Origin of the sequence: Belnapia arida, from assembly GCF_016773205.1 — a bacterium.
Classification (GTDB): Bacteria; Pseudomonadota; Alphaproteobacteria; order Acetobacterales; family Acetobacteraceae; genus Belnapia; species Belnapia arida.
In genome coordinates, this window is record NZ_JAETWB010000009.1 from 1 (window position 1) to 54,071 (window position 54,071).

53 protein-coding genes and 1 tRNA gene (1 of these 54 running past the window's edge) are annotated in these 54,071 nt (G+C 71.5%); 28 read left to right on the forward strand and 26 right to left on the reverse strand.

Translation table 11 applies throughout. The features are described 5' to 3' along the window. Positions 1-417 precede the first annotated feature (417 nt). The 3 genes from JMJ56_RS17735 to JMJ56_RS17745 form a co-directional block, all read right to left on the reverse strand. Positions 418-493, reverse strand: a tRNA-Glu gene (locus JMJ56_RS17735). Positions 494-535: 42 nt separating this feature from the next. Then, a complete protein-coding gene (locus JMJ56_RS17740) occupies positions 536-697 on the reverse strand; it encodes a DUF2256 domain-containing protein (protein WP_082012540.1) in 162 nt (53 codons plus the stop codon). Then, positions 694-969, reverse strand: coding sequence for a DUF6476 family protein (locus tag JMJ56_RS17745; RefSeq protein ID WP_328702412.1), 276 nt, complete (start codon positions 967-969; stop codon positions 694-696). Before JMJ56_RS17745 ends, JMJ56_RS17740 begins: the two co-directional genes overlap by 4 nt. A 28-nt stretch (positions 970-997) precedes the next feature. Between JMJ56_RS17745 and JMJ56_RS17750 the strand changes: the two genes are divergently transcribed. The 3 genes from JMJ56_RS17750 (at position 998) to JMJ56_RS17760 (ending at position 3,671) form a co-directional block, all read left to right on the forward strand. Then, positions 998-1,951 (forward strand): RluA family pseudouridine synthase, encoded by a 954-nt coding sequence (locus JMJ56_RS17750; protein WP_202833224.1) that lies wholly within the window; start codon positions 998-1,000, stop codon positions 1,949-1,951. A gap of 240 nt (positions 1,952-2,191) precedes the next feature. Further along, a complete protein-coding gene (gene rpoH, locus JMJ56_RS17755) occupies positions 2,192-3,073 on the forward strand; it encodes an RNA polymerase sigma factor RpoH (RefSeq protein WP_202833107.1) in 882 nt (293 codons plus the stop codon). 91 nt (positions 3,074-3,164) lie between these two features. Continuing rightward, positions 3,165-3,671 carry a VOC family protein gene (locus JMJ56_RS17760; RefSeq protein ID WP_202833108.1) on the forward strand — a complete coding sequence of 169 codons (507 nt, stop codon included), beginning with the start codon at positions 3,165-3,167 and terminating at the stop codon, positions 3,669-3,671. On the opposite strand, the gene JMJ56_RS17765 is transcribed toward JMJ56_RS17760, so the two are convergent. Together JMJ56_RS17765 and JMJ56_RS17770 are read right to left on the reverse strand one after the other, a co-directional pair. Next, positions 3,660-4,391, reverse strand: coding sequence for a metallophosphoesterase (locus tag JMJ56_RS17765; RefSeq protein ID WP_328702413.1), 732 nt, complete (start codon positions 4,389-4,391; stop codon positions 3,660-3,662). The two genes, JMJ56_RS17760 and JMJ56_RS17765, sit on opposite strands and share 12 nt — an antisense overlap. Then, entirely contained in the window at positions 4,388-5,881 is a 1,494-nt protein-coding gene (locus JMJ56_RS17770) for a cryptochrome/photolyase family protein (RefSeq protein ID WP_236037902.1), read from the reverse strand. Before JMJ56_RS17770 ends, JMJ56_RS17765 begins: the two co-directional genes overlap by 4 nt. A 150-nt stretch (positions 5,882-6,031) precedes the next feature. Between JMJ56_RS17770 and JMJ56_RS17775 the strand changes: the two genes are divergently transcribed. Then, entirely contained in the window at positions 6,032-6,586 is a 555-nt protein-coding gene (locus JMJ56_RS17775) for a fasciclin domain-containing protein (RefSeq protein WP_202833110.1), read from the forward strand. Here JMJ56_RS17775 and pdeM read toward each other — a convergent pair. The 3 genes from pdeM to JMJ56_RS17790 are packed head-to-tail and all read right to left on the reverse strand — an operon-like array spanning position 6,564 to position 10,867. Then, positions 6,564-7,286 (reverse strand): ligase-associated DNA damage response endonuclease PdeM, encoded by a 723-nt coding sequence (gene pdeM, locus JMJ56_RS17780; RefSeq protein WP_202833111.1) that lies wholly within the window; start codon positions 7,284-7,286, stop codon positions 6,564-6,566. The two genes, JMJ56_RS17775 and pdeM, sit on opposite strands and share 23 nt — an antisense overlap. Then, positions 7,283-9,829, reverse strand: a complete 2,547-nt coding sequence (locus JMJ56_RS17785; protein ID WP_202833112.1) for a ligase-associated DNA damage response DEXH box helicase — start codon at positions 9,827-9,829, stop codon at positions 7,283-7,285. The genes pdeM and JMJ56_RS17785 overlap by 4 nt, the downstream gene beginning before the upstream one ends. A gap of 42 nt (positions 9,830-9,871) precedes the next feature. After that, positions 9,872-10,867, reverse strand: a complete 996-nt coding sequence (locus tag JMJ56_RS17790) for a sensor histidine kinase (RefSeq protein WP_202833113.1) — start codon at positions 10,865-10,867, stop codon at positions 9,872-9,874. Positions 10,868-11,211: 344 nt separating this feature from the next. On the opposite strand from JMJ56_RS17790, the gene JMJ56_RS17795 reads away from it, so the two are divergent. Together JMJ56_RS17795 and JMJ56_RS17800 are read left to right on the forward strand one after the other, a co-directional pair. Next, entirely contained in the window at positions 11,212-12,258 is a 1,047-nt protein-coding gene (locus JMJ56_RS17795) for a ligase-associated DNA damage response exonuclease (protein WP_202833114.1), read from the forward strand. Continuing rightward, positions 12,255-13,865: a cisplatin damage response ATP-dependent DNA ligase gene (locus JMJ56_RS17800; RefSeq protein ID WP_202833115.1), complete on the forward strand. Its 1,611-nt coding sequence runs from the start codon at positions 12,255-12,257 to the stop codon at positions 13,863-13,865. Before JMJ56_RS17795 ends, JMJ56_RS17800 begins: the two co-directional genes overlap by 4 nt. A gap of 344 nt (positions 13,866-14,209) precedes the next feature. On the opposite strand, the gene JMJ56_RS17805 is transcribed toward JMJ56_RS17800, so the two are convergent. The 5 genes from JMJ56_RS17805 to JMJ56_RS17825 all read right to left on the reverse strand — a co-directional run bounded on the left by JMJ56_RS17805 (position 14,210) and on the right by JMJ56_RS17825 (position 18,242). After that, entirely contained in the window at positions 14,210-15,073 is an 864-nt protein-coding gene (locus tag JMJ56_RS17805) for a GNAT family N-acetyltransferase (protein ID WP_202833116.1), read from the reverse strand. Between the two features lie 22 nt (positions 15,074-15,095). Next, the gene (locus JMJ56_RS35310; protein WP_202833117.1) at positions 15,096-15,398 is read right to left on the reverse strand and encodes a hypothetical protein; all 303 of its coding nucleotides are present in this window, start codon (positions 15,396-15,398) and stop codon (positions 15,096-15,098) included. Positions 15,399-15,545: 147 nt separating this feature from the next. Beyond that, positions 15,546-16,883: an NAD(P)/FAD-dependent oxidoreductase gene (locus JMJ56_RS17815; RefSeq protein ID WP_202833118.1), complete on the reverse strand. Its 1,338-nt coding sequence runs from the start codon at positions 16,881-16,883 to the stop codon at positions 15,546-15,548. 29 nt (positions 16,884-16,912) lie between these two features. Beyond that, on the reverse strand, positions 16,913-17,584 hold the full coding sequence (locus JMJ56_RS17820; protein WP_202833119.1) for a haloacid dehalogenase type II: 672 nt from the start codon (positions 17,582-17,584) through the stop codon (positions 16,913-16,915). 67 nt (positions 17,585-17,651) lie between these two features. After that, complete coding sequence (locus JMJ56_RS17825) at positions 17,652-18,242, reverse strand: TetR/AcrR family transcriptional regulator (protein WP_202833120.1); 591 nt, start codon at positions 18,240-18,242, stop codon at positions 17,652-17,654. 75 nt (positions 18,243-18,317) lie between these two features. Here JMJ56_RS17825 and bdcA point away from each other — a divergent pair, with 75 nt between their 5' ends. Next, the gene (bdcA, locus tag JMJ56_RS17830) at positions 18,318-19,031 is read left to right on the forward strand and encodes an SDR family oxidoreductase (RefSeq protein WP_202833121.1); all 714 of its coding nucleotides are present in this window, start codon (positions 18,318-18,320) and stop codon (positions 19,029-19,031) included. A 53-nt stretch (positions 19,032-19,084) separates the two neighbouring features. Here bdcA and JMJ56_RS17835 read toward each other — a convergent pair whose 3' ends face one another. Next, positions 19,085-20,470 carry an HWE histidine kinase domain-containing protein gene (locus tag JMJ56_RS17835; RefSeq protein WP_328702414.1) on the reverse strand — a complete coding sequence of 462 codons (1,386 nt, stop codon included), beginning with the start codon at positions 20,468-20,470 and terminating at the stop codon, positions 19,085-19,087. Between the two features lie 178 nt (positions 20,471-20,648). Between JMJ56_RS17835 and JMJ56_RS17840 the strand changes: the two genes are divergently transcribed. Then, entirely contained in the window at positions 20,649-21,671 is a 1,023-nt protein-coding gene (locus JMJ56_RS17840; RefSeq protein ID WP_202833122.1) for a chemotaxis protein CheB, read from the forward strand. 83 nt (positions 21,672-21,754) lie between these two features. On the opposite strand, the gene JMJ56_RS17845 is transcribed toward JMJ56_RS17840, so the two are convergent. After that, complete coding sequence (locus JMJ56_RS17845; RefSeq protein WP_236037904.1) at positions 21,755-24,004, reverse strand: CheR family methyltransferase; 2,250 nt, start codon at positions 24,002-24,004, stop codon at positions 21,755-21,757. 226 nt (positions 24,005-24,230) lie between these two features. Beyond that, the gene (locus JMJ56_RS17850; protein ID WP_202833124.1) at positions 24,231-24,926 is read right to left on the reverse strand and encodes a winged helix-turn-helix transcriptional regulator; all 696 of its coding nucleotides are present in this window, start codon (positions 24,924-24,926) and stop codon (positions 24,231-24,233) included. A 56-nt stretch (positions 24,927-24,982) separates the two neighbouring features. Between JMJ56_RS17850 and JMJ56_RS17855 the strand changes: the two genes are divergently transcribed. The 5 genes from JMJ56_RS17855 (at position 24,983) to JMJ56_RS17875 (ending at position 28,676) form a co-directional block, all read left to right on the forward strand. After that, a complete protein-coding gene (locus JMJ56_RS17855) occupies positions 24,983-25,417 on the forward strand; it encodes a VOC family protein (protein ID WP_202833125.1) in 435 nt (144 codons plus the stop codon). A gap of 67 nt (positions 25,418-25,484) precedes the next feature. Then, entirely contained in the window at positions 25,485-25,877 is a 393-nt protein-coding gene (locus JMJ56_RS17860; protein WP_202833126.1) for a hypothetical protein, read from the forward strand. Positions 25,878-25,928: 51 nt separating this feature from the next. Continuing rightward, positions 25,929-27,095: an ATP phosphoribosyltransferase regulatory subunit gene (locus JMJ56_RS17865; protein WP_202833127.1), complete on the forward strand. Its 1,167-nt coding sequence runs from the start codon at positions 25,929-25,931 to the stop codon at positions 27,093-27,095. Continuing rightward, positions 27,095-28,384: an adenylosuccinate synthase gene (locus JMJ56_RS17870; RefSeq protein WP_202833128.1), complete on the forward strand. Its 1,290-nt coding sequence runs from the start codon at positions 27,095-27,097 to the stop codon at positions 28,382-28,384. The genes JMJ56_RS17865 and JMJ56_RS17870 overlap by 1 nt, the downstream gene beginning before the upstream one ends. A gap of 1 nt (position 28,385) precedes the next feature. After that, positions 28,386-28,676, forward strand: a complete 291-nt coding sequence (locus JMJ56_RS17875; RefSeq protein WP_202833129.1) for a contact-dependent growth inhibition system immunity protein — start codon at positions 28,386-28,388, stop codon at positions 28,674-28,676. On the opposite strand, the gene JMJ56_RS17880 is transcribed toward JMJ56_RS17875, so the two are convergent. Both JMJ56_RS17880 and JMJ56_RS17885 read right to left on the reverse strand, forming a co-directional pair. Then, entirely contained in the window at positions 28,673-29,695 is a 1,023-nt protein-coding gene (locus tag JMJ56_RS17880) for a lipase family protein (protein ID WP_202833130.1), read from the reverse strand. The genes JMJ56_RS17875 and JMJ56_RS17880 overlap by 4 nt on opposite strands. A 207-nt stretch (positions 29,696-29,902) precedes the next feature. Further along, a complete protein-coding gene (locus tag JMJ56_RS17885) occupies positions 29,903-31,528 on the reverse strand; it encodes a peptide chain release factor 3 (protein ID WP_202833227.1) in 1,626 nt (541 codons plus the stop codon). A gap of 127 nt (positions 31,529-31,655) precedes the next feature. Between JMJ56_RS17885 and JMJ56_RS17890 the strand changes: the two genes are divergently transcribed. The 5 genes from JMJ56_RS17890 to cofC are packed head-to-tail and all read left to right on the forward strand — an operon-like array spanning position 31,656 to position 35,827. Beyond that, positions 31,656-32,510 (forward strand): TIGR03620 family F420-dependent LLM class oxidoreductase, encoded by an 855-nt coding sequence (locus JMJ56_RS17890; RefSeq protein WP_202833131.1) that lies wholly within the window; start codon positions 31,656-31,658, stop codon positions 32,508-32,510. 13 nt (positions 32,511-32,523) lie between these two features. Continuing rightward, positions 32,524-33,528, forward strand: coding sequence for a glucose-6-phosphate dehydrogenase (coenzyme-F420) (fgd, locus tag JMJ56_RS17895; RefSeq protein ID WP_202833132.1), 1,005 nt, complete (start codon positions 32,524-32,526; stop codon positions 33,526-33,528). A 3-nt stretch (positions 33,529-33,531) separates the two neighbouring features. Further along, complete coding sequence (gene cofE / locus JMJ56_RS17900; RefSeq protein WP_328702415.1) at positions 33,532-34,269, forward strand: coenzyme F420-0:L-glutamate ligase; 738 nt, start codon at positions 33,532-33,534, stop codon at positions 34,267-34,269. After that, positions 34,266-35,174 (forward strand): 2-phospho-L-lactate transferase, encoded by a 909-nt coding sequence (gene cofD, locus JMJ56_RS17905; protein ID WP_202833133.1) that lies wholly within the window; start codon positions 34,266-34,268, stop codon positions 35,172-35,174. The genes cofE and cofD overlap by 4 nt, the downstream gene beginning before the upstream one ends. Continuing rightward, positions 35,171-35,827 (forward strand): 2-phospho-L-lactate guanylyltransferase, encoded by a 657-nt coding sequence (gene cofC / locus JMJ56_RS17910; protein WP_202833134.1) that lies wholly within the window; start codon positions 35,171-35,173, stop codon positions 35,825-35,827. Before cofD ends, cofC begins: the two co-directional genes overlap by 4 nt. A 6-nt stretch (positions 35,828-35,833) precedes the next feature. Here the strand turns inward: cofC and JMJ56_RS17915 are convergent, their stop codons facing one another. Continuing rightward, positions 35,834-36,820, reverse strand: a complete 987-nt coding sequence (locus JMJ56_RS17915) for a Bug family tripartite tricarboxylate transporter substrate binding protein (protein ID WP_202833135.1) — start codon at positions 36,818-36,820, stop codon at positions 35,834-35,836. Positions 36,821-36,875: 55 nt separating this feature from the next. After that, positions 36,876-39,221 (reverse strand): 5-amino-6-(D-ribitylamino)uracil--L-tyrosine 4-hydroxyphenyl transferase CofH, encoded by a 2,346-nt coding sequence (gene cofH / locus JMJ56_RS17920; protein WP_202833136.1) that lies wholly within the window; start codon positions 39,219-39,221, stop codon positions 36,876-36,878. A gap of 86 nt (positions 39,222-39,307) precedes the next feature. On the opposite strand from cofH, the gene JMJ56_RS17925 reads away from it, so the two are divergent. Beyond that, positions 39,308-40,258 carry a TIGR03619 family F420-dependent LLM class oxidoreductase gene (locus JMJ56_RS17925; protein ID WP_202833137.1) on the forward strand — a complete coding sequence of 317 codons (951 nt, stop codon included), beginning with the start codon at positions 39,308-39,310 and terminating at the stop codon, positions 40,256-40,258. A gap of 5 nt (positions 40,259-40,263) precedes the next feature. Then, entirely contained in the window at positions 40,264-41,301 is a 1,038-nt protein-coding gene (locus tag JMJ56_RS17930) for an LLM class F420-dependent oxidoreductase (RefSeq protein ID WP_202833138.1), read from the forward strand. On the opposite strand, the gene JMJ56_RS17935 is transcribed toward JMJ56_RS17930, so the two are convergent. The 4 genes from JMJ56_RS17935 to JMJ56_RS17950 are packed head-to-tail and all read right to left on the reverse strand — an operon-like array spanning position 41,298 to position 44,871. Further along, the gene (locus JMJ56_RS17935; protein ID WP_202833139.1) at positions 41,298-41,864 is read right to left on the reverse strand and encodes a demethoxyubiquinone hydroxylase family protein; all 567 of its coding nucleotides are present in this window, start codon (positions 41,862-41,864) and stop codon (positions 41,298-41,300) included. The genes JMJ56_RS17930 and JMJ56_RS17935 overlap by 4 nt on opposite strands. A gap of 40 nt (positions 41,865-41,904) precedes the next feature. After that, positions 41,905-42,756, reverse strand: a complete 852-nt coding sequence (locus JMJ56_RS17940) for an LLM class F420-dependent oxidoreductase (protein WP_202833140.1) — start codon at positions 42,754-42,756, stop codon at positions 41,905-41,907. A 26-nt stretch (positions 42,757-42,782) separates the two neighbouring features. Next, entirely contained in the window at positions 42,783-43,970 is a 1,188-nt protein-coding gene (locus tag JMJ56_RS17945; protein ID WP_202833141.1) for an FAD-dependent monooxygenase, read from the reverse strand. A gap of 28 nt (positions 43,971-43,998) precedes the next feature. After that, entirely contained in the window at positions 43,999-44,871 is an 873-nt protein-coding gene (locus JMJ56_RS17950) for an MBL fold metallo-hydrolase (RefSeq protein WP_202833142.1), read from the reverse strand. A 113-nt stretch (positions 44,872-44,984) separates the two neighbouring features. Between JMJ56_RS17950 and JMJ56_RS17955 the strand changes: the two genes are divergently transcribed. The 4 genes from JMJ56_RS17955 (at position 44,985) to JMJ56_RS17970 (ending at position 48,224) form a co-directional block, all read left to right on the forward strand. Next, on the forward strand, positions 44,985-45,869 hold the full coding sequence (locus tag JMJ56_RS17955; protein ID WP_202833143.1) for a hypothetical protein: 885 nt from the start codon (positions 44,985-44,987) through the stop codon (positions 45,867-45,869). 10 nt (positions 45,870-45,879) lie between these two features. Then, complete coding sequence (locus JMJ56_RS17960) at positions 45,880-46,668, forward strand: aldolase (RefSeq protein WP_202833144.1); 789 nt, start codon at positions 45,880-45,882, stop codon at positions 46,666-46,668. 119 nt (positions 46,669-46,787) lie between these two features. Further along, positions 46,788-47,753, forward strand: coding sequence for an alpha/beta fold hydrolase (locus tag JMJ56_RS17965; RefSeq protein WP_202833145.1), 966 nt, complete (start codon positions 46,788-46,790; stop codon positions 47,751-47,753). A gap of 87 nt (positions 47,754-47,840) precedes the next feature. Then, complete coding sequence (locus JMJ56_RS17970; protein ID WP_202833146.1) at positions 47,841-48,224, forward strand: hypothetical protein; 384 nt, start codon at positions 47,841-47,843, stop codon at positions 48,222-48,224. Between the two features lie 144 nt (positions 48,225-48,368). On the opposite strand, the gene JMJ56_RS17975 is transcribed toward JMJ56_RS17970, so the two are convergent. Continuing rightward, positions 48,369-49,223: an NUDIX hydrolase gene (locus tag JMJ56_RS17975; protein ID WP_202833147.1), complete on the reverse strand. Its 855-nt coding sequence runs from the start codon at positions 49,221-49,223 to the stop codon at positions 48,369-48,371. 82 nt (positions 49,224-49,305) lie between these two features. Here JMJ56_RS17975 and JMJ56_RS17980 point away from each other — a divergent pair, with 82 nt between their 5' ends. The 3 genes from JMJ56_RS17980 to JMJ56_RS17990 all read left to right on the forward strand — a co-directional run bounded on the left by JMJ56_RS17980 (position 49,306) and on the right by JMJ56_RS17990 (position 51,969). After that, on the forward strand, positions 49,306-51,174 hold the full coding sequence (locus JMJ56_RS17980) for an ABCB family ABC transporter ATP-binding protein/permease (protein ID WP_202833148.1): 1,869 nt from the start codon (positions 49,306-49,308) through the stop codon (positions 51,172-51,174). Positions 51,175-51,232: 58 nt separating this feature from the next. Continuing rightward, the gene (locus JMJ56_RS17985) at positions 51,233-51,499 is read left to right on the forward strand and encodes a hypothetical protein (RefSeq protein ID WP_202833149.1); all 267 of its coding nucleotides are present in this window, start codon (positions 51,233-51,235) and stop codon (positions 51,497-51,499) included. A 128-nt stretch (positions 51,500-51,627) separates the two neighbouring features. After that, positions 51,628-51,969, forward strand: a complete 342-nt coding sequence (locus JMJ56_RS17990) for a hypothetical protein (RefSeq protein ID WP_202833150.1) — start codon at positions 51,628-51,630, stop codon at positions 51,967-51,969. A 23-nt stretch (positions 51,970-51,992) separates the two neighbouring features. Here the strand turns inward: JMJ56_RS17990 and JMJ56_RS17995 are convergent, their stop codons facing one another. Beyond that, positions 51,993-53,660 (reverse strand): NAD(P)/FAD-dependent oxidoreductase, encoded by a 1,668-nt coding sequence (locus JMJ56_RS17995; RefSeq protein WP_202833151.1) that lies wholly within the window; start codon positions 53,658-53,660, stop codon positions 51,993-51,995. Positions 53,661-53,717: 57 nt separating this feature from the next. On the opposite strand from JMJ56_RS17995, the gene JMJ56_RS18000 reads away from it, so the two are divergent. Then, on the forward strand, positions 53,718-54,071 hold the beginning of the coding sequence (locus tag JMJ56_RS18000; protein WP_202833152.1) for an aldo/keto reductase. 609 nt of this gene lie beyond the right edge of the window; 354 of the gene's 963 nt are visible here — the first part of the coding sequence; it begins with the start codon at positions 53,718-53,720; its stop codon lies off the right edge, out of view.

Consider the following 54,071-nt stretch of genomic DNA (forward strand, 5'->3'; position numbering starts at 1 on the left):
AGGCCGTCATCGTCAGCACCATGAGGCCGGTTTGATCATCGGGTGGCAGGTCGGTCAATACGGCGACGATCAAAACCACAGGGTCAGCATCCGCTACACTCACGTCACCCGGTCCACCGCCCCCAGAACGGTCGCCGGGCCTCAGTCATCGTCCGGCCTTCGACATCGTCTGCATGTGGGAAAGCCGCCATCCGAGGCAGCTGGTGAGGTCCAGGATCACCTAGCGCACCGGATTTCTGGGGCCGATGGTGGTGGGGATGCTGAAGGTGAAGACGGGTGAATGGGTGGCACGGTACACATAAGCCAGCCAAGGCACCTTGATGCACCTTAACGCAGGCGGAGTGTGGGGACCTGTGTGGGGGAGCAAAAGCTGTGCTCTAGAAAATCTAGAGCAATTAACAACTTAGCCCACTTGAATGGCGTCCCATAGGGGATTCGAACCCCTGTTGCCGCCGTGAGAGGGCGGTGTCCTAGGCCTCTAGACGAATGGGACAAGGCCGCGAGGCGCGCTTTCTAACCGCGACCGGGGCCGGGATCAAGCGCCCTTCCGGTGTTTTTCTTTTGCCTTCGCGTAGCGGCCGCTGCGGCACGCTTCGGAGCAGAAGCGGACCTGCTCCCAGTCCCGCGCCCATTTGCGCCGCCAGGCGAAGGGCCGGCCGCAAGCGGCACATATTTTCTGCGGCAGGGGCGGCTTCATCGGCCGAGGCGGATCTCGCCGCTGACCCGGCCGCGCTTCGGGTCCACCACCAGCACCCGGTCACCATCCGGCCGCTGGACCCAGATGCCGATGCCGTTCTCGCTTGCGGCGACACCGGCGATGCGCGCCCCATCCGGCTGGTCGAGCGCCGCCTGCCAGGCCGCGCCAGCCCCGCCACCGCCGGCCCGCTGGACGAGCAGCGCAACCAGGGCCACGGTGCCGCCGACGATCAGCACCCCCATCACGACGACCAAGACCTTGAGCGCTCTCACCGCGACCCCCTCCGAGACATTCACCGCCATGGCGGGGCCCGAGGCCGCCGGCACCCGCGCCGACCGCTTCCTGGCGGACGCGATAGGTTCGCTCTCGCGCTCCCGCGTCAAGGCACTGATCGTGGCTGGTGCCGCGACGCGGGACGGCAAGCCGCTGCGCGATGCCGCCGAGGCGGTGCGGGCGGGCAGCACCTATGCCCTCGCCATCCCGCCCGCAACCGATGCCCTGCCGCTGCCGCAGGACATCCCGCTGACGATCCTGTTCGAGGACCGCGACCTGATCGTGCTCGACAAGCCGGCGGGGCTCGTCGTCCACCCGGCGCCAGGCAACCAGGACGGCACGCTGGTGAACGCGCTGCTGGCCCATGCGGGGGAGGAGCTGGAGGGAATCGGCGGCGAGAAGCGGCCGGGCATCGTCCACCGGCTGGACAAGGACACCTCCGGCGTCATGGTCGTCGCCAAGACGGAGCGGGCGCTGCGGACCCTTTCCGAGACCTTCGCCAACCGCGACCTCGACCGGGAGTATCTGGCCCTCGCCTGGGGGGTGCCGCAGCCGCCCGCGGGCGAGATCGAGGGCGATATAGGCCGCCACCCGACCGACCGGAAGCGCATGGCGGTCGTCAACCGCAACGGCAAGCATGCGCTCACCCGCTATGCGACGGAGCGGGCCTGGGGCGCCGCCTGCGCCCTGCTGCGCTGCCGGCTGGCGACGGGGCGGACGCATCAGATCCGGGTGCACCTGGCGGAGCGGGGGCATCCGTTGGTGGGCGACCCGGTCTATCTCCGCCGCACCCCGGCCGCGGCGCGGCTGCTGGCGGAACCGGCGCGGGGGGCGCTGCTGGCCTTTCCGCGGCAGGCGCTGCATGCGGCGAGCCTCGGCTTCCGCCATCCGGTGACGGGGGAGGCGCTGCAATTCAGCGTGCCGCCGCCCGCGGATTTCGCCGCGCTGCTGGGCACCTTGACCAATGATGGCAGTGCGTAACGCCGAGTAACCAACCGCGAAAGTCGGATTTTTGTTGCAGCGCGGCACCACTTGCGCTAAAAAATGCCCCGGCAGCGGCCTCCGGGTGCCAAGACCCATATCGCAGCCTTGCTCGCCTCGTCGTGACCGAGGCAGGCGCGGTCGGGTGGGCCCGGAGCACGTTCAACTGCCAGATTCGTCGTTGGTCCAGGGTGCCGCCGTCACGGGGTGCCCCGCCAGCGCAGGAGGCAGATATCCGTTATGGCTTCCAGCTCTGTTATTCCCATTGCCCCCGAAGGCAACCTCTCGCGCTACCTCCAGGAGATTCGGAAATTTCCGATGCTCGCCCCGGAGGAAGAGCTGGAGCTCGCCAAGCGGTGGAAAGAGCATGGCGATGAGCGGGCCGCGCATAAGCTCGTCACCAGCCACCTTCGTCTCGTCGCCAAGATCGCCATGGGCTATCGCGGCTACGGGCTGCCGGTCGGCGAGCTGATCTCCGAAGGCAATGTCGGCATGATGCAGGCGGTGAAGCGGTTCGACCCGGACCGCGGCTTCCGCCTGGCCACCTATGCCATGTGGTGGATTCGCGCCGCCATCCAGGAATACATCCTGCACAGCTGGTCGCTCGTGAAGATGGGCACGACGGCTGCGCAGAAGAAGCTGTTCTTCAACCTCCGCCGGCTGAAGGCCCAGATGTCGGCGCTTGAGGATGGCGACCTGCAATCCGAGCAGGTGGAGAAGATCGCCCGCGTGCTCCAGGTGCCGGAGCAGGACGTGGTGTCGATGAACCGCCGTCTCGCCTCGCCCGACCACAGCCTCAACGCGCCCGTTCGCGCCGACAGCGAGGGCGAGTGGCAGGACTGGCTGGTGGACGACCAGGAGACGCAGGAGAGCGAGCTTTCCGACCGCGAGGACCTGTCCAACCGCCGCATGCTGCTGGGCGAGGCTCTGAAGACGCTGAACGAGCGCGAGCGCCACATCCTGATCGAGCGGCGGCTGAAGGACGAGCCCACGACGCTCGAGGAGCTTTCGCAGCAGTACAACATCAGCCGCGAGCGCGTGCGCCAGATCGAGGTGCGCGCCTTCGAGAAGCTGCAGAAGAGCATGAAGAACCAGATCGTCGAGCGCAGGCTCGCGGTCTGACCATACAGGCGGCCGATGGCCGCCATTGGAACCGATGATTGGCGCCGCCCCCCGGGGCGGCGCCATTGTTTTGGGTGAAGGAGACCATCCGATGCCCGAAGCCCAGCCTGCCACCCCCGTTCATCCCGCCATGCGGATCGGCCATGTCCATCTGAAGGTCGGCGATCTTGACCGCGCGCTCGGCTTCTGGCGCGACGTGATCGGGCTCGAGGTGCAGCAGCGCATGGGCGACCGCGCAGTCTTCCTCTCCGCCGGGGGCTATCACCACCACATTGCCCTCAATACCTGGGAGAGCGCGGGTGGGCCTTGGCCGCCGCCGGGGACGACCGGCCTCTATCACGTGGCGCTGCTCTACCCGGACCGCGCGGCGCTCGCCGTGGCGCTGCGGCGCGTGGTGGAGGCGGGCGTGCCGATCGAGGGCGCGGCGGACCATGGCGTCTCCGAGGCGATCTATCTCCGCGACCCGGACGGCAACGGCGTGGAGCTCTACCGTGACCGCGTGCCCGGGGAATGGCCGCGCGATGCGGCGGGCGACCTCGCCATGGTCAACCGGCGGTTCGACCTCCAGGCGCTGTTGGCCGAGGCCTCACCAAGCTAGGTCGATCCAGGAAAGGTGGCCGCCCTTGCCGGCGCCGGTATCGAGGAAGATGGCCCGCCCTCCGGACGCACCCGGCTGGATATAGGGGCGGCCGTCGGTCGAGCGGCGCTCATGCCCGCAGTAGAGCGTGTAGCCGGCCGGGATGCGGTCCACCCAGTCATGCAGGCGTTCGGGGTAGCCATCGGGCATCATCCGCCCGGTGACCTGGCCGAAGAGGGCGCGGGAGAGCATCGGGTCCGGCTTGCGGGTGCCGGCATCGGGCGGCGAGGGCTCGCGCAGCATCCGTGCGTGCCAGCCGGCATGGACGAAGAGCGACTGGCCGAGGCGGAGCCAGGCCGGGGCCGCGGCGATGGCGGCGATAGCGCGGGAGGTCAGCGCCGCGCTATCCGGCGCCTCGGCGAGTTGCGTGAGCGTCTGCCCGAGCCCTTCCGGCGCCATCCGCACCCGCTGGCCGATCAGCGCGCGGCGCAGCTTGTGGTCGTGGTTGCCGAGCAGGAAGCGGCCGCGCCCGGCATCGAGCAGGCCAAGCATCCGCCGCAGCACAGCCGGACTGTCCGGCCCGTGGTCGGTCAGGTCGCCGAGCTGAAGGATGAACAGCCGCTCCGCCTCCGCCCCCGCCACCGCATGCTCGAAGGCGGCGGCCTCGCCATGCACGTCGCCGACGATGCGCAAGCCACGGAAGCCGCGGGCGGCGAGGTCGGCCTGGGCAGCGTCCGTCACGCCGCCGGCTCCCACTCGACACGCAGGCGGGCGAAGGCATCGAGGGCGCGGCGGCGGCCCTCCTCCGGCAGCACGACGGGTGCGGGATAGTCGCGGCCGAGGACGATGCCGGCCTCGCGCAGCACCGCCTCCGGCGCCTCCCAGGGGCGGTGCAGCCAGCGCTTCGGCAGCCGCGCCAGCTCCGGCACGAAGCGGCGGACATAGGCCCCCTTGAGGTCGAATTTCTCGCCCTGCAGCACCGGGTTGAAGACGCGGAAATAGGGCGAGGCGTCCGTCCCGCTGCCGGCGATCCATTGCCAGGAGGCGCTGTTGGAGGCGAGGTCGGCATCCACCAGCGTGTCCCAGAACCAGGAGGCGCCGGCCTGCCAGGGCTGGAGCAGCTGCTTTACCAGCAGCGAGGCGGCGATCATCCGAACCCGGTTGTGCATCCAGCCATGCCGCCAGAGCTGGCGCATGCCGGCATCGACGACAGGGATGCCGGTGCGGCCGCGCTGCCAGGCACGCAGCAGGGCGGCATCCGGCGCGAAGGGGAAGGGGGCGAAGCGCTCGCGCAGCGCCGCCTCCGGCATCTCCGGCCGGTGCCAGAGCAGGTGGTAGGAGAATTCGCGCCAGAGGATCTCGGCAAGGAAGGGCTGGGCCGCCTCGACATCGCCGGGGATGGCCTCGCGCACGGCATGCCAGACCTGGCGCGGCGAGACCTCGCCCCAGCGGAGATGCGGCGAGAGGCCGGAGGAGCCCTCGATGCCGGGGAGGTTGCGGTTCACCGCATAGTCGCGCACCGAGCCGGCGAGGAAGCGGGTGAGCCGCGCCTGCGCCCCGGCCTCGCCCGGCGTCCAGATCGTGCCGAATTCTGCGGCCCAGTCGGGGATGGGAGGCTGCGGCAGCAGGTGCCAGTCGGCGAGGCGGTCGCCGGTGGGGGCGCCCGGCACCGGGTGCAGGCGGTCGGTCGCGGGCTGGGGCGGCTCCGGCTCGCCGCGCACAGCCATCGACTTGGCGAAGGGACCGTAGACCGTATAGGGCTTGCCGCTGCCGCTCATCACCGTGGGCGGCTCGCGCAGCAGGGTGGAGGTGACGAGGCGGAGGCTGCGGCCGGCGGCCTTCAGGGCCTCCGCCACGCGGGCGTCGCGCTCGCGGGCCCAGGGCTCGTAGAGGCGGCCGGCCAGGACCTCATCGGCGCCGATGGCATCGGCCAGCGCCGGGATGACGATCTCCGCCCGGCCGCGCACCAGCAGCAGCGGCGCCCCGCGTGCGGCCAGCGCCCCGGCCAGCGCGGCGAGGGAGTGGTGCAGCCACCAGCGGGCGGCGCCGCCCGGGGCCCAGCGCCCGGCCGCGGCATCGTCCAGGACGTAGACCGGCAGCAGGGGCCGCTCGGCGGCGGCGGCGAGGGCGGGGTTGTCGGCGAGGCGCAGATCCTGGCGAAACCAGAGCAGGGCAGGGGAGGGGCAGGCCATCAGCCGTATGTAGGCGCCCGAGGCAAAAGCGCGACACATGCAGGCCTCATGACGGCAGCGCGATCACGCAAACCGATGCAACGATGTCGCGTTCCGGAACCGCACGGGTGCGATCCCGTTAACCGACATCCCGCTACCCCTTTCAAACCGTAAGGTGAGATACGCATGATTTCATTAAATCGCCGTCATATGCTCGCAACCGCTTTTGCTGGCGGCACGATCCTGGCGGGCCTCCGCCCCGGCCAGGCGCAGACCCGCAACGTGATGGAGACGCTGGCCGCCGATGGCCGGTTCAACCGCTTCATCGACCTCATCACCCAGGCCGGCATCACCGACCAGCTGCGCTCCACGGCGAGCGTGACGGTCTTCGCCCCCGTCGATCCGGCCTTCGACGTGGTCAATGCCCGCATCACCGAGCTGAGCGCGCAAGGCTCGGGCAACATCAACCAGAACAGCGCCGACCCGCTGCGGCTGCGCGAGTTCCTGGCCTACCACATCGTCTCCGGCTCCATGCCCTCCTCCGGCCTGCTGGACGGGCGGCGCTTCAAGACGGTGAACGGCGCCGAGATCCTGGTCGCCAATGACGGCAGCAAGATCGCCATCAGCAACCCGGCGCCCGAGCGGCAGACCGGCAGCTTCGGCGCGGGCGGGCTGAACGTCCAGGCGCCGGCGCTGGTGGTCGGGCCGGACATGGTCGCCAACAACGGCATCATCCACGCCGTCAGCCAGGTGCTGTTCCCGTAAGGGCAGGCTGACCGGTGGGAGCGGCGGTCATGCTGAACAGCCGCTCCCGCCCCAGCAGGAAGAGGCGCGCGCCGCGCGGGAAGAGGCCGGCGATGGCCGGATCCCGCGCGTCGAGCCCGCCGGTATAGGCGCCGAAGGCGGGCAGGACGAGGCGGCGGCCATCGGCGACGAAGCAGGGGCGGGTGATGCCGCCCACCCGCGTCGGCATGGTCGCCTTCGGGTGGAAATGGCCGGAGACCTCGCCGCCCGCGAGGGCCGAGAAGCGCGAGGCGGGTGGGCGCGCCTGGTGGCGGAAGACGAGCGGCCCGTCGCGCACCTCCTCGGCGGCCTGGCCGGGGAGGCCCTCGGGCGGCTCCGGGTCGTGGTTGCCGAGCACCCAGAGCATCTCGATGCCGGAGAGCATGCGGTGCAGTGCCTCCAGCTCCGTGGGCGGCAGGCGGCTGGCGCCATGCCGGTCGTGGAAGCTGTCGCCGAGGGCGATGATCCGCGCCGGTTTCCAGCGCCGCAAAAGCAAGGCGAGGCGCGAGAGCGTCTCCCGCGTGTCGTAGGGTGGCAGGAAGCGGCCGGCGGCGGCGAAGGCGCTGCCCTTCTCCAGATGCAGGTCGGCGACGACCAGCGTATGCCGCGCCGGCCAGTGCAGCACGCCGGCCGGGTCGAGCATCAGCCGCTCGCCGCCCAGATGGATCGGTGCCGCGCTCATGCCTGGCCGAGGCTCTTCGGCGCGCTGCGGATGAAGCGGTTGCGGCGCGGCCGCTCGCGGTGCCGCGGCTTGTCGACGTCGCGCGGGCGGATGCGGACGCCCTCCGTCACATCGGCCAGCAGGCCGGAGAACAGCTCTGCGCCGCCCGTCACCTCGTCGACCAGCGCCTCGGCCTCGGCGAGCAGCGCATCCTCGGCGCCGCCGGCGACCCATTCGCGCCCCTCCTCGATCAGCGCCGGCACGGCGAGCGGCGAGACGCGGCTGAGCGGGCGGTGGATGATGCGGCCGCGGGCGCGGGCCAGCAGCAGGCCGATGCGGGCGACATCCGTCAGGCCGCCCGCCGCCTCCTGCCGCGTGGCGCGGAGCAGGATGTGGTCGGGCTCGTGCTTGCGCAGCACGTCGTAGATCAGGTCGGCATTCATGGTCATCTGGCGCGGGCGTTTCTCTTGTCCCGGGTGGTTCTTCTCGAGCAGCCCGGCGATGGTGGCGATGTTGCGGAAGGTGCGGCGAAGCATCGAGCTTTCCGCCATCCAGTCCTCCAGCTCCTCGCCGAGGATATCCTCCTCGAAGAGCCGGTCGACCTCGGTCGGCTCGAAGGCGGACCAGGTGGCGAGGACGTAGTCGGTGGCGAGGTAACCGAGCGGGCCGAAGCCGGCGCGCTCCATCCGCTTGGTGACGAGCATGCCGAGCGTCTGGTGCGCCAGCCGCCCCTCGAAGCAATAGGCGACGAGGAACCAGCGGCCGCCGCGGGGGAAGGTCTCGATCAACAGCCCGTCCTTCGGCGGCAGCATGCTCTGCTTGCGTTGCAGCTTCAGCCAGTCCTGCACCGCGGCGGGCAGCAGGCGCCATTTGCGCGGCTCGTTGATGATCTCCCGCACCCGCGCCGCGAGCCAGGTGGATAGCGGCATGCGGGAGCCGGCATAGGCGGGGACGCGCGGCTCGCCCTCGCCGCCGCGGGAGACGACGGCGCTGACGCCGTCCAGCGCCTCGAAGCGCAGCGTCTGCCCGGCGAAGATGAAGCAGTCGCCGGCGACGAGCGTCGAGATGAACCACTCCTCCACCTCGCCCAGCACCGGGCCGCCGCGCAGCCGCACCTTCACCAGCGGGGTCTCGACGATGGTGCCGAGATTCATCCGCAGCTGGCGGGCGACGTGCTGGTCGCGCACATGCACGAGCCCCTCGGCGTCGCGGAACAGCTTGCGGAAGCGCTCATAGACGCGGAGCGCGTAGCCGCCATTCTCGACGAAGCCGAGCACGTCGTCGAAGTCGCGGCGGCTGAGGGCGGCGTAGGGCGCGGCGCGGCGGACTTCCTCGTAAAGGTCATCCGGGTGGAAGGGGGCGTGGCAGGCCATGGCGAGGACGTGCTGCGCCAGCACGTCGAGCCCGCCCGGCCGCGGCGGGTCGCCGTCCAGCTCCTCGTGGCGCACGGCCTCGAGCGCCGCGGTGCATTCGATCACCTCGAAGCGGTTGGCGGGGACGAGGACGGCGCGCGAGGGCTCGTCCATCCGGTGGTTGGCGCGGCCGACGCGTTGCAGCAGCCGCGCCACGCCCTTCGGCGCGCCGACCTGGATCACCTGGTCCACATCGCCCCAGTCGATGCCGAGGTCGAGCGAGGCGGTGGCGACGACGGCGCGCAGCTTGCCCGCGGCCATCGCCGCCTCCACCTTGCGGCGCTGCTCGACGGTCAGGCTGCCATGGTGGAGGGCGATCGCCAGGGCGTCGTCGTTCAGCCGCCAGAGCGCCTGGAAGCAGAGCTCCGCCTGCGCCCGCGTATTGACGAAGACGATGGTGACGCGCGCCTCGCGGATGCGGCGATAGACCTCCGGCATGGAGGCGAGGCCCATATGCCCGCCCCAGGGCAGCCGGCCTTCGGGCAGGGTGATCGACAGCTCCGGCGGGGCGCCGCCGCGCACCTGGACGAGGCGCACGCCCTCGGGGTCGCCGGTGGGGGAGAGGAAGGCGCGCAGCGGCTCCGGCCAGGCGACCGTCGCCGAGAGGCCGACCCGCCGCGCCGCCGGCGCCAGCCGCCCCAGCCGGGCGAGGGCGAGGGCCAGCTGGTCGCCGCGCTTGCTGCCGGCCAGCGCATGGATCTCATCGACGATGACGGCGCCGAGCCCTGCGAAGACCTCCGTTGCCTCGGGCTGGGAGAGCATCAGGGCGAGGCTCTCCGGCGTCGTCAGCAGCAGGTTGGGCGGGTCGGCGCGCTGGCGGGCGCGGCGGTTCTGCGGGGTGTCGCCGGTGCGGGTCTCGATGCGGATGGGCAGCCCCATCTCCTCGACCGGCGCCATGAGGTTGCGGGCGATGTCGACGGCGAGCGCCTTCAGCGGCGAGATGTAGAGGGTGTGGAGACCAGGACGCGGATTGCGGGCGAGGTCGACGAGGCTCGGGAGGAAACCCGCCAGTGTCTTGCCGCCGCCGGTCGGCGCGACCAGCAGCGCGGATTCGCCCGCCTGCCCCGCTCGCAGCAGGGCAAGCTGGTGCGGACGCGGCGTCCAGCCCCGCCCGGCGAACCAGGCGGCAAACGGTTCCGGCAATGTTCCCATCTGCCCCCCTATATGGCGGGGCCGGGCGGACTCGGGAAGGCGTTACCCGCAGGCGAAGCGAAGCGTCGCCTTGGTTCCGCCGTCGACATCGAGCCGCAGGCTGGCATGCGCCTGCCGCGCCAGCCGCGGCACGAGGTGCAGGCCGAGGCAGCCCTGCGGCGTGTTGCGCCGCTGCGCCTCCGGCAGGCCGACGCCGTCATCGGCCACCATCAGCTCGCCGAGGCCGGGCGCGGGCCGGCGCAGCGCCAGGCGGATGGTGCCGGCGGGGCGGTCGGCGAAGGCGTGGCGGGCGGCGTTCACCACCAGCTCGTTGACGATGAGGGCCAGCGGGGTCGCCTGGGAGACGGGCAGCAGCAGGCCCGGCTCCATCTCGGCCTCGATCACGATGCCGGGGCGGCCGACCACGTCCACCGCGGCCTGCGCGGTGGCCAGCAACTCGGCGCCGAGGTCGATCGTGGCGTTTTCGGCGATGCGGAACATGCGGTCTTGCACCAGCGTCGCCAGCATCACCCGGGTGGCGGCGCCGCGCAGGGCGGCGGCGACCTCCGGGCTGGTGGCGCGGCTCGCCTGCAGGCCGAGGAAGGAGGTGGTGGCCTGGGCGTTGTTCTTGACCCGGTGATGCAGCTCGGCCAGCAGCAGCTCGCGCTCGGCCAGGGCGCGGCGGCGCTCCTCCATCGCCTGGCGCATGTCGGTGATGTCGACGCAGGAGCCGAGAAAGCCGGTGAACTGGCCATCCTGGCAGAGCGGCCGCGCGGTCTCGAGCAGCCAGCGCCACTCCCCGTCATTCCGGCGCAGGCGGAAGTCGAGGGTGAAGGGGGCGCGGCTGGCAAAGCCCTGCTGACAGACCTGCTCGCAGCGTGCGCGGTCCTCCGGGTGCATGCCCTCCATCCAGCCGAAGCCCAATTCGGCCTCCAGCGGCCGGCCGGTGAAGTCGAGCCAGGGCTGGTTGAAGAAGCTCCGCGCCCGGTCAGGCCCGGCCTGCCAGAGCATCACCGGAGCATAGTCCACCAGCAGGGATGGCTCCGCCTGAGCTGCCATCCTGGCCTCCGTGGCATCCCCTTGCCCTGGCGACATCCAATTCCTCTGCCCTTCTTCGATGCCGCGACGCCGCATGGCCGTTGCAGTTTCGGTCCTGTGTGACGCGCGAGACGACCAGAGGTTTCCTGGCCGTCTCCCGACCCACGTTGCTGGGAACGGCGGGCCGGGTGCGAGGTTGCCGCCACGGCCGGAACGAGCCCGCCCGGCTGCGCCACCTTGCCGGCCGGCCCCTGCCAGGGCGGAATGTCCTCAACCGGGAGGCTATTTGTCCACACCCGCAACGGATCGCTGGCGGGAAGGTGATGGGTTGAAGCCCGGCCGGACATGGCCAAGCTTCTGCCGTCATGCCTCATCCCGAAACCTGGCTCCGGGTCCTGCCCGACGGGCTGTTCTGCGAGCCCGGCGGCTTCTTCATCGACCCGGTGCGGCCGGTCGAGCGGGCCGTCATCACCCATGGCCATGCCGACCATGCTCGCCCCGGCCACCGATCCGTGCTGGCGACGCCGGAGACGCTCGCCATCATGCGGGCGCGGATGGGGGAGGGGGCCGGCGCCGCCCAGCAGGCGATGCGCCATGGCGAGGTGCTGCGCCAGGGCGAGGTGACGATCCGCCTCGTCCCCGCCGGGCATGTGCTCGGCTCGGCGCAGGTGGTGATGGAGTGGCAGGGCAGCCGAGCGGTCGTCTCCGGCGACTACAAGCGGCAGGCGGATGCGACCTGCCTGCCCTTCGAGCCCGTCCCCTGCGATGTCTTCGTCACCGAGGCGACCTTCGCCCTGCCGGTCTTCCGCCACCCGGACCCGGCGCATGAGGTGGCGAAGCTGCTGAAGAGCCTCGCCCTCTTCCCGGAGCGGACGCATGTGGTCGGCTGCTACGCGCTGGGGAAGTGCCAGCGGCTCATCACCCTGCTGCGCGCGGCGGGCTGGGACCGGCCGATCCACCTGCACGGAGCGCAGCAGCCGCTATGCCGGCTCTACGAGGAGCTCGGCGTCCCCCTCGGCGAGCTGCGGCCGGCGACCGTCGCCAACAAGGCGGAGCTGCGCGGGGCGATCGTGCTCGCGCCGCCCTCGGCCATCGCCGACCGCTGGGCGCGGCGGCTGGCGGAGCCGGTCACGGCGCTCGCCAGCGGCTGGATGCGGGTGCGGCAGCGGGCCAGGACGCGGGGGGTGGAGCTGCCCATGGTCATCAGCGACCATGCCGATTGGCCGGACCTCAACCGCACTATCGACGAGGTCGGCGCGCCGGAGGTCTGGGTGACGCATGGGCGGGACGATGCGCTGGTGCATGCGCTGGCGGGGCGCGGCATCCGCGGGCGGGCGCTGCACCTCGTCGGGCTCGGCGAGGATGAGGACGAGGCGGTGGCCGAGGCGCCCGAGGGGGCCCCTGCGGCATGAGCGTCCCGGCCTTCGCGGAGCTGCTGGAGCGGCTGATCTTCACCCCTGGCCGCAATGCCAAGCTCGCCCTGCTGCGCGACTGGTTCGCCACCCAGCCGGACCCGGACCGGGGCATCGGATTGGCCGCGCTGACCGAGGAGCTGGTCTTCACCGCCGCCAAGCCGGCGATGATCCGCGACCTCGCCGCGGCCCGCACCGACCCGGTGCTGCTCGCCCTCAGCCATGACTATGTCGGCGACCTGGCCGAGACGGTGGCGCTGATCTGGCCGGAGCGCGCCGGCGTCAACGCGCCGCCGCCGGCGCTGTCCGAGGTGGTGGAGACGCTGGAGGTGACGCCGAAGGCGGAGCTGCCGGGGCTGATCTCGGGCTGGCTCGACACGCTCGATTCCGGCGGGCGGCTGGCGCTCATCAAGCTCATCACCGGGGGATTGCGCGTCGGCGTCTCCGGGCGGCTGGCGCGGGTCGCGCTGGCGGAGTGGTCGGGCAAGCCGGTGGAGGAGATCGAGGAGATCTGGCACGGCGTCGCCCCGCCCTACCTGCCGATCTTCCGCTGGCTCGAGGGCCATGCGGAACGGCCCGACCCGCGTGACGCCCCGGTCTTCCGCCCGCTGATGCTCGCCCATCCGCTGGAGGACCGCGACCTGGCTGCGCTCGACCCGGCGGCCTGGCGCGCCGAGTGGAAATGGGACGGCATCCGCGTCCAACTCACCGCGGGGCCCGGCGGGCGGCGCATCTGGAGCCGGGGCGGCGAGGACATCTCGGGCGGCTTCCCCGAGATCGTCGAGGCGATGGAGTTCCACGGCGTGCTCGATGGCGAGCTGCTGGTGATCCGCGACGGCCTCGTGGCGCCCTTCGCGGACCTGCAGCAGCGGCTGAACCGCAAGCTGGTCGGGCCGAAGATGCTGCGGGACTATCCGGTCGGCGTGCGGCTCTACGACTTGCTCTTCGAGGGGGGCGAGGATCTACGCCCGCTGCCCTTCGACGCGCGCCGCCAGCGGCTGGAGGCCTGGGTGGAGCGGCACGCGCCGCCGCGCATGGACCTCTCGGCGCTGATCGCCTTCGCCTCCGTGGCGCAGCTTTCCGAGGTGCGGGACGGGGCGCGCGCCGCCTCCATCGAGGGGCTGATGCTGAAGCGCGCCGACAGCCCCTATCTCGCCGGCCGGCAGAAGGGGATGTGGTGGAAGTGGAAGCGCGACCCGCTCAGCATCGACGCGGTGCTGATGTATGCCCAGCGCGGCCATGGCAAGCGCAGCAGCTTCTATTCCGACTACACCTTCGGCCTCTGGCGCCCGGTGGAGGGCGGCGGGGAGGAGCTGGTGCCGGTCGGCAAGGCCTATTCCGGCTACACGGATGAGGAGCTGGGTTGGCTCGACCGTTGGATCAGGAACCACACGGTCAGCCGCTTCGGCCCGGTGCGGGAGGTGGAGAAGGCGCTGGTGCTGGAGGTGATCTTCGACGCCGCGCAGCTCTCTGGCCGGCACAAGTCGGGCGTTGCGCTGCGCTTCCCGCGCATCGCCCGCATCCGCACCGACAAGCCGGCGAGCGAGGCGGACCGGCTGGAGAACCTGATGGCCTATGTCGAGGCGGGGCCGGCGGCGGAGGAGTGACGGCCGCAGGCCCGGTCCCGGCCTGGACCCAGCAACCCCGCCTCCGGTCGATCGGTCCGGGCACGGCGAGGGTGACGAATTCCACCATCCGCACGACCTGCACCCCGGGCGGCAGGGCAGCGAGGTCGAACTGGTCCACTCCGGCGCCGACCGAGAACAGCACCTCGAACGCCGGAGAGCGCTGCGCGTGATCCTCCAGCGGTTGCCAGGTAGCGCACGGCCGCCGCATCGCCGGTCTCGGGGCAGATGTGGAAGGGCAGGTCGGGCAGGGCCTCGGCGAGGAGGCGCCGCCAGGCCTCGCCGCGGGCCGCTTCGGATTTGCAAACGAGGCTCATGCGCCCTCCTCAACCCAGGGACTGGCTGACCAGTGCGAAGGCGCCCAGCCTGCCGTCGCCGCGCGGCGGCGTGCCGCGCACCATCATCTGGCCGGTATCCACCTCGGCCAGGCCGAGGGAGGGCAGCCAGGGCGAGAGCCCGCTGCCGTCCGGCACGTCGATCCGGACGAACTGCCCGGCCCGCGCGCCAAGCCCATGCGCGATCAGCGCCTGCGCGGAGGCCCGGTCGGGTGCCACCACCGGCCCGATCACCTGCCCGCGCCCGAAGCGGCGGACGAGGGCGAAGCCGATAGCCTCCCCATCCTGCTCCAGCACCATACCCTCCGCGACGGGCAGCAGCGCGCCGATCAGCGCGTCGCGGTGCAGGCCGAGCGCCCGGCGGTCCAGCGCCGCGAGCAGCGGCGCGTCCTCCCGGCCGACGGGGCGGAGCCGCTGCCCCGGCGGCAGCGGGACGGGCGCCGTGGCGATCACCTCGCCCTGGTGCTGACGAATGAGGCCCAGGCTGGCGAAGCCCAGCTTGCGGTAGAGCGGCGAGCCGGAGACGGTGGCGCAGAGCATCACGCTCCGTTCGCCGAGTATGTCCAGCACGCCCTCGGTCAGTGCGCGCCCGAGGCCGCGGCCCTGGGCCGCTTCGGCGACCACCACCATGCCAAGGTTCGCCGCCGGCCCGTAGCGCCAGCCGAGCGCCGTGCCGGCCAGCCTTCCGTCCAGCTCCGCCGCCAGGCCCTCGCCAAGTGCGAAGGCGAAGGTCCAGTCCTCCAGACGGAACGGCCAGCGCAGCGCCGCCGTCAGCGCCTGCGCCGCCGGGAGGTCGGCGGCGGCCAGCGCACGAAGCTGCGCCGTGCCATGCGCCATGGGGCATTCCGCCGTCATGCCTGCCTTCCGTCCTCGGCTCTCAACCGGCCCGGTACCTGTCCGTCATGTTCCAGGTGTTCTGCCGCACATTCACGTTGGGCATGAGGCCGACCAGCGTGTCCTTGACGCCCTCGACGACCGCATACCGGTAGATCGGCAGCTCCCGCGCGATGCGCTCGACCGTGTCCACCGCATCGTCGAAGGGACGGCAGAGGCGCCTGGCATGGTCGAGGCCGAGCATCCCGGCCAGCGAGGCGAAGTTGTGCGCGGTGCCGTTGTCGACATGCCCGCCGTTGCGGCCGGAGGCCTGGCCGACGACCCGGCCCGCCTCCAGCACGGCCACGCCCGCGCCGCGCCAGGGCGAGTGCGGGGGAGAGGCCGGTGAAGCCGCCGCCGATCACCGCCACGTCCACCCGTCCCTCCACCGGGCCTGTCTCCGCATCGGCGAGGGGCGTCGCGGTGTCGAGCCAGTAGGGCACCATCCGCATCGTCACATCATCCCGGGCTTCTGGATGCGGGAGCCGTCGATCAGGCGCTCGTAGCGGAAGGGGGAGGGATCCACCGCGGGGGTGCGGCCCAGGATGAGGTCGGCGGCGAGCTGCCCGGCCCCGGGCCCGATCCCGAAGCCATGGCCGCTGTAGCCGGTGGAAAGATAGAGGCCGGGGAGCATGCCCACCGGGGCGATCACCGGCACCGCATCCGGCGTGGAGTCGATCCAGCCGCCCCAGACGCGTCCCATCTTCACCCCCGCAAGCTCCGGGTAGGAGGTGGCGAGCTGCTTCAGGGCGGGCTCCGCCACGCCGGCCTTCGGTGCCGGGTCGAGGATGCGCATGTCGTCCGCCTCGAAGATCGTCGGGCGGTCCATGCGCCAGCGGCCGACGACGGCCTCGGGACCGCGGAAGAAGGAGGCGCCGATGCCGAACTTCACCATGTGCCGCCGCGCGACCAGCGTCGGCCAGAATTTGCGGGCGTAGCGCATGCCCTGGGGCGTGATCTCGATCTGCCCCCGGTTGTTGGCCGCGACGATGTAGCTGCCATCCTCGCGCCGGCCGATGGTGATGTCGGGCGTGTAGAGGCCGCCCGGCGTGATCTCCGGCGCCGGCTCGGTGAGGAAGACGGTGGAGCGGATGCTTGACTGCGGCAGGCCGAGCCCGTGGCGCCGCAGCATCATCGAGGACCAGGCGCCGCCCGCGAGCAGGACCTGCGGCGCGCGGAGGCGTCCGTGCTCGGTGATGACGCCGGCGATGCGGCCGCCCTCGATGTCGAGGCCGCGCACGGCGCAGCGCTGGTGGATGCTGGCACCGAGCTTCCGCGCCGCCGTGGCGATGGCGGGTGCCGCCTTGCGCGGCTCCGCGCGGCCGTCGCGCGGCGAATGGATGCCCCCAATCCAGCCGCCTGCGGGGCCGGGGACCATCGGAGCCACCTCCTCGGCGGAGAGGAGGCGGCTGTGGAACTGGTAGCCGCGGGCCATCTCCACCCAGCGGCGCCAGGTCTCCAGCTCGCTCTCGCTGCGCGTCGCGTAGACGAGGCCGGTGCGGAGGAAGCCGACATCGATCCCGGCCTCCTTTGGCAGGCTGTCCCACAGCTCCATGCTGCGGAGCATGACCGGAATCTCGCGCTCGTCGCGGTTCTGCACCCGGCACCAGCCCCAGTTGCGGCTGGACTGCTCGCCGGCGATGACGCCCTTCTCCAGCAGGGCGACGCGCTGCCCCGCCTTCGCCAGGAAATAGGCGGCCGTCACCCCGGCGATGCCGCCGCCGATGATGGCGACATCCATCTCGGCGGGCAGGCTCGGATCGCTGGTGACGGGATCGACGGGTGGCGACATGGTGCGGGCTCCGGGGCGGGCTTGGGCGGTCAGAGGCCGAGCAGGCCCGGCAGGCCGCCGATATCGGCGATCTCGTGGAAACCGTAGAAGGCGTTGCCGCGGGGCTCGTGGCCGCGATTGACCCAGGCCTTGTCGCGGATGCCGAGGTCGTGCGCCGTCATCATGTCGTAGCGGAAGGAGGAGGAGACGTGCAGCAGCTCCTCCGGCCGCGCGTCCAGCTGGCCCAGCATGTATTCGAAGGCTTGCATGCGCGGCTTGTAGGCCTGCGCCTGCTCCGCGGTGAAGACGGCGTGGAAGGGCGCCTCCAGCTTCGCCACGTTGTGGTGGATCTGGTGGTTGGCGGCGTTGGAGAGGATGACGAGGGGGAACTCCTTCGCCACGCGCTTCAGCGGCTCCGGCACGTCCGGATGCGGGCCCCAGCTCGGCACCGCCTCCGAGAAGCGGGCGCCCTCGCCCTCGCGGCAGGCGATCCCGTGCTTCGCGCAGGTGCGGCGCACGGCATTGTCCAGCACCTCGGCATAGGGCTTCCAGGCGCCGAGGACCTCGTCCAGGCGGTAGGCGCTGAAGTCGCGCAGGAAGGCATCCATGCGCTCCGCCGGCACGCAGTCCGCGAAGTGCCCGCGTGCCAGCGGGCCCATCTGGAAGTTGGTCAGGGTGCCGTAGCAGTCGAAGGTGATGTAGCGCGGGCGCGGATGGGTCATGGTGTCTCCTTCGGTCCGGCCGGGTTGCGGGACGCCGTGTCGGTCACGCGGCCATCCCGGGAGGCGGTCAGTCCTGGCGTGCCTGTGCGAGGCCGAGGCTGGCGAGGCGGGCTGTGGCGAGCAGGCGGTCGAGCCCCTGGCCCTCGCGGGCCATGGTGGAGAGGCCGGCCATCACGGTGACGACGTAGTCGGTCAGGCGTTCGGCCGCCTCTGGCTGTGTGGCCGCGATGAAGCGGCGGATGCTGTCCTCGCCGGCGGCGGTCAGGGCGCGGGCCGCCGCACGCGCCTCCGGGTCGTTGCAGCGGGCACCCTCGATGGCGAGGCAGCCGGCAGCGGCGGGGTCGGCGGCATAGCGGCGGGCGGCCTCCTCCAGCATGGCGGCGAGGGCTTCGGGCACCGGGCGGCCGGGGCGGAGGATCTCGGCCAGGGGGAGGGCCCCCGTGCCGGTGTAGCGGCCCAGGATGCGGGCGTAGAGGCCGGCCTTGCTGCCGAAGGCGGCGTAGAAGCTGGGCGGGTTGATGCCGAGCGCCTCGGTGAGGTCGGCGACGCTGACGGCGTCGTAGCCGCGGGCATGGAACAGGCGCTGGGCGGTGGCGACGGCCTGCTCCGGGTCGAAGCGGCGGGGGCGGCCGCGGGCGCGCGGGGGATTTGTAGTCATTGATACAAAATGCCTTGACGAGGCCTCCGGGTGATTTATGTAGCTGTCACTACGCTAAATCTCAAGGAGGGCCTGATGGCCGGTGTTCAGGGTAAGTCCGTTCTCGTGCTCGGCGGTAGCCGGGGGATCGGGGCGGCGATCGTGCGGCGCTTCGCCGCCGATGGCGCGGCGGTGACCTTCACCTATGCCGGCTCGAAGGAGGCCGCCGAGCGGCTGGCGGCGGAGACGGGCGCCACGGCCGTGATGACCGACAGCGCCGACCGCGACGCCGTCATCGCGCGGGTGCGCGACAGCGGGCCGCTCGACGTGCTGGTGGTGAATGCCGGGGTCGTCGTCTACGGCGACCCGCTGGAGATGGACCCCGACGCGGTGGACCAGCTGATCCGCATTAACATCGCCGCGCCCTACCACGCTTCGGTGGAGGCGGCGCGGCGCATGCCGGAGGGCGGGCGGATCATCGTCATCGGTTCGGTCAACGGCGACCGGGTCTCCTTCCCGGGCATCTCGGCCTATGCGATGAGCAAGTCGGCGATGCAAAGCATGGCGCGCGGCCTGGCGCGGGATTTCGGCCCGCGCGGGATCACGGTGAACGTCGTGCAGCCGGGGCCGATCGACACCGACATGAACCCGGCGGACGGGCCGTTCAAGGACTTGGTCTACCCCGCCATGGCCTTCAAGCGGCATGGGCGGCCGGAGGACGTGGCGGGGATGGTCGCCTGGCTGGCGGGGCCGGAGGCGGGCTTCGTCACCGGGGCGATGCACACCATCGACGGCGGCTTCGGCGCCTGATCCTGCGGCGGGCGGGGTGGCCGGCGCGCCGCCCCGCCTTGCCGCCGGACGGCTCAGAGCGAGACGAGTCGGGGGGCGAAGGGCAGGCGGATCATGCACTCGACCCCGGCGGGTGCGAAGTCGAGCTGGACCGCGGCATCGAACTCGCGGGACAGCCCGCGCTCGATGAGCCTGGTGCCGAACCCGCGACTGACCGGCACCTGGACCGGCGGCCCGCCCCGTTCATTCCAGTGGACCTCGAGCTGCGGCTTCGCATTTGTGGTCCGGTCGATATGCCAGCCGACCTCGACGCGGCCGCCCGGTGCCGAGAGCGCGCCGTACTTGGCTGCATTCGTCGCCAACTCGTGGAAGGCGAGGTTGAGGGTGACCACCGCCGTCGGCGTCAGCCGCACCGGGGGGCCCTGCAGCGACACCCGGTCCTGCCCGACCTTCGTGGCATAGGGTGCCAGGGTCTGCCGGACGATGTCGCGCAGCGAGGCACCCTCCCAGGAGTTACGGGTCAGCAGGTCGTGCGAGCGGGCGAGCGCGGCCAGCCGCGCCAGCAGCGCGTCCTGGAAATCGGCCGGCGTCGGCGCGTAGCGCCGGCTCTGGATCGTCACCGACTGCACCACGGCCAGCGTGTTCTTGACCCTGTGGTCGAGCTCCCGCAGCAGCACCAGGCGCCGTTCCTCCTCCCGCCGCGGCTCCGTGCGGTCGCGCATGATCTTGAGGAAGCCCCGGCTCTTGCCGTCCGGCCCGGCGGCGAGCGGCACCATGATCCCGCTGGCCCAGAAGCGGGTGCCGTCCTTGCGCCGGTGCCAGCGCTCGTCATCGGCGCGCCCGGCATCCAGCGCCCGGCACATCTCCTGCTCGGGCTCCCGCCTTTCGAGATCCTCGGGGAGCCACATGGCCTCCAGACGGTGGCCTAGGACCTCCGCCTCGGTGAAGCCGAGCAGCCGCTCGGCACCGGGATTCCAGGCGGAGATGCGCCCTTCGTCGTCGAGGGTCAGGATCGCCGTATCCGTCGCACCCTCGAAGATCAGGCGCAGCCGCTGCTCCTGCACGCGCAGTGTCGCCAGCGCCTGCTCCAGTTCCGCCGTCCGCCTGGTGACATGGTCCTCCAGGCTCTCGTTCAGGTGGGTCAGCGCGGCATTGCTCTCTTCCAGCTCATCGGCCGTCGCGCGCAACTCCTCCAACGCGACCTGCAATTCCTCCTCGGTGACGGTTTCCCTGGGGCCGGGAGCCGGGTGCCGGGTCATGGCGGCCTCCAGGCCACGCCGCATATCCCTCATAACGGCCTCATGCCGCGAGGCCCGACGCCGTTCCTCGGCGAGGGCCGCCTCGGCCTGATGGAGCTTCAGGGCAAGCTGATCGCGGTCCCGGGCGATTGCAGCGACCTCATCCTGCGCGTCTTCGAGCGCCAGCCGGACATCTTCCGTGTCATCATCGGAACGAGGCACGTTGCGTTGCAACCTTGCTGCGGCTGCAAGCCCTTTGACTGGTCGACAACTAGACATGCAACCCTCCGCCTTGACCCTCAACGATCAAAACGCGACGAACGTTCACGGGAGACGGCAAATATCAACGGACGGCCTGCCCGAGGCGTTGGCATGATCGTGTGCGGAAGGGGACAACGCGTTGGGACATGACATCATCGTCGTCGGCGCCTCGGCGGGCGGGGTGGAGGCACTGCAACGGCTCTCCGCCGGCCTGTCGCCGGAACTGCCCGCGGCGGTACTCATCGTGCAGCATGTCTCGCCCCGAGCCCGGAGCGTCCTGCCGGAGTTGCTGGCCCGCGCGGGCCCGATGCCGGTGGCGCATGCGCTGGATGGGGAGCCGATCCTCCCAGGCCGGGCCTATGTCGCGCCGCCCGACCACCACCTGCTGGTCGCGCCGGGCGGGCAGCACCTCCTGCTGCGGCGGGGGCCGCTCGAGAACCGGACCCGCCCGGCGGTGGACGCGCTGTTCCGCTCCGCGGCCGTAACCTGCGGCCCGCGCGTGATCGGCGTGGTGCTGACCGGGACGCTGGATGACGGCACCGCCGGGCTGGTGGCGGTGAAGCGATGCGGCGGGATCAGCGTGGTGCAGGACCCCGCCGATGCGGTCTGGCCGGACATGCCGCGCAACGCCTTGAATGGCGACAGCCCGGACCATAGCGCGCCGATGGCGCTGATGGTTCCGTTGCTCGACCGGCTGGCGCGAAGCCCGGCAGGCCCGGCTATCCCGATCCCGTTGGATTTGCAGATCGAAGCCCGGATTGCCCGGCAGGAGCTCGCCGCCATGGGACAGGATTTGGTCGGATTACCATCGCAGATCAGCTGCCCGGATTGCGGCGGGGTGCTGAACGAGGTGCGGGAGGAAAAGCTCATCCGCTTCCGATGCCAGATCGGCCATGCCTATGGCGCGGAGAGCCTGGCGGCGGCGCAGGCCGACGGGCTGGAGAACGCCATGGCCGTCGCGGCCCGCACCCATCGCGACCGCCTCGTGCTGTTCCGCCGTATGGAGACGAGCGCCGCGGAGCGCGGCATGACCTATTCCGCCGCCCGCTGGCATCAGGCCGCCCTGGAGGCCGAACGATCGGCCGATCTGATCGCCGACGCCATCAAAACCATGCGCATCGGCAACCTGCCAGCCGGACCGCCGGGCGATTCCATCGTCTGAGGCGGAACCGCCGATGGCCCGGAGCGTGCGACGAAGCAGCGCGCCAAAGTCTGGTCCGCGGTCCGGTGACCGCGGACCAGGGGTTAGCTGGCCTCGAGCAGCCGCTGCCGCTCAGTCGTGTCGTGCACGATCGCGAGCAGCATCGGCGGCTCCTCCTCGGCGAAGTATTGCAGGCAGATCTCCGCCGGATAGGTCCGGCCCCCGGTGGCGCTCAACACGGTCTCGAACACCACCTCCTGCTTCTCCTCGGCCAGCAACGGCGCGACCAGGGTGCGGAAGGCCTCGGCTGGCACGCCGGGCATGAGGTCGGTGATCGGCAGTTGCTGGAGCTGCGTGAGGGAATAGCCGAGCTTCTTCTCGGCGCCGCGGTTGACCAGGGTGAAACGGAAACTGTCCGGGTCCAGGAAATAGACCTCGTTCAGCGACTGGCCGACGATCCGCCCGAGCTGGCGTACGTAGTCCTCGTGGCGCGCCGCTTCCGTCACATCCTCCATGAACAGCACCAGGCCACCGGGCGTCTGGCCCTCGCGGAGCAGCGGCAAGATGCGGACGCGGATGCGGATCTGCCGGCCGCGGCGGTCGAGCGCGCTCAGCTCCGTGCCGTGCTGCGGCAGTTCGGCCGCCAGCACGCGGTGCAGGTCCCGGCGCAGTTGCAGCACGGGCAGGCCGATGTCGAGGATGAGGAATTCCTGGCCGGCGACCTCGTCGGCGCGCAGCCCCCAGGCATTCTCGCTCCAGCGGTTCCAGGACAGCACCCGGAGCTCGCGGTCGAGGACCACCACGCCCGCGGCCATGCTGCGCAGCACCGCATCGGCATAGCGGCGGAACTCGCCAGCTTCCTCGGACTGGCGCCGCAGCTCCTCGTTCGCGACCTCCAGCTCCTCGTTGATGGAGCGGAGTTCCTCGTTCATGGTCTCCAGCTCCTCGTTGGCGCTTTGCAATTCCTCGTTGGTGGTCTCCAACTCCTCGCGGGTGGACTGCAGCTCCTCGTTGGTGGTCTCCAGCTCCTCGTTCGAGGATTGCAGCTCCTCGATATGGGTCTCGAGCCCTTCCTGCACCGCTTGCAGCTCCCGCCCGAGCAGGTAGGCGCGCGTGCTGTCGGTGAAGGCGAGCAGGGTCGAGAATGGTCGCCCGTCCTGGCCGAAGATCGGCGTCACATCGATGCTGAGCCGCATCGGCTCGCCCGCAGCGCGGTGGAACTCCTGGTGCTCGAGGCGCACGGTCCGGCCGAGGGAATGCGCCTCCTCGATGCGGCCGCGCAGCTCGGCCGGGCGGTAGGAGACGCTCAGGTCCTGGAAGGGCCGGCCGACATCGGCCTCGCCTACCTCCAGCATCCGCTTCGCCGCGGGGTTGGCGAAGGAAAGCCGACCATCCAGGTCGACCGCAAGATAGGCGATGTCCACGCCATCGATGATCGCCTCCTGCAACCGCGCCCGGCGGGAGGGCGTGGCGCCGGTGGAAGCGGTGGGCACGAAGCCGAGGCTGCCGCCGGGAGTGCGCGTCCAGTCCTGCATGACCTTGCGGAAGACGCGGTGCTTGAGATCCACCGCCTCGAACAGGCGGGAGCGGGCGAGTTGCGTCTCGGCCTTCCCCAGGCAGAGAAAGGCGCCGTCCCGCAATGCGTAGTGGAGGCGCGGCAGCACCAGGTCCTGCGTCTCCGTCTCCAGGTAGATCAGCAGGTTGCGGCAGAGGATCAGGTCCGCATGGCCGATCGGCGCATCATGGATGATGTTGTGCCGGCCGAAGATCACGCAGCGGCGCAGATCGCGGCGGACGACGTAGCGGTCCCCGCTGACGTCGAAATACCGCTCCAGCAGGCCGGGCGGCACGGTCTCGACCTCGGCTGCGGTGTAGCTGGCATGACGGGCGCTCTGCAGCGCCTCCTCGTCGAGGTCCGTGGCGTAGATCTTCGCCGTCTGGAACAGCGCTTCCGCGCCGCCCATCGCCTCGGCGAAGAGCATGGCGAGGCTGTAGGGCTCCTGTCCGGTGGCGCAGCCGGCGCTCCAGATTCGGATCGTTTGCCCGCCGGCCCGGTGCCGCTCGACGATGCGCGGCACGATCTCCCGGCGCAGCGCCTCCCAGGCCTCCGCATCGCGGAAGAAGGAGGTGACGTTGATCAGCACCGTATCGAGCAGCACCGCGAATTCCTGCGGATGCGCCTCCAGCAGGGCGTTGTAGGCGGCGAAGCTTTCGGCACGCACCTCCTCCATCCGCCGGATGATGCGCCGGCGGAGGCTGGCCTTCTTGTAGCCGCGGAAATCCACCCCGCGATGGGCCTGGATGAAGGCGATCAGCTTGTCGAATTCGGGCTCCGCGCCCTCGGTTCCGGTCATCATCGATCCAGCTTGTGCCACCTGCTGCATAGCAGGAAGGCGACGCGCAGGGCAGGCGCGATCGCCGGATTGCCGCGCCCGCCGCGAGGCCTGCTCCACCTGCCGGACCTGCGCCCGGTCGGGTTCCGGCGCGGCGGAGCGGTGCCCGCATGGCATTCGAGACGGGGCCGCGCCATCGGCTGGGCCCGGAGAGCGGCGTCGCCGGAGGAGGCCGGCCGCGCGCAGGCTATCCCTGCTGCGCCCCGGCCTTCTCCGGCAGCGGGAAGAAGGTGAGGAAGCGCGCCGCCAGCGCCCGGTCGCCCTCGACCCGCAGCGCCCCGGCCGCCTCCAGCGCCGCGAGGGGCTCGCCGCCATAGATCGCGGCGGCGATGACCGCCGGCGCCCCGTCGAAGACCAGCTCGGCCCCTTCGACCGGCCCGGCGGCGATGGCGATCCGGCCGCCGTCCAGCCGCGCCAGATAGCGCTCATGGCCCAGCCGGAAGCCGACCCGCGCGCTGAGCCCCCCGGCCCGCCCCGCATCCAGCATGGTGCGGAGCGAGAGCAGCAGCGAGGCGGCGCTGAAGGGCAGGCTCGGGTCGTGGTGCGGCGAGCGCGCAGCCCAGCGGCCGAGCGCCTGGAAGATCGGCTCGCTCTCCAGCCCCCATTCGGTCAGCGCATAGACCTGGGCCGAGGCCGGGGGCGGCAGGCGGCGCCGCGCCACCACCCCGGCGGCTTCCAGCCCGGCCAAGCGCTGGGTCAGCACATTGGCGCTGATGCCGGGCAGGCTGGCGCGCAGCTCGCCGAAGCGCCGGGGACCGAACATCAGCTCCCGCATCACCAGCAGTGCCCAGCGCTCGCCGACGAGGTCGAGGGCATGGGCGGCGGCGCAGGCATCTTCGTACCAGCGGCGCGGCTCAGGGTTAGTTATTTTTTCTGACTTCATGGTTGCAAAATATAACTGTCCGGGCGAGGCTGGCCAAGCCCCAGGAGGAAAACGCCATGCCGAAGCTGATCTTCGTGAACCTGCCCGTGACCGACCTGACGCGTTCCATTGCCTTCTACGAGGCCGTAGGCGCGACGCTGGACCGCCGCTTCACCGATGAGACCGCCGCCTGCATGGTCTTCTCCGAGACCATCCACGCCATGCTGCTGACCCATGACAAGTACCGGCAGTTCACCGCCAAGCCGATCGCCGATGCCCATGCCTCGAGCGCCGCGCTGATCTGCCTTTCCGCCGAGAGCCGCGCCGAGGTGGATGCCATGGCCGAGCGGGCGGGTGATGCCGGCGGCGCCAGGGACCCGTGCAAGGTGCAGGATTACGGCTTCATGTATGGCCGCAGCTTCGAGGATCCGGACGGCCATCACTGGGAGATCATGTGGATGGACCTTGAGGCGGCGAAGGCCGCGATGGGGCAGGGGCAGGTGGCATCCTGAGGGGACGGCTCGACCTCACGGCGCTTCGGCGCTCCACTGCGGGCGGGAACCCCACGGAGCCTGCCCGATGCGCTTCAATCATGTCGCCAACCGGCTGAACCCGGAGCATTTCGAGACGGTGGTCGCGCTCTTCACCGCACGGCTCGGCTTCGCCGTGCTGCGGCGGACGGAGCGCGCCATCTGGCTGCGCCAGCCGGGGGCGAACATCGACCTGCAATTCAGCCGCAGCGACGCGCCCGGGCGGGATGTGGACAAGCTTCGCTCCCAGGTCTCCTTCCTCAGCGAGACGCCGCGGGAGGCGCTGGAGGCGCTGGCCGCCTGGCTGGCGGGGAAGGGGGTGGAGGCGCGGGTCGGCGCCTATTCGCCGCGGGAGTTCTACCTCGACGCCCCGGCGGCCTTCGTCGACTTCGTCATCGAGGCCATGCGGCCGGAACTGGCCGACTACCCGCTGGACGAATAGGGGCGTGAGCCCCTTGCATCGCCACCGGGCGCCTGCCACACCCGCGCCCGCATGACCGACGACCTGCCCAACCCCGCGCTGCTGCCCGCCGGGCTGATGGACCTCCTCCCCCCCGAGGCGGAGCGGGAGGCGGCGCTCGTCGAGACGCTGATGGCCGCCTTCGCCGGCCATGGCTATGAGCGGGTGAAGCCGCCGCTGCTGGAATTCGAGGACAGCCTGCTGGCCGGCTCCGGTGCCGCCGTCGCCGAGCAGACCTTCCGGCTGATGGACCCGGTCAGCCAGCGGATGATGGGGCTCCGCGCCGACACCACCCCGCAGGTCGCCCGCATCGCCGCCACCCGGCTCGGCCTGCAGGCCCGCCCGCTCCGCCTCTGCTATGCCGGCCAGGTGCTGCGCGTGCGCGGCACCCAACTCGCGCCCGAGCGGCAGCTGCCCCAGGCGGGCATCGAGCTGATCGGCAGCGACGCGGCGGAGGCGGATGCCGAGGTGGCGCTGGTTGCCGCCGAGGCGCTGGCGCGGGCCGGCGTCGCCGCCGTCTCGCTCGACATCACCCTGCCCACCATGGCGCCGGCCCTGCTGGAGGCGGCCGGGGTGCCGCCTGCGCTCAGCCAGCGGCTGGCCCGGGCGCTCGACCGCAAGGACGCCGCCGCGGCGACGGAGCTGGCCGAGCAGGCCGGACCGCTTGCCGCCGCGCTGCCGGTGCTGCTGGCCGCCGCCGGGCCGGCCGACGGGGCGCTGGAGGCGCTGGCGGGGGCCGACCTGCCGCCCGCGGCGCGCGCCATCGCCGACAATGCGGCGGCCGTCATCGCCGCCATCCGGGCCCGCGCGCCCGATCTCCGCATCACTCTCGACCCGGTGGAGTTCCGCGGCTTCCGCTACCATGTGGGCGTCGCCTTCACCCTCTACGGGCCGGGCGCCACGGGCGAGCTGGCGCGGGGCGGCCGCTACGTCTCGGCCAATGACGAGCCGGCGACGGGGATGAGCCTCTACCCCGATGCCGTGCTGCGCGCTGCCCGGCCGGCAACCGCGCGGCCGCGCATCTTCCTCCCCCTCGGCACCCCGCCCGCCGCGGCCGCGGCCTTGCGGGACGGGGGCTTCGCCACGGTCGCCGCCCTGGCGCCGGGCGACAGCCCTGCCGCGCTGCGCTGCACGCATGTCCTGCGCGACGGCGAGGCCCAGCCCTTCAGCGCCATGCCTTTCAGCAAGGACGATGTGTGATGGCCAATGTCGCGGTGATCGGCGCTCAGTGGGGCGACGAGGGCAAGGGCAAGGTGGTGGACTGGCTGGCGAGCCGGGCCGACATCGTCGTGCGCTTCCAGGGCGGGCACAATGCGGGCCACACCCTCGTCATCGGCGAGCAGGTCTACAAGCTCTCGCTGCTGCCCTCGGGCGTGGTGCGCGGCAAGCTCGGCATCATCGGCAATGGCGTGGTGCTCGACCCGGATGCGCTGCTCGCGGAGATCGACCGCGTGACCGCGCAGGGGCTGTCGGTGACGCCGGAGAACCTCCGCATCGCCGAGAACACGCCGCTGATCCTGCCGCTGCACCCGGCGCTCGACAAGGCGCGCGAGGCAGCGCGCGGCGAGGACAAGATCGGCACCACGGGGAGGGGGATTGGCCCGGCCTATGAGGACAAGGTCGGCCGCCGCTCCATCCGCCTGTGTGATCTGGCGGAGCCGGCGACGCTCTCGGCCAAGCTCGACGAGCTGCTGCTGCACCACAACAGCCTGCTGCGCGGCCTCGGCGCCCAGACCTTCGAGAAGCAGGCGCTGCTGGATGGGCTGCTGGCGCTGGCGCCGCGGCTGCTGCCCTTCTCCGAGGCGGTGTGGGAGCGGCTGGACGCCTCCCGCCACAACGGCCAGCGCGTGCTGTTCGAAGGCGCCCAGGCGGTGATGCTCGACGTCGACCACGGCACCTACCCCTACGTGACCAGCAGCAACACCGTCGCCGGCAATGCGGCGGCAGGCGCGGGCATCGGGCCGGATGCGATCGGCATGGTCCTCGGCATCGCCAAGGCCTACACGACGCGCGTGGGCAGCGGCCCCTTCCCGACCGAGCTGCAGGACGAGATCGGCCGTGGCCTCGGCGAGCGCGGCCGCGAGTTCGGCACGGTGACCGGCCGCCCCCGCCGCTGCGGCTGGTTCGACGCCTGCATGGTGCGCCAGGCGGTGAAGACAGGCGGCATCCAGGGCCTCGCGCTCACCAAGCTCGACGTGCTGGACGGGCTTACGGAGTTGAGGATCTGCACCGGCTACACGATCGGCGGCGAGCACTATCGGCGCCTGCCGGCCGCTGCCGGTGCGCAGGCCGCAGCGCAGCCGGTCTATGAGGTGCTGGAGGGCTGGACCAGCTCTACCCGCGGCGCCCGCTCCTATGCCGACCTTCCGGCTGCGGCGGTGAAGTATGTCCGCCGCATCGAGGAGCTGGTCGAGGCGCCGGTGGTGCTGCTCAGCACCAGCCCGGACCGCGACGACACGATCACGCTGCGCGACCCCTTCGCGGGGTAGCATGTCGGCGCTCTACCCGCGCCTTGCCGGCTTCATCCAGGCCTGGTTCCACCAGGATTGCGATCTGGACGGCGACGATGCGGAGATCATGGGAACGGTGCGGCGGGCGACGGCGGCGGCGGAGCGGACGGCGCTCGCCGCCGAGCTTCGCCGCTTCCTCGCCGACCATCCCGGCAGCCTCGCTGATGCCGCCTTCCTGCGGCACTTGGAACCAGATATCGACCCTTCGGCCAACGGCCAGTCCACGGCCGGTTGGTTGAGGGAGATCCTGCGGCTGCTGGAGCAGCCTTAGATCAGGTTCAGGTCCCGCCCGATCGCGGCCAGGTCGTCGCGGACCCCGGTGAAGACGTCGTTCGCCTCCGCCTGCACATCCTGCCGCCAGCCATCGATCAGCGACCGGAAGACCTGCGGGTCGCCGCCGTCGCTGTCGTAGATGCTGCGCAGCGCGAGCAGCTGCGGGTCGGTCGTGCCCGTCTCCGGCACGATCAGCTCCGGCTCGGGCGAGGCAGCGGCGGCCGTCACGCTGCTCGCATAGAGCTCCGGCGCGTGCTGTGCCGTATCGAGCCGGGCGAGGCCGGCAATGCCCGCCTGCGGCGAGAGGTCAGCGGTCTTTCCCGGCAGCAGCATGATGTCGCCGCGGTTCTCGTAGTTCACCGTGAGGCTGTTGATGGCCGCCAGCGCCTGGGCTTCGGTGAGGCCGGGAAGTTCCTCCGCCGCCTTGTCGGCGGCGAGGTTCGCCAGCGCCGGGTCGGACCTCAACACCTCGCCGATCTCCGCCCGGTGCGCACCGAGCGCGACCGCCGGGTCATCGGCGACGACGAAATTGGTGATGCGTGCATCCACGCCCGGCGGCAGGAGGGCGCCCGGCGAGCCGAAGGTGACGGCATCATAGGTCACGCCCGCCTGCTCGGGGTGCGCGGCCATGAATTGCTGCGCCAGCGACCCGCCGAGGCTGTGCCCCGTCACCACGATCTGGTCGTAGCGGCCGCTCGCCGCCGCCTGGTCCACCGCCTGGATCAACGTGGTGAAGTCCGTGTAATCCGCGTTGATGTTCTGCAGGTCGTTGAAGCTGTCCTGCTGGTCGTCGCTGCCGCGGAAGGCGATGACGAGGCTTTCCTGGCCATCCACCGCGCCCTCAGCCAGCAGCGCGGCCGAGTTGTCGCTCTGGTAGAGGCCCCCCACGAAGCTCTGCCCGGCGCCGAGGGTGAGGGGAAGGGTGGCCGGGCTGAAGCCCGCCGGCAGCGTGACCGGGGTGTTGGAATAGGCGTTGAGCGAAAGCTGCGCGAGCGCAGCGTCAGTCGCTGTCGTCACTGGGTCTCTCCTAGGTTGTGGCCACCCGTATGACGGGGGCGAAGGGCCCGCCGATGGCGAGGCCCCGCCGGCTTACCCGGGGGCGTGCCCGGTGCGGCTTTCTGGAGAGAGAACACGCGGCCCTTGCTCAAGGTTCCGCGCGATTGCGCTGGTGGCAATTGCTCCGGGCGGCTGTTCAACCGAGCCGGTTACCTTCCGAGATCCATCTTAACGCTTCGCCATTTCCAGCCCGTGTTGCTCGCGCACGGCGTGGAAGCGCAGCATCGGCCATTCCTCCTCCGCCCGCTTGCGCCGCCAGTCGGAGCCGAAGAAGGCGACCAGTGCGCCGTCATGGTCCTCGCCAGCATCGCGGCGGTTGGTAGCGGCGAAACGGTCGAGCGCGGCGCGGTCATCTCCCGTCACCCAGCGCATCATCTGCCACATCGTGTCGTCGAAGCCGGCCGGGACGCCATATTCGACCTTGAGACGGCTCTGCAGCACATCGAGCTGAAGCTGCCCAACCACGCCGACGACAGGGTTCGAGCCGTCGAGCGGGCGGAAGAGCTGCACCACGCCTTCCTCGGCCAGCTGGGAGAGCGCCGTCTTCAGCTTCTTCGCCAGCATTGGGTCTTCGAGCCGGACATGACGCAGGATCTCAGGCGCGAAGCTCGGCACGCCCCGGAAGTTGATCGCCTCGCCCTCGGTCAGCGTGTCGCCGATGCGCAGGGTGCCGTGATTGGCCACCCCCACGACATCGCCCGGCCAGGCCTCCTCGGCCACCTGCCGGTCCTTGGCGAAGAAGAACAATGGCGCGTTGACCGGCACCTGCTTGCCGGTGCGGACCTGCTTCAGCCGCATCCCCTTCACCAGCCGCCCGGAGCAGAGCCGGACGAAGGCGACGCGGTCGCGGTGGTTCGGGTCCATGTTGGCCTGGACCTTGAAGACGAAGCCGGTAAGCGCCGGCTCGCCCGGGTCTACGGGCCGTGCATCGGCGCTGCGGCTCTGCGGCGGCGGGGCGTAGCGGGCGAGGCCGTCCAGCAGGTGGCCGATGCCGAAGTCGCGCAGCGCGCTGCCGAAGAAGACCGGGGTGAGGGTGCCCTGGCGGAAGGCCTCCAGGTCGAACTCCGGGCAGGCCGCCTCGGCCAGCCCGACCTCCTCGGCCAGTGCCGCCGCCCGCTCGGGCCCGACCAGCCCGGCCAGTTTCGGATCATCCGGACCCGAGAGCGAAACGGCCGAGCGGTCATCCGCATCGACGGGGAGGAAGTGCCGCGCCAGCATGTCCCAGGTGCCGGCGAACTCGCTCGCCCGGCCGACCGGCCAGGCGACCGGGGCGGCGTCCAGCGCCAGCGTCTTCTCGATCTCGTCGATCAGCTCGAAGGGGTCGCGCGCCTCGCGGTCCATCTTGTTGACGAAGGTGATGATCGGAATGTCGCGCAGGCGACAGACCTCGAAGAGCTTGCGGGTCTGCGCCTCGATGCCCTTGGCGGCGTCCAGCACCATCACCGCGGCGTCGACGGCGGTCAGCGTGCGGTAGGTGTCCTCGGAGAAGTCCTCGTGGCCCGGCGTGTCCAGCAGGTTGAAGATCAGCCCGCCGCGCTCGAAGGTCATCACCGAGGTCGCGACCGAGATGCCGCGATCCTGCTCGATCTTCATCCAATCGGACCGGGTGCGGCGCGCATTGCCCTTGGCCCGCACCGCGCCGGCGAGCTGGATGGCGCCGCCGCGCAGCAGCAGCTTCTCGGTCAGCGTCGTCTTGCCGGCGTCGGGGTGGGCGATGATGGCGAAGGTGCGCCGCCGCCCCGCCTCGGCCGAAACCTGGTTCGGTGCCGTGGCGGAGAGGTCGGCCGGGGTCATTGCGTCCACGGGCGCGTCTCTGTCTGTATGAGGTTCACCCTTGATCTAGGCGCCCCAGCGCCCAAAGACCAGGGCCGGTGGACAGCAGGCGGCCCCGGCGCAATGCTGGCCGACGGAGGGCATGGTGATGGAATTGGGACGCCTCGGGGTCTGGTACCCCGCCGACCGGCTGGACGGGCCGGGCCTCGCCGCCCTCGCCCGCCGGGTGGAAGAGCTGGGCTACGGCACGCTCTGGTACCCGGAGGCGCGGGGCTACGAGTCCCTCACCCTCGCCGCCCACCTCCTCGCGTCCACCACGCGGCTGAAGGTCGGCAGCTCCATCGCCAACATCTATGCGCGGGACCCGTTTACCGCCCGCCGCGGCATGGCGACGCTGAACGCCTTCCATGGCGGCCGCTTCGTCCTCGGCCTCGGCGTCAGCCACATCCCGATGGTGGAGGGGCTGCGCGGCCACCGCTACGACAAGCCGGTGCCCGCCATGCGCGGCTATCTCGACGGCATCCAGGCCGATACCGGCGAGGACTGGCCCATCCTCCTCGCCGCCCTCGGGCCGAAGATGCTGGAGCTAGCGGCGAAGCGCACTCACGGCGCCGTGCCCTACAACGTGACGCCGGAGCACACCCGCATCGCCGCCGGCATCCTCGGCCCGGGCAAGGTGCTGGCCGTCGAGCAGAAGGTCTGCCTCGAAACCGATCTCGCCAAGGCCCGCGCCATGGGCCGGGCCGAGCTCGCGCACTACATGACCCTGCCGAATTACGTGAACAACTGGCTGCGCATCGGCTTCACCGAGGACGACCTGAAGGATGGCGGCAGCGACCGCTTCATCGACGGCATGGTCGTCTCCGGCGACGCCGCGGCGGTGAAGGCGAAGCTCGCCGAGCACTTCGCGGCCGGGGCGACGCATCTCTGCATCCAGCCGGTGCATGCCAAGGGCGACATCGCCGCGCGCGACGCCATGCTGGCCGCGCTGGCCGACCTGTGAAGGACACACACCGATGCTGACGCTCGGCTACAAGGCCTCGGCCGAACAATTCGCGCCGGCGAAGCTGCTGGAATTCGGCATCATGGCCGAGGAATGCGGCTTCGATTCCTGCTTCATCTCCGACCACTTCCAGCCCTGGAAGCACACCGACGGCCATGCGCCGAACTCGCTGGTCTGGCTCGGCGCGCTCGGCGCCCGGACGCAGCGGCTGGTGATGGGCACCTCCGTGCTGACGCCGACCTTCCGCTACCACCCCTCGATCGTGGCGCAGGCCTTCGGCACGCTCGGCTCGATGTATCCCGGCCGCGTCATCCTCGGCATCGGCACGGGGGAGGGGCTGAACGAGGTGCCCTCCACCGGCGCGCCCTGGCCCGAGTTCAAGGAGCGCTTCGCCCGCATGCGCGAGGCGGTGCAGCTGATGCGGAAGCTCTGGTCGGAGGAGCGCGTCACCTTCGAAGGCCAGTACTACAAGACCGACAAGGCGACGATCTACGACCGGCCTGAGCAGATGGTGCCGATCTACGTCGCCGCCGCCGGCGCGCTCGTCGCCAAATATGCCGGCCGCGGCGGCGACGGCTTCATCTGCACCTCGGGCAAGAAGCGGGAACTCTACACCGAGACGCTGCTGCCCAACCTCGCCGCCGGGCTCGAGGCGGCAGGGGCCCCGAAGCCCGACTACGACCGCATGATCGAGGTGAAGGTCTCCTTTGATACCGACAAGCAGCGCGCGCTGGAGGATACCCGCCACTGGGCTGCGCTGGCCCTCTCGCCCGAGGAGAAGATGTCGGTCGAGGACCCGGCCGAGATGGAGCGCCTGGCCGATGCCCTGCCGCTGGAGCGCGCCGCCAGCCGCTGGATCGTCTCCGACGACGCCGAGGAGCATGTCGAGCGCATCGGCGAGTACGTCGCGCTCGGCTTCAACCACCTCGTCTTCCACGCGCCGGGGCCGGACCAGGCGCGCTTCCTCAAGCTCTATGGGGAGCAGGTGCTGCCCCTGCTCCGCCGCCGCTTCGGCTGAACCGTGCAACGGCTGGAACTGCAGGCGCTTCCCGGCCTGCCGATGGTGCGGGCCGGCGACGACCTCGCCGCGCTGGTCGAGGCCGGGCTTGCCCGCGCCGGGCTCGCGTTGCGCGGCGATGACGTGCTGGTGCTGGCGCAGAAGATCGTCAGCAAGGCGGAGGGGCGCAGCGTGGCGCTCGCCTCCGTCACCCCATCGGCCGAGGCACAGGCGCTGGCCGGGCGCGTGCAGAAGGACCCGCGCTTCGTCGAGCTGGTGCTGTCGGAGAGCCAGCGCGTCGTCCGCGCACGGCCGAACCTGCTGATCGTGCAGCACCGGCTCGGCTTCGTCATGGCGAATGCCGGCATCGACCAGTCCAATCTCGGCGAGGAGGGCCATGCGCTGCTGCTGCCGCGCGACCCGGACGGCACCGCCGCCGCGCTGGCCGCGCGCCTCGGCTGCCCCGTCGTCATCACCGACAGCTTCGGCCGCGCCTGGCGCCGTGGCACGGTGGGCGTCGCCATCGGCGCTGCCGGCCTGCCCGCGCTCTGGGACCTGCGCGGACGGCCGGACCTGTTCGGCCGCGCCTTGCAGGTCAGCATCAGCGGCTTCGCCGACGAGATCGCCGCCGCCGCCTCCCTGCTGCAGGGCCAGGGCGCCGAGGCGCAGCCCGCGGTGCTGGTCCGCGGCCTCGCCTGGGACGCGCCGCCCAACCCCGCCGCAGAGCTGCTGCGGCCCGAGGCAGAGGATCTGTTCCGATGATCGTCGCCCTCTCGGGCGGCATCGGCGGCGCCAAGCTGGCGCTCGGCCTCAGCCATGTCCTGCCGCTTTCGGAGCTGTTGATTGTCGCCAACACGGGCGACGACTTCGAGCATCTCGGCCTCAGCATCTCGCCCGACATCGACACGCTGACCTATGCGCTGGCCGGGCTCGACAATCAGGAGCTCGGATGGGGCCGCCGCGACGAGACCTGGTCCTTCATGGAGACGCTGGGGAGCATCGGCGGCGAGACCTGGTTCCGCCTCGGCGACCGCGACCTCGCGCTCCATGTCGAGCGCACGCGCCGCCTCCGCGCCGGCGAGACGCTCAGCGCCATCACCGCCGGCATCGCCCGCCGCCTCGGCATCGGGCCGCGCATCCTGCCCATGAGCGACGACCCGGTGCGCACCCGCCTCCGGAGCGACGCGGGTTGGCTCGACTTCCAGCACTGGTTCGTCCGCGACCAGACGCGGCCGCCGGTGCATGCCATCGACTTCGCCGGCGCCGCCGAGGCCCGGCCCAACCCGCTGTTGCTGGAGGCGCTGCGGTCGCGCCCACGCGCCGTGGTGATCTGCCCCTCCAACCCATTCATCAGCATCGAGCCGATCCTCGCCGTCCCCGGCCTCCGCGCCGCCATCGCGGCCTGCGGCGCCCCGGTCGTCGCCGTCTCTCCGATCATCGCCGGGCAGGCGGTGAAGGGGCCAACGGCGCGCATGTTCGAACAGACGGGGATGGTGCCGAGCGCCGCCGCCGTCGCCGCCCGCTATGCCGGGCTGCTGACGCATTACGTCATGGAGCCGGAAGATGACGCGGCGGGCATCGAGGCGCAGGTCATCCGCGCACCGACGCTGATGCGGAGCCTCAAGGACAAGATCGCCCTCGCTCGGGTGGTGCTGAGCGCGGCATGATCTGGGCCATCCTCCCGGTGAAGGAACTGGAGGGCGCGAAGCAGCGCCTCTCCCCGGCGCTGACGCCGGCGCTGCGCGTGGCACTGATGCAGGTGATGATCGGCGAGGTGCTGGCGGCGCTGACGGCGGCACGGGGCCTCGCCGGTGTCGCGCTGGTGACGCTCGACCCCTGGGCCACCGACCTCGCCCGCCGCAGCGGCGCCCGCGTGCTGACCGAGGGCGCGCGCAACGGCCATACCGGCAGCGTCACCGCCGCCGCGCGGCTGCTGGCCGCCGAGGGCGCGCAGGGCATCCTCACCCTGCCCGGCGACATCCCCGCCGTGACGCCCGCCGAGATCGAGGCGGTGCTCGCTGTTCATGGCGAGGCGCCGGCCTTCACCATCGCGCCCGCGCATGACGAGCTGGGCTCGAATGCCGTGGCGATGTCGCCGCCGCTCGCCGTGCCGCTGCGCTTCGGCGAGGACAGCTACGTCCCGCACCTCGCCGCGGCCCGCGCCCAGGGTATCGAGCCGCGCATCGTCCCGCTGCCGGGCATCGGGATGGATATCGACCATCCCGCCGACCTCGTCAGCTTCGCCCGCCTGCCCGAAGCGAGGGGCACGCGGACGCTGGCCTTCCTACGCGAGTGCGGCCTCACTCCCCCCACGCGGTAGCGCGCTTTACTCCATAGTCGCGCCGGACTCCTCGACCAGCTTCTGCCAGACCTTCTCCTGCGCGCGCATGTACTCGCCATAGGCGGCCGGCGTCTCGTCGGCGACGGGGGTGAAGCCGATCGGCTCCATCTTGCCGCGGAAGGCGTCGCTCTTCACCACCTGGGTCAGCGCCCGGTGCAGGGTGGCGATGCGGTCGGCCGGCGTGCCCGCCGTGGCATTAATGGCGTACCAGCTTTGCATGTCGATGTTGGCGCCCGGCAGCAGCTCCTTCATCGACGGCACGTCGCGCAGCTCCGGCACATAGGTAATGCGCTCGGCGCTGCCGACGGCGAGCGGGCGGAAGGCGCCCTCGCGGATATTGGCGATCGCCGCCGGGATCACGTCGAACATCATGTCGATGTTGCCCGCCAGCAGGTCCTGGAAGGCCGGCCCGCCGCCGCGATAGGGAACGTGGGTGATGTCGACGCCCGCCGCGCGCTTCACCGATTCGATGGTGAGATGGCTGACGGTGCCGGTGCCGGAGGAGCCCATGGTGAGCTTGCCCGGGTCCTTCTTCGCCGCCGCCATCAGCTCCTGGAAGCTCTTGTAGGGGCTGCGGCCGTTGACGATCAGCACCACCGTGCCCGTCGTCACCCGCGTGACCGGCGCCAGGTCGCGCATCGGGTCGAGCGGCATGGAGCGGCGGAAGAGGAATTTGTTGGCGCAGAGGATGTTCGCCGAGCCGAGCAGCAGCGAGTAGCCGTCCTTCTCCGACTTGGCCACCACATCGGCGCCGAGGTTGCCGCCGGCGCCGCCACGGTTGTCGACGACTACGTTCTGGCCGAGCACCGGCTGCAGCTGCTCGGCCAGCAGCCGCCCGGTGAGGTCCACCGCCCCGCCCGGGGCGAATGGCACGACGATGCGGAGGGCGCGGTCCGGAAAGCCCTGGGCGCGGGCAGCGAGAGCGGGCAGGCTGAGGGCGGCGGCCGTCAGCAGCAGGCGACGATGGGGCATCGGTTTCTCCGGTAGGGGGTTACGCCCCCTTAACGCAGAACCCTCGGAAAATCGATCAGCCCCCCACCGCCTCCCGCCGGCGCGGTGCCGTCTGCACCACCGGTGCCAGCTCCGCCGCCTCGAAGGCCGCCCGCCGCCGCGCCTGCGGCACCGGGCCGTAGAGCGTCGTCCGCTGCTCGGGCAGGCGGCCGATGGAGCGGATCAGCGCCTCCATCGCCTCGGGCGGATACTCCTGCCCGTGCTGGGTGCCGGCAGCGCGGCTGATGCTCTCGTTCATCAGCGTCCCGCCCAGGTCGTTCGCCCCGGCCTGCAGGGCGAGCGCCGCGCCTTGCGGGCCCATCTTCACCCAGCTCGTCTGGATGTTGGGGACGAGCGGATGCAGCGCGAGCCGCGCGACGCTGTGCATCAGCACGGCCTCGCGGAAGGTCGGGCCGCGCCTCGCGCGGCCCTTCAGATACATCGGCGCCTCCATGGCGACGAAGGGCAGGGGGACGAATTCGGTGAAGCCGCCCGTCTCCGCCTGCAGGTCGCGCAGCGCCAGCAGGTGCCGCGCCCAGTTCAGCGGCCCCTCGACATGGCCGAACATGATCGTCGCCGTGGTGCGGAGGCCGAGGCCGTGCGCCGCCCGCGCGACGGCCAGCCACTCGGCGGTGTTCACCTTGTCCGGGCAGATGACGGCGCGGATCTCGTCGTCGAGGATCTCCGCCGCCGTCCCCGGCAGCGTGCCGAGCCCCGCCGATTTCAGCCGCGCCAGGTACTCGGTCAGCGTGAGGCCGAGCGTCGCCGCGCCCTGCGTCACCTCGAGCGGCGAGAAGGCGTGGATGTGCATCTCCGGCAACACGGCGCGGATCGCCTGGCAGATCGCCTCGTAGGTCGCGCCGGTGTAGTCGGGGTGGATGCCGCCCTGCAGGCAGACCTCGGTCGCGCCGCGGTCCCAGGCCTCGACGGCGCGGCGGACGATCTCGCCATGGTCGAGGTCATAGGCCGGGCCGCGCAGCGCTTCGTGCGTCCGCCCCTTGCTGAAGGCGCAGAAGGTGCAGCGATAGGTGCAGATGTTGGTGTAGTTGATGTTGCGGTTGACGACATAGCGCACCGTCTCGCCGGAGACCGCGATGCGCAGCGCATCCGCCGCCCGCGTCACATGGGCGAAGTCGGCGTCGCGCGCGGCGAACAGCCGCATCATGGCCGCCGGCTCCAGCCGTCCGCCGCCCGCTGCGCGCTCGACATCGCGCGCCAGCGCGGCATCCGCTTCCGCCAAGCGCGGCGCCGGCAGCGCCGGCGGCGTCACCTCGCCCGGCGACCAGCGATCCTCCCGCGCCCAGCCCCCGGCATCGCTCGCCTGGCGCAGCCGCGGCGCGACGCCGGGGTCGATCCATTCCTCCGCCGCGCGGACATAGGCGGGATAGGCCGGCAGCCGCTGCACCAGCACCTTGCCCGCCTCCGCGGTGCGCGCCGCCAGCGCCTCGACCTCCGGCCAGGGCGCCTCCGGGTTCACGTGGTCGGGGGTGACGGGCGAGACGCCGCCCCAGTCGTTCAGCCCCGCCGCGACGAGTTGCTGATAGACGCCCGGCGAGAGGTTGGGCGGCGCCTGAAGGTTCATCGCCGGCCCGAGCAGGATGCGCGCGACCGCGATGGTCCAGAGCAGGTCGTCGAGGTCCGGTTCCTCGGCGCCAGCCGCCTTCGTGCCCGGCTTCGCCCGGAAATTCTGGACGATGACTTCCTGGATGTGGCCATGCTCGGCCTGCAGCGCAGCGATCGCCTGCAGCGCCTCGATCCGCTCCTCCCGCGTCTCGCCGATGCCGATCAGGATGCCGGTGGTGAAGGGCACGCGCAGCTCGCCCGCCATCCGCAGCACGCCGAGGCGGAGCGCCGGGTCCTTGTCCGGGCTGCCGTAATGCACGCCGCCCGGGGCACAGAGCCGGGCGCTGGTGCTCTCCAGCATCACGCCTTGGCTCGCCGTCACCGCGCGGAGGGATGCGATCTCCTCCCGCGTCATCACGCCGGGATTGGCATGCGGCAGCAGCCCGGTCTCTTTCAGCACCAGGGCGCACATGGCGGTGAGGTAGTCGATGGTGCTGGCGTAACCCAGCGCCTCCAGCGCCTCCCTCGCCGCCGGCCAGCGCAGCTCCGGCTTGTCGCCGAGGGTGAACAGCGCCTCGGTGCAGCCCGCCGCAGCGCCGGCGCGGGCGATCGCCAGCACCTCCTCCGGCGTCAGGTAGGGGTTGCGCCCCTTCTGCGGCTTCTCGGCGAAGGTGCAGTAGTGGCAGACGTCGCGGCACAGCTTGGTCAGCGGAATGAAGACCTTCCGCGAGTAGGACAACAGCCGTCCATGGCCCGCATCGCGCAAGGCCGCGGCCTCCGCCATCAGCGCCGCCAGCGGCCGGTTCAGAAGCGCATCCATCCCGTCACCCTTGCCCGTCCCGCGGGCTCGCCGCATCCTGTGGCAGAGGCCCGGGGGACGCAACGCCGGGAGGAGGAAACCGACCCATGCAGATCGGCTTCAGTGCGCCGAGCGGCGGACCGCTGGCGACGCCCGAGGCGCTGACCCGCCTGGCCCAGGGCGCCGAGGCGCTCGGCTTCCACTATGCGACCGTCAGCGACCATGTGGTGATCCCGCGCGAGATCGGAGCGAAGTACCCCTACACCGACAGCGGCGAATTCCCCGCCAGCAGCCGCGGCGAGCGGCACGAGCTGCTGACCCAGGCGATGTTCCTCGCCGCCCGGACGGAGCGGTTGCGCATCGTCACCTCGGTGATGGTCGTTCCGCACCGGCCGGCGATGCTGACGGCGAAGATCCTCTCGACCATCGACGTGCTCTCGGGCGGGCGCCTCACCGTCGGCATCGGCGCCGGCTGGCTGCGCGAGGAGTTCGAGGCCCTGCAGGCGCCCGATTTCGACGCCCGCGGCCGGGTGACGGACGAGTACATCCTCGCCGCCCGCGAGCTCTGGACGGAGGAGGACCCGCGCTTCGAGGGCGAGTTCGTCCGATTCGGCAATGTCGGCTTCGCGCCGAAGCCGGTGCAGAACCCGCTGCCCGTCTGGATCGGCGGCGAGAGCGGGCCGGCGCTGCGCCGCGCCGCCCGCCTCGGCGACGGCTGGTACCCGATCGGCACCAACCCCTCGCACCCGCTCGACAGCCTGGCCCGCTACCGCGCCGCGGTCGACAAGCTGCACGGCCTGACCCGCGCCGCCGGCCGCGACCCGGCCGCGATGGCGCTCGCCTATCGCGTGCAGAAATACGGGCCGGAGGTGCCCGCGCAGGCCGGCGACGGCGAGCGCCGCCTGTTCTCCGGCCAGCCGGGCGAGATCGCGGCCGACCTTCGCGCCTTGAAGGAGGCCGGCGTCGGGGCCGTCGACCTCACCTTCCCCGGCGGGACGGCGGAGGAGGCGCTCGACGCCATGCGCGCCTTCCGCGACACCATCCTGGCCAAGGTCTGACCGCGATGAAGCTCGGCATCACCATCGGCATGATCCGCGGCCAGAAGCCGCAGCTCGAGATGGACCTCGTGCTGGAGGCGGAGCGCCTCGGCTTCGACGCCGTCTGGTGCGGCGAATCCTACGGCACGGATGCCGTCACGCCCATCGCCTTCGTGCTCGCCCGCACCACGCGCATCAAGGCGGGCACCGGAATCATGCAGATGCCGGCGCGCACGCCGACCTGCGCGGCGATGACGGCGATGACGCTCCAGGCGCTGTCGGGCAACCGCTTCCTCTGCGGCATCGGCCCCTCGGGCCCGCAGGTGGTGGAGGGATGGCACGGCCAGCCCAACGGCAAGCCGCTCGGCCGCACGCGGGAATATGTCGAGATCATCCGCGCCATCCTGGCGCGCGAAAAGCCGCTCGAGCATGAGGGCGAGCACTACCAGATCCCCTACAAGGGGCCCGGCGCCACCGGCCTCGGCAAGCCGCTGCGCAGCATCATCCACGGCGACCCCGCGCTGCCGATCTACACCGCCTCCATCACCCCGGGCGGGATGCGCCTCTCGGGCGAGATCGCAGAGGGCAACCTGCCGATCTTCATGTCGCCCGAAGCCGCCGATGCGGTGGTGGGCCCGACGCAGGAGGGCATGGCGAAATCCGGCCGCAGCCTCCAGGGCTACGACATCGCGCCCTACACCAAGATCCGCCTCGGCAACGACCTCCAGGCCTGCCGCGATGCGGTGAAGCCGGAGCTCGCGCTCTACATCGGTGGCATGGGGGCGAGGGGGAAGAATTTCTACAACGACTACTGCAAGCGCCTCGGCTACCCGGACGCGGCGATGGCGATCCAGGACGCCTTCCTCGACGGCCGCAAGGCGGAGGCGGCCGCCGCGGTGCCCGACAAGCTGGTGGACGAGATCGCCCTCGTCGGCCCGGCCGACCGCATCCGCGGCCGTTTGCAAGACTGGAAGGCGGTGGCAAAGGAGGGCAAGGTCGGCACCCTCGTCCTCACCGGCGCGACGCCCGAGGCGCTGCGCGTCGCGGCGGAGGCCGTGCTCTAGATCCGTCGTGCCGCGGCCACGGCCGCGGCGCTGCCCCGCCCGACGAGGCCGCCCCAGAGGCGGGCCAGCCATCCGCGGCCGGCGCCGAGCAGCTCCGCCGCCTCGTCCCGGTGCTCGACCTCCTCCAGCCGGCACTGCTCCAGCAGCGCCCGCAGCGCGCCCGCCTCGCCGGCCGCGGGCAGCCGCTCGATCTGCTCCCGGTAGTGGTGATCGACGAAGGTCTCGACCGCCTCGATCGTCACCTGCACCGCCGCCGGCCCAACCAGCGCCGGCAGCGCCCCGGTCAGCCATCCCGCCACGCGCCAGATCGGCAGCAGCCGGCTGCGCTGCGCGGGCGGCAGCATCGCCTCAAGCAGGCGCAGGTGCCCCGCCTCCGTCTCCAGGTGCCGGGAGGCGAAGGCGCGCACCGCCGGGTCGCGCGAGCATGCCAGGATGCCGCGATAGATCATCACCGCCCCCGTCTCGCCGGCATGGTCGGAGCGGAGGTCGCCAACCAGCAGCGGGTGGCTCGTGGCGAGCCGCGTGACGGCGGCATCATCGAGGGTCGGGGCGGGCAGGTCCATCCAGCGCAGATGGCACCGCACGCTGCCGCAACAAGCCCCGTCAGCCGGCCTGCCGCGCCAGCTCCGCCCATCGGTCCAGCTCCGGCAGGATCGCATCGCGCTTCGCCGCGTCGAGGCTGACCACCACCCGCTCCACGCCGAGGTCGCGGTCGGCCAGCAGCGCGTCGCGGTCTTCCTTCGCGCCCCAGATGGTGACGGGCAGCTCGGCCAGCGACCGCCCCGCCTCCCCCACCATCTGCCGGAATTGCGGGATGAGCGCCGCCACGTCGGCGTAGTGCTGCCGCACGCGGTGCGGCATCCAGCCATTGCCGTAGCGGATCGCCCGCCTCGCCCCCCAGGGAAAGGCGCCGCCGACGATGATCGGCGGGTGGGGTTTCTGCACCGGCTTGGGCCAGGTCATCATCGGCGCAAAATCGACGAACTCGCCGTGGTATTCGGGCTTCGCCTGCGTCCAGATCGCCTGCATCGCCTCGATCCGCTCGCGCGCCAGCTTGTGCCGCGTCTCGAAGGCGGTGCCGTGGTTCTCGATCTCCTCCCGGTTCCAGCCGTTGCCGACGCCGAAGAGGAAGCGCCCGCCCGAGATGCGGTCGAGCGAGGCGACGGATTTCGCGGTCTGGATCGGGTCCCGCTGCACGACGAGGCAGATGCCGGTGCCGAGCCGGAGCGTCGTCGTCGCCACCGCCGCCGCGGTCAGCGTCACGAAGGGGTCCAACACGTCGTAGTACATCTTCGGCAGGTCGCCTCCGCCCGGCCAGGGCGTCGCCCGCTGCAAGGGGATGTGGGAATGCTCCGGCGCCCAGAGGCTCTCGAAGCCGCGCTCCTCCAGCGCCCGCGCCAACTCGTCGGGTGCCATGGAATAGTCGGTGAAGAACATCGCCGCGCCGATCTTCATGTCGTCCCTCCCGCAAGCCCCGGCCGCTATACGCGCACCGGTGCGAATTCCTCCGGCCCCGGCACGTCGGTGTAGAGCCGGCGCAGCTTCGCCAGGAACTCCGGCTCGCCCTTGGCGATGGAGCCCGCCACCGGGTCGCCGCCGGGGAACATCGTATCCGTCGCCTCCAGGCTGAAGCGCCGGACGAAGTCGATGCGCGTGTCGCGCCAGGCGGCCACGTCCTCCGCCCCGCCGCCACGGCGCAACAGGGCGCCGGCGACGACGCCGTCCTCGATCGCCTGCGTCGCGCCCTGGCCGAGCGTCGGCACCATGGCATGCGCCGCATCGCCGAGGAACAGCACCCGCCCGGCCGCCGCCGTCCGCAGCAGCGGCGCGTCCTGCAGCCGCGCCCAGTGGATCTGCCCGACGCCGGCCGCCAGCCGCTCGACCATCCAGGCGACGGCGGGGCAGGCCTGGCCGTCGGGCGGGGTGTAGAGCGCGCGCTGGAAGGCGGCGGTCCTAGCCTCGGGCGCGATCTCGGCACTGGCCGAGGCGAGCGGGAAGCCACCCGCGATGTAGGCCGCGCCGCCCGGCAGCCTGTAGGCCAGCAGCCGCGCATTGCCGTTGAACCATTGCCCGTACTCGTCGAAGGGGCAGTCCGCCGCGTCGGGCACCAGCAGCCGCGTCATGGCGATGCCGTGGAGGGCCGGCTGCGGCACCCCTGCCGTCAGCCGCCGCAGCGCCGAGTAGCGCCCGTCGCCGGCGACCAGCAGCTCATAGCCGCGCGGCCGCAGCCGGGCCCCGTCCGGCGCCTCCAGCACGGGGACGAGGCGGCCGGCGGCATCCTCCTCCACCGCCACCAGCTCCAGCCCGTGATGGGTGGCGTCGGCGACCGGCCCGCGCAGCTGCCGGTACAGCTCCGACCAGCGCAAGCGGATGCCCGGCTCCTCGGCCACCTCGCGCAGGTCGAGGTCGAAGAGGCGTTGCCCCTCCGCCGTCTCGATGATCCAGCGGGTCCAGGGCAGCGAGGCCGCGCGCAGCGCCGCGTGCCGCGCGGGCAGGTGGAGGCGCAGCGCCTTCATCGCGTTCGGCCCGCAATTGAGGCCCGTTCCCGCTTCCGCCTCCTCGCCGCGCGCCATGCGGTCGAAGACGTCGACGGCGAAGCCGGGCGCCTCCCGCAGCATCTCGGCCAGCACGCTGCCGGCGACGCCGCAGCCGATGATGCCGATGCGCATTCCGCCTGTTCCCCTGCGGTCTCAGGCCTCAGGCCTCCGTCGCCATGAAGCGGAAGCCGTCGCCCCAGCGCGTGACATGGCCGGTGGAGGGCGAGGGGAAATGCGCCGTGCAGAGCAGCCGGCCGGTGTCGCAATGGCAGTCGAGGAATCGCCGCCGCGTCTCGGCCGACTGCCGCTGGTCGGTGTCGGCGCGCATCGAGAGCTCGGGGTAGCGCATCTGCAGCGGCGAGTGGATGAGGTCGCCGGTCAGGACCGCGGTCACCTCCTCCTTGCCGAGCTCGACCGCGACATGGCCGGGCGTGTGCCCCGGCGTCGGCGTCAGCCGCAGGTGGTCGCCGATGCCGTGGTCGGCGGCCACCAGCTCCGCCCGGCCCGCCTCCAGGATCGGCAGCACGCTGTCCTCGAAGATCGGGTTCGGCGTCTCCTTCCGCGCCGCCTCCCAATGCGCCACCTCGCGCTCGGCGAAGACGTAGCGCGCCTTGGGGAAGGTCGGCACCCAGCGGCCGTTCTCGAGCCGCGTGTTCCAGCCCACATGGTCGACATGCAGATGGGTGCACATGACGTAGTCGATGTCGCCGACCGAGTATCCGGCCGCCACCAGGTTCCGCTCCCAGGTGTCGTCGGTCTTCCCGTTCCAGAAGGGCTGCGTCCGCTGCTTGTGGTTGCCGACGCAGCTGTCGACCAGGATGGTGTGGTGCGGCGTGCGGATCACGTAGCTCTGGATGCAGAGGCGCAGCTTGCCCGTCGCCGGGTCGACCGCCTGCGGCTCCAGCCAGGCGCGGTTCTCGTCCAGCAGCTCCGGCGTCAGGGTGGGGAAGAAGGTGAGCGGGTCGAAGAGCGGGCTTTCCTCCTCGATCACGCGATGGATGGTGAGGTCACCCAGCTGGAAGCTCGTCGCCATGCCCCGTCTCCGCCTTGTGTGGCGGCATGGTAGCGCGATGCCGCGCGCCCGATAGGCCTTGCATGGCCCCCGGCCGGGCGCGAAGCTTCCCGCCGCCAGCGGAGGAACATACCATGGACGGGATGAGCAAGGTCGAGTGCCCCTTCGACCGGGCCCAGGAGACCCTCGGCAACTCGGTCGAGCTGCAGCACGTCAACCTCCGCGTGCCCGACCAGGCGCTGGCGACCGCCTTCTACATCACCGGCCTCGGCCTCACCCGCGACCCCTACCTGATGACCGGCCTCGACAACATGTGGGCCAATGCCGGCGTCAGCCAGTTCCACCTGCCGACCGGCCCGGCGCAGGTGCTGCGCGGCGTGGTCGGGCTGGTGACGCCGAGCCGCGAGCTGTTGCTGCACCAGCTCCACCGCGCCCGCCGCTGGCTGGAGGGCACGCGCTTCGCCTTCGTGGAAGCCGAGGGGCATGTCGACGTCACCTGCCCCTGGGGCAACCGCATGCGCGTCCACGCGCCGGATGCGGAGCGCTTCGGGCGGATCAGCCTCGGCATCCCCTATGTGCAACTCGACGCGGCGCCCGGCACGCTGCCCGGCATCGCCCGCTTCTACGACCAGGTCATCGGCGCCCCGTCGGCGATGCGCGACGGCGCGCTGCATGTCCTCGTCGCCCCGTCCCAATACCTCGTCTACCGCGAGACCGACGCGCCGCAGCCGGCCTTCGACGGCCACCACATCCAGCTCGCCTTCGCCGATTTCGGCGGCGTGCATGCGCGGCTGGCCGAGCGCGGCCTGATCAGCCGCGAGGACAGCCCGCACCAATACCGCTTCATCGACATCGTCGACCCGGAGGACGGGCGGCTGCTGTTCCAGGTCGAGCACGAGATCCGCAGCATGACGCACCCGCTCTTCCGCCGACCCCTGGTCAACCGCAACCCGGCGATCAGCAACAACCTCTATGCGCCGGGGCACGAGGCCCTGGCGCCCTCCATGCCGCCCGCCTGAAGGACAGATCATGGCCCACAGCCTCGCCCAGCCCGCCGCCCCCGCGATCCTGCGCAACTCCGACCTCGACGCGGCCACGGTGGAGCAGGCGCGCATCGACCTCGCCGCCTGCTTCCGCATGGCGGCGCGGCTCGGCCTGCATGAGGGCATCTGCAACCACCTGAGCGCCATGGTACCGGGGCGGGACGACCTCTTCCTCGTCAACCCCTATGGCTGGGCCTTCGCCGAGGTCACCGCCTCCCGCCTGCTGGTCTGCGACTTCCACGGCAACGTCGTCGCCGGCGAGGGCGTGCCGGAGGCGACCGCCTTCTACATCCATGCCCGCGTCCACAAGAACGTGCCGCGCGCCCGCGCCTGCTTCCACACCCACATGCCGAACGCGACGGCGCTCGCCATGCTGGAGGGGCCGCCGCTGGCCTGGGCCGGGCAGACCGCGCTGAAATTCTACGGCCGCACCGTGGTCGACGAGGACTATGCCGGCCTCGCGCTCGACGAGGCGGAGGGCGACCGCATCGCCGCCAGCATCGGCGAGGCCGACATCGTCTTCATGCGCAACCACGGCATCATGGTGCTCGGCCCGACCATCGCCGAGGCCTGGGACGACCTCTACTACCTCGAGCGCGCCTGCGAGGCGCAGCGCCTGGCGATGTCCACCGGCCGCCCGCTGAAGCCGGTGCCGCCCGAGATGGCGCGGAAGACCTACCTGCAGATGCGCGAGGGCGACCGCGAGAGCGCCCGGCTGCACCTGGAGAGCGTCAAGCGCATCCTCGCCGCGGAGGCGCCCGGCTTCGCCAGCTAGAGCAAACCCCGAACGGGTGGAAACACCCGGAAGGGGTAATTTGCTCGTTCAGACAACAGGCTGGAGCGGCTTCCGCGAGCGCAGTCGAGCGGAAGCCGCTCCGGACCGGGAGACGCCACATGCCGATCACCCACCGGAGCCTCGCCGCGAACGGCATCACCCTGCATGTCGCGGAGGCGGGGGAAGGGCCGCCGGTGCTGTTCTGCCACGGCTTCCCCGAGTCCTGGCGCTCCTGGCGCCATCAGATGGAGGCGCTGGCCGAGGCCGGCTTCCGCGCCATCGCCCCCGACATGCGCGGCTATGGCGAGAGCGAGGCGCCGCCGGCGATCGAGGATTACACGCTCCTTCACCTCATCGGCGACATGGTCGGGCTGCTCGACGCGCTCGGCCTGCACCAGGCGGCGATCGTGGGCCATGACTGGGGCGCGCCCGTCGCCTGGAACGCGGCGCTGCTGCGGCCGGACCGCTTCCCCGCCGTCGCCGGGCTCAGCGTGCCTTTCTCCCCGCGCGGTCCCGTCAGCCCCACCGAGGCGTTGCGCCGCGCCGGGCGGCACCGCTTCTACCAGCTCTATTTTCAGGAGCCGGGCGTCGCCGAGGCGGATCTCGAAGGCGATGCGGAGGTGACGCTCCGCCGCACCCTCTGGTCCCTCTCCGGCAACCCACCCGAGGCCGAGCGCTGGCGCCCGGACCTGCCCGAGGCCGGATTCCTCGCCAGCCTCGCCGAGCCGCCCGCCCTGCCGCCCTGGCTGCCGGCCGCGGAGCTGGCGGAGCTGGCGGCCATCTATCGCCGCACCGGCTTCCGCGGCGGGCTGAACTGGTACCGCAACATCGAGCGCAACTGGCGGCTGATGGCGCCCTTCGCCGGCCTCACCCTGCGCCAGCCGAGCCTCTTCATCACCGGCACCGCCGACCCCGTGCTCGGCTGGACCAGGCCGGCGGTCGAGGCGCTGCCGCAGCGCCTGGCCGGCTTCCGAGGTGCGGTGATGCTGGAGGGCATCGGCCATTGGGTGCAGCAGGAGGCGCCGGAGCCGGTGAACCGCGCGCTGCTCGACTTCCTGCGCGGCGCCGGCATCGCATCCAATTGAAAAGGCGGCCGCTTTCCGCCGGTTTCCTGCCATATGCCCGTCACGATCGGGCCGTTTCATCAGCACAGACCCAAGGAGGGTTGTGAGATGAAGCTTCGTATCGCCGCTGCCGCGGCCCTGGTCGCCACCGTCGCTCTCGCCGCCCCCGCAGCGCAGGCCCAGGGCTGGCACCGGGGCGGCCATGGTGGTGGCTGGGGTGGCCCGCACCACCACCACCATCGGGGTGGTGCCGGCGCGGTGGCCGGCATCGTCGGCGGCCTTGCCCTCGGCGCGCTGGCGCTCGGCGCGGCGAATGCCTATGCCGCGCCCCCGCCGCCGCCGGTCTACTACGCCCCGCCGCCCCCGCCGCCGGCCTATTACGTGCCGCCTCCGCGGGTCTACTACGCACCTCCGCCGGCCTATTACGCCCCGCCGCCGGCCTACTACGCGCCGCCCCCGCCGGTGGCCTACCGCCCGGCCTATGCCTGGTAGGGCAGGGGCCTGATTGCCTTGGCCGGATGCCCGCGACGGGCCCTCCGGCCGGTCCATCCAGCGCCAGCAGCCACCACGCTGCCGGCGCCGATGGCAGCCCCGGTGCAATGCGGTCCGGGCAGCATCATTCCTGCCTGGCCAGGCTCACCCTCCCTGCTCGAGCCCCAGCCTCAGGGCCCGGCCTTCCTCGCCCGCCGGGTCGATCAGCCCTTCGCGCAGGAACAGGTCGATCAGCACCAGGTTCACGTTGAACTTCACCTCATCCGTGTCCCGCACCGCCTCGTAGAGCCGCCGCACCGGCCAGAGCTCGAACCGCTCCACCTCGCCATCCGCCGGTACGGGGGTGAACTCCTCCGGCAGGTCGAGGTCGAAGGCATGCAGGATGTCCCGCCGCATCCCCTCGCCATGCCGCATGACGTAGGATAGGCGCGCCACCTCCCGCGCCTGCCCAGCCAGCTCCGGGGGGATCGATGCCTCTTCCGCCGCTTCCTTCACCAGGCACTGCATCGGGTCGAGCCCGGCCGGGATGCCGCCCGCCACCACATGGTCGAGCTGCCCCGGCGCCACCGGCTTGCTGCGCGAGCGCACGCCGACCCAGACCTGCAGCCCATCCGCCCGCCGCACCAGCCCGTTGAGATGCACCCCCTCCGCCCGGACCCCGAAGGCGGGGATGGCGCCCCGGTCCAGCAGCGCCAGCACCGGCCCCTCCGGCTCCGCCCGCACGTCGAAGGCCTCGTCCCGCAGGGTGAAGAAGCCCCGCCCGGCCAGCGAGCGGGTCACAGCCGCCAGCGCCTCCGCCCGCGCCGGCGTGCCGCGCAGCCGGGCGGCCATCGCCACCCCCTCGGCATCGAAATGGAAGTCGCGTGGGAAGAAGGTCAGCGCCCGCGCCAGCTCGGGCCCGAGCCAGCCTACCTGTGCCCCCGCGATGCGGAAGGGGATGAATCCGGCCGGGGAGGGCAGGTCGTTGCAGGCATCGATATGGCGCTGGAAGGGGCTCATCCCCCCGCTTTACCCCTCGGCACCTGCTCCCGGCCATATGGCCCGTTTGCCGCGCCGCCGTTCAAGCCTATGTCCCGGATGCATGAGCCACTCCGACGCCTCCGCCGAACGCAGCCATTTCCGGACGCTGCTCACCCTCGCCCCCTGGCTCTGGCCGAAGGGCGAGCCCGGCCTGCGCGCCCGGGTGGTGATCGCCCTGGCGTTGCTGGTGGTGGCGAAGGGCGCCAATGTGCTGGTTCCTATCGTCTATGCGCGCGCCGTCGATGCGCTGGGGCCGCAGGCGGGCGGCATCGCCACCATCCCCATCGCGCTCGTGATCGGCTACGGCCTGTTGCGCGCCGCCAGCGCCGGCTTTGCCGAGCTGCGCGATGCCGTCTTCGTGAAGGTCCAGGCACGTGCCTCGCGCCGCATCGCGTTGGAGGTCTTCCAGCACCTGCACGCACTGTCGATGCGCTTCCACATGGACCGGCAGACCGGCGGCCTTTCCCGCGTCATCGAGCGCGGCTCGCGCGGCATCACCTTCGTGCTCGACTTCATGCTGTTCAGCATCGTCCCGACCCTGCTCGAGATCGTGCTGGTGACGGTGATCCTGTGGGGGATGTTCGACTTCTCCTATGCGGCGGTCACCTTCGGCACCATCGCCGTCTATATCGCCTTCACCTTGATGTTCACCGACTGGCGGCTGCGCTTCCGCCGCGAGATGAACGCGATGGACCAGGACGCCAACACCAAGGCCATCGACAGCCTGCTCAACTATGAGACGGTGAAGTACTTCAACAACGAGGGGCATGAGGAGCGGCGCTACGACAGCTCGCTCGCGCGCTACGAGCGGGCCTATACCCGCTCCGAGGTCACGCTCAACATGCTGAACGGCGGCCAGGCGGCGATCATCGCCGTCGGGCTGACGCTGGTGATGCTGATGGCGGCCCGCGGCGTCGCCTCCGGCCAGATGTCGGTCGGCGACTTCGTGCTGGTGAACACCTATCTCATCCAGCTCTACCTGCCGCTCAACTTCCTCGGCTTCGTCTACCGCGAGATGAAGCAGTCGCTGACCGACATGGAGGCGATGTTCCGCCTGCTGCGCGAGGAGCGCGAAGTGGCGGATGCACCGGATGCGCGCCCGCTGGCCGCCGGGCCGGGCGAGCTGGCCTTCGAGGACGTGCGCTTCGGCTACCGGCCGGACCGGGTGATCCTGAAGGGCGTCTCCTTCCATGTGCCGCCGGGGAAGACGCTGGCGATCGTCGGGCCGACGGGGGCGGGCAAGTCGACCATCTCCCGCCTGCTCTTCCGCTTCTACGACGCGACGGGCGGGCGCATCCTGCTCGATGGCCAGCCGATCGAGAGCGTGGCCCAGGCCTCGCTCCGCGCCGCCATCGGCGTGGTGCCGCAGGACACGGTGCTGTTCAACGACACCATCCGCTACAACATCGCCTATGGCCGCCCGGAGGCGAGCGAGGAGGAGATCGTCCGCGCCGCGAAGCTCGCCCAGGTGCACGACTTCGTCGAGCGGCTGCCGGAGGGCTACCGCACCATGGTCGGCGAGCGCGGCCTCAAGCTCTCGGGTGGTGAGAAGCAGCGCGTCGCCATCGCGCGCACCATCCTGAAGGATCCGCGCATCCTCGTCCTCGACGAGGCGACGAGCGCCCTCGACACCCGCACCGAGCAGGAGATCCAGGCGGCGCTGCGCCAGATCTCGGCCAATCGCACCACTCTCGTCATCGCCCACCGCCTGTCGACGGTGGTGGAGGCGGACGAGATCATCGTGCTGCAGGACGGCCGCATCGTGGAGCGCGGCAATCATGGCGAGCTGACCGCCCGCGACGGCCTCTATGCCGAGATGTGGCGCCGGCAATCGGAAGCGGTCGCCATGGCCGAGGCGGCGGCGGCGGCCCAGCGCGCCGCCGATCTCGACCAGCCCCGCATCCGCCTCGGCGAGGCGGCAGCCGACTGAGGGGTTTTCGGCGGCCCCCGGAAACCCCATCTGCCGCATCGAATAAGGAGCGCACGGCATGCAATTGGACCCCCAGGGCGTGGCCCCCGACGACCTCAGCCACGCCGGCTCGGTGGTGGACAAGGCGATCGAGTACATGCTCGAGCAGAACATCGCGCCCATCTCGGCTGCCTCCGCCCTGCTCGGCGGCGCGCTCGGCCTGCTGGCGCGGACGATGGACGACCGCTCGATCGCCGGCGTGCTGCGCAATGCGCTGGCCAGCGTCGAGAGCGGCGAGTTGCGGGAGATGCGCGACCACCTGCCGGGCGGCGACGCCCACCCGTGATGCCGCGCCGCATCGCGAGCCGGCATTGGGGCTTCTGACGTTGGCGGTTCCTTAACCGGGACGAGCCTATCCCTGCGCAGGGCCGTGGCACGGGTTGCCAGGCTGCCGCCCGTCGCACGGAGAAGCCGATGTTCCGCCGCTACGCCCTGTCCCTCGCCCTGCTGGGCGCCCTCGCCGCCGGTCAGGCTTCCGCCCAAGGCTGCGACACCTCGATCGAGGTGGTGAACAATTCGGGCGCGCAGGTGGACGAGTTGTATTTCAACCCGACCAGCAACAGCAATTGGGGCCGTGACCGCCTCGGCGAGAACGTGCTGACGGCGGGCCGCAAGGTCAGCTTCCGCCCCGGCCGTGGCGGCAATTACGATTTCCGCGTGGTCTGGAACGGCGGGCGCGAGGCGGAAATCCGCAGCGTCGACATCTGCCAGGTCAGCCGCATCGTCGTCGGCCGCGGCAGCCTGCTGGCGGAGTAGCCCGCGGAACGGTGGAGGCGGCCTCAGCCATAGGTCGTCTCCGACGCCTCCACGCCCCGGCTCATCTCCCGCGGCACCTCCTGCCCCGTCGCCAGCAGCGCCAGCGCCTCCGCCACGCGGATGCCGTCGACGCCGGCGCTGAGGATGCCGCCCGCATAGCCCGCGCCTTCCCCGGCCGGGAACAGCCCTGGCGTATTGAGGCTCTGAAAGTCCCAGCCGCGGCGGATGCGGATCGGGCTGCTGGTCCGCGTCTCGACGCCCGTCATCACCGCATCCGGCCGCGCGAAGCCCGGCATCTGCCGGTCGAAGGCGAGCAGCGCCTCCCGCATCGCCGCCACCACGAAGTCGGGCAGGCAAAGCGAGAGGTCGGTCGGCGTCACTCCCGGCTTGTAGCTCGGCAGCACCTCGCCAAGCGCGGTCGAGGGCCGCCCGGCGAGGAAGTCGCCGACCAGTTGCCCCGGCGCGCGGTAGTCGCCCCCGCCGGCGAGGAAGGCCGCGCTTTCCAGTCGCCGCTGGAAATCGACGCCCGCCAGCACGTCGCCCGGATAATCCGCCGGCGAGATGCCGACGACGATGCCGGCATTCGCATTGCGCTCGGCGCGCGAGTACTGGCTCATGCCATTGGTGACGACGCGTCCCGGCTCGCTCGTCGCCGCCACCACCGTCCCGCCCGGGCACATGCAGAAGCTGTAGACGCTGCGCCCGTTCGACGCATGATGCACCAGCTTGTAGTCGGCCGCGCCGAGCAGCGGGTTGCCCGCATTCGGTCCCCAACGCAGCCGGTCGATCATTCCCTGCGGATGCTCGATCCGGACGCCGATGCTGAAGGGTTTCTGCTCCAGATGCACGCCCGCATCGCGCAGCATGACGAAGCTGTCGCGCGCGCTGTGGCCGATGGCGAGCACCACGGATTTCGTCGCGATCACCTCGCCGCCCTCCAGCACCACGCCCTCGACCTGCCGCCCCGCCCCGAGCTGCAGGCCGGCCACCTTGGTGCCGAAGCGGTACTCGCCGCCCAGCCGCTCGATCTCGGCACGGATGCTCTCCACCATGGAGACCAGGCGGAAGGTGCCGATATGCGGGCGGGAGACGTAGAGGATCTCCTCCGGCGCCCCCGCCTCGACGAACTCGGTCAGCACCTTCCGCCCGTAATGCCGCGGGTCCTTGATCTGGCTGTAGAGCTTGCCGTCGGAGAAGGTGCCCGCGCCGCCCTCGCCGAACTGCACGTTGCTCTCGGGGATCAGCACGCCGCGGCGCCAGAGGCCCCAGGTATCCTTCGTTCGCTCCCGCACCAGCTTGCCGCGCTCAAGGATGATGGGGCGGAAGCCCATCTGCGCCAGCACCAGCGCCGCCAGCAGCCCGCAGGGCCCGGCGCCGATGACCACGGGCCGCGCCGCCTCCTCCGGTGCTCCCCCTGGCGCCCTGGCGACGAAGCGGTAGCGCGTATCCGGCGCCGGCCGGAGATTCGCATCCCCCCGGTGCCGCGCCAGCACCGCCGTCTCGTCGGCCAGGGTGAGGTCGAGCGTATAGACCCACATGATCGCCCGCGGCTTCCGCGCATCATGCCCGCGGCGGAAGACGGTGACGTCCAGCAACGCTTCATCGGCGATGCCGAGCCGGGCGAGGATGGCGGCGCGCAGGAGCTCGGGCTCATGGCCGAGCGGCAGGCGCAATTCGGTCAGACGCAGCATGGGTTTCCAAGGGCCGGGCGAGGCGTATTCTCCTCCCTTAGCGGGGAGGGGCGGTGGATGGAACAGCGGGTCCTGGGTCGAACCGGGCTGAAGGTCTCGGTGCTGGGTTACGGGGCCGGCGCCGTCGGCGGGCTGATGGTCCGCGGCAGCGCGGCCGAGCAGGAGCGGTCGCTCGCCCGGGCCTTCGAGGCCGGCATCAACTATGTCGATACCGCCCCCACCTATGGCAATGGCGCCTCCGAGGAGAATCTCGGCCGCGCCCTGAAGGCGCTCGGCGCCAGCCCGCTGGTCGGCACCAAATTCCGCCTGCCCGCCGCGCCGCGCGACATCCCCGGCGCCATCGCCACCTCGCTGGAGGCCAGCTTGCGCCGCCTCGGCCGCGACAGCATCGACCTCCTCCAGCTCCATGAT

What these genes read in the sequence shown, in the direction of transcription:
- JMJ56_RS17740 (WP_082012540.1), bottom strand. Translation starts at nt 697, where the DNA reads ATGAAGCCGCCCCTGCCGCAGAAAATATGTGCCGCTTGCGGCCGGCCC.
- JMJ56_RS17750 (WP_202833224.1), top strand. Translation starts at nt 998, where the DNA reads ATGGCGGGGCCCGAGGCCGCCGGCACCCGCGCCGACCGCTTCCTGGCG.
- rpoH (WP_202833107.1), top strand. Translation starts at nt 2,192, where the DNA reads ATGGCTTCCAGCTCTGTTATTCCCATTGCCCCCGAAGGCAACCTCTCG.
- JMJ56_RS17760 (WP_202833108.1), top strand. Translation starts at nt 3,165, where the DNA reads ATGCCCGAAGCCCAGCCTGCCACCCCCGTTCATCCCGCCATGCGGATC.
- JMJ56_RS17770 (WP_236037902.1), bottom strand. Translation starts at nt 5,881, where the DNA reads ATGTGTCGCGCTTTTGCCTCGGGCGCCTACATACGGCTGATGGCCTGC.
- JMJ56_RS17775 (WP_202833110.1), top strand. Translation starts at nt 6,032, where the DNA reads ATGCTCGCAACCGCTTTTGCTGGCGGCACGATCCTGGCGGGCCTCCGC.
- pdeM (WP_202833111.1), bottom strand. Translation starts at nt 7,286, where the DNA reads ATGAGCGCGGCACCGATCCATCTGGGCGGCGAGCGGCTGATGCTCGAC.
- JMJ56_RS17785 (WP_202833112.1), bottom strand. Translation starts at nt 9,829, where the DNA reads ATGGGAACATTGCCGGAACCGTTTGCCGCCTGGTTCGCCGGGCGGGGC.
- JMJ56_RS17790 (WP_202833113.1), bottom strand. Translation starts at nt 10,867, where the DNA reads ATGGCAGCTCAGGCGGAGCCATCCCTGCTGGTGGACTATGCTCCGGTG.
- JMJ56_RS17795 (WP_202833114.1), top strand. Translation starts at nt 11,212, where the DNA reads ATGCCTCATCCCGAAACCTGGCTCCGGGTCCTGCCCGACGGGCTGTTC.
- JMJ56_RS17800 (WP_202833115.1), top strand. Translation starts at nt 12,255, where the DNA reads ATGAGCGTCCCGGCCTTCGCGGAGCTGCTGGAGCGGCTGATCTTCACC.
- JMJ56_RS17805 (WP_202833116.1), bottom strand. Translation starts at nt 15,073, where the DNA reads ATGACGGCGGAATGCCCCATGGCGCATGGCACGGCGCAGCTTCGTGCG.
- JMJ56_RS17815 (WP_202833118.1), bottom strand. Translation starts at nt 16,883, where the DNA reads ATGTCGCCACCCGTCGATCCCGTCACCAGCGATCCGAGCCTGCCCGCC.
- JMJ56_RS17820 (WP_202833119.1), bottom strand. Translation starts at nt 17,584, where the DNA reads ATGACCCATCCGCGCCCGCGCTACATCACCTTCGACTGCTACGGCACC.
- JMJ56_RS17825 (WP_202833120.1), bottom strand. Translation starts at nt 18,242, where the DNA reads ATGACTACAAATCCCCCGCGCGCCCGCGGCCGCCCCCGCCGCTTCGAC.
- bdcA (WP_202833121.1), top strand. Translation starts at nt 18,318, where the DNA reads ATGGCCGGTGTTCAGGGTAAGTCCGTTCTCGTGCTCGGCGGTAGCCGG.
- JMJ56_RS17845 (WP_236037904.1), bottom strand. Translation starts at nt 24,004, where the DNA reads ATGACCGGAACCGAGGGCGCGGAGCCCGAATTCGACAAGCTGATCGCC.
- JMJ56_RS17850 (WP_202833124.1), bottom strand. Translation starts at nt 24,926, where the DNA reads ATGAAGTCAGAAAAAATAACTAACCCTGAGCCGCGCCGCTGGTACGAA.
- JMJ56_RS17855 (WP_202833125.1), top strand. Translation starts at nt 24,983, where the DNA reads ATGCCGAAGCTGATCTTCGTGAACCTGCCCGTGACCGACCTGACGCGT.
- JMJ56_RS17860 (WP_202833126.1), top strand. Translation starts at nt 25,485, where the DNA reads ATGCGCTTCAATCATGTCGCCAACCGGCTGAACCCGGAGCATTTCGAG.
- JMJ56_RS17865 (WP_202833127.1), top strand. Translation starts at nt 25,929, where the DNA reads ATGACCGACGACCTGCCCAACCCCGCGCTGCTGCCCGCCGGGCTGATG.
- JMJ56_RS17870 (WP_202833128.1), top strand. Translation starts at nt 27,095, where the DNA reads ATGGCCAATGTCGCGGTGATCGGCGCTCAGTGGGGCGACGAGGGCAAG.
- JMJ56_RS17875 (WP_202833129.1), top strand. Translation starts at nt 28,386, where the DNA reads ATGTCGGCGCTCTACCCGCGCCTTGCCGGCTTCATCCAGGCCTGGTTC.
- JMJ56_RS17885 (WP_202833227.1), bottom strand. Translation starts at nt 31,528, where the DNA reads ATGACCCCGGCCGACCTCTCCGCCACGGCACCGAACCAGGTTTCGGCC.
- JMJ56_RS17890 (WP_202833131.1), top strand. Translation starts at nt 31,656, where the DNA reads ATGGAATTGGGACGCCTCGGGGTCTGGTACCCCGCCGACCGGCTGGAC.
- fgd (WP_202833132.1), top strand. Translation starts at nt 32,524, where the DNA reads ATGCTGACGCTCGGCTACAAGGCCTCGGCCGAACAATTCGCGCCGGCG.
- cofD (WP_202833133.1), top strand. Translation starts at nt 34,266, where the DNA reads ATGATCGTCGCCCTCTCGGGCGGCATCGGCGGCGCCAAGCTGGCGCTC.
- cofC (WP_202833134.1), top strand. Translation starts at nt 35,171, where the DNA reads ATGATCTGGGCCATCCTCCCGGTGAAGGAACTGGAGGGCGCGAAGCAG.
- JMJ56_RS17915 (WP_202833135.1), bottom strand. Translation starts at nt 36,820, where the DNA reads ATGCCCCATCGTCGCCTGCTGCTGACGGCCGCCGCCCTCAGCCTGCCC.
- cofH (WP_202833136.1), bottom strand. Translation starts at nt 39,221, where the DNA reads ATGGATGCGCTTCTGAACCGGCCGCTGGCGGCGCTGATGGCGGAGGCC.
- JMJ56_RS17925 (WP_202833137.1), top strand. Translation starts at nt 39,308, where the DNA reads ATGCAGATCGGCTTCAGTGCGCCGAGCGGCGGACCGCTGGCGACGCCC.
- JMJ56_RS17930 (WP_202833138.1), top strand. Translation starts at nt 40,264, where the DNA reads ATGAAGCTCGGCATCACCATCGGCATGATCCGCGGCCAGAAGCCGCAG.
- JMJ56_RS17935 (WP_202833139.1), bottom strand. Translation starts at nt 41,864, where the DNA reads ATGGACCTGCCCGCCCCGACCCTCGATGATGCCGCCGTCACGCGGCTC.
- JMJ56_RS17940 (WP_202833140.1), bottom strand. Translation starts at nt 42,756, where the DNA reads ATGAAGATCGGCGCGGCGATGTTCTTCACCGACTATTCCATGGCACCC.
- JMJ56_RS17945 (WP_202833141.1), bottom strand. Translation starts at nt 43,970, where the DNA reads ATGCGCATCGGCATCATCGGCTGCGGCGTCGCCGGCAGCGTGCTGGCC.
- JMJ56_RS17950 (WP_202833142.1), bottom strand. Translation starts at nt 44,871, where the DNA reads ATGGCGACGAGCTTCCAGCTGGGTGACCTCACCATCCATCGCGTGATC.
- JMJ56_RS17955 (WP_202833143.1), top strand. Translation starts at nt 44,985, where the DNA reads ATGGACGGGATGAGCAAGGTCGAGTGCCCCTTCGACCGGGCCCAGGAG.
- JMJ56_RS17960 (WP_202833144.1), top strand. Translation starts at nt 45,880, where the DNA reads ATGGCCCACAGCCTCGCCCAGCCCGCCGCCCCCGCGATCCTGCGCAAC.
- JMJ56_RS17965 (WP_202833145.1), top strand. Translation starts at nt 46,788, where the DNA reads ATGCCGATCACCCACCGGAGCCTCGCCGCGAACGGCATCACCCTGCAT.
- JMJ56_RS17970 (WP_202833146.1), top strand. Translation starts at nt 47,841, where the DNA reads ATGAAGCTTCGTATCGCCGCTGCCGCGGCCCTGGTCGCCACCGTCGCT.
- JMJ56_RS17975 (WP_202833147.1), bottom strand. Translation starts at nt 49,223, where the DNA reads ATGAGCCCCTTCCAGCGCCATATCGATGCCTGCAACGACCTGCCCTCC.
- JMJ56_RS17980 (WP_202833148.1), top strand. Translation starts at nt 49,306, where the DNA reads ATGAGCCACTCCGACGCCTCCGCCGAACGCAGCCATTTCCGGACGCTG.
- JMJ56_RS17985 (WP_202833149.1), top strand. Translation starts at nt 51,233, where the DNA reads ATGCAATTGGACCCCCAGGGCGTGGCCCCCGACGACCTCAGCCACGCC.
- JMJ56_RS17990 (WP_202833150.1), top strand. Translation starts at nt 51,628, where the DNA reads ATGTTCCGCCGCTACGCCCTGTCCCTCGCCCTGCTGGGCGCCCTCGCC.
- JMJ56_RS17995 (WP_202833151.1), bottom strand. Translation starts at nt 53,660, where the DNA reads ATGCTGCGTCTGACCGAATTGCGCCTGCCGCTCGGCCATGAGCCCGAG.